The following is a 56,175-nucleotide window of genomic DNA, read 5'->3' on the forward strand; positions in this document are numbered from 1 at the left end:
GGCAGCGGACGGACGGTATCAAGCAGCATGGCTCGAACGGCAACGGTTTTTTCAGCTGCCAGACTGTGGGGATCGAGATCGGCATTATGGCTTTCAATAATTGCCGCGGCAATTTTCCAGCTTGGCGCGCCATTCAGGGCAACCATCGCCTTCTCGTCGAAGCTCATGCCATAGCGGCCAAGGGTTTCGTGCCAGGCTTTACGGTGAGTCGGCTCCGTATCAAGGATCGTGCCGTCCATATCAAAGATTAAACCGTCATAGCGATCGTACATCTCACCCTCACTTCACTGAATGTCGAGGCGGTACTTTAGCGTAAATGGCTGAAATTGTCGCTGTCTGCGGGTAGAGGCGATATTGCGAAAAAGGGGTATTGAAAGTTAATACGGTATGTTTGTAACAGGGGACGTTTAAATGAAGTATTGAAGGGGAATTTAATGCGTTCGGAGGAATTAACTTTCTCTGTCACACCGTCATTGCTAATGACTCGGGGGAAATGGTGCATCCGGGAGGATGACTCACCGAAGGCTCGCCCTAAAGGGCCGTTGCTGAAGCAACGTTATCCTCCCTGGTGCTGGCGGAGAAAAAACCTTTCTCTGTCAAACCGGTATCGCTACCGACTGGGAAGAAAATGGTGCATCCGGGAGGATTCGAACCTCCGACCGCTCGGTTCGTAGCCGAGTACTCTATCCAGCTGAGCTACGGATGCATCGGGATTGCTGCTTTTACTACGCATCTCAATTATCGAGATTTGATAATTGGGAAAATATGGTGCATCCGGGAGGATGACTCGCCGAAGGCTCGCCCTAAAGGGCCGTTGCTGAAGCAACGTTATCTTCCCTAGTGCTGGCGGAGAAATTAACTTTCTCTGTCACATCGACATCGCTAATGATGCGGGAAAATATGGTGCATCCGGGAGGATTCGAACCTCCGACCGCTCGGTTCGTAGCCGAGTACTCTATCCAGCTGAGCTACGGATGCATCGGGATTACTGCTTTTACTGCTGACTCAATGTCGCTCATCATGCCGCAACATTGATGAAGATGGTGCATCCGGGAGGATTCGAACCTCCGACCGCTCGGTTCGTAGCCGAGTACTCTATCCAGCTGAGCTACGGATGCATCGGGATTGCTGCTTTTACTACTGACTCAATGTCGCTCATCATGCCACAACACTGATGAAGATGGTGCATCCGGGAGGATGACTCTCCGAAGGCCTGCCCTAAAGGGCCGTTGCTTAAGCAACGTTATCCTCCCTGGTGCAGGCTGAGAAATTAACTTTCTCTGTCACACCGACATCGCTAATGATGCAGGGGAAGATGGTGCATCCGGGAGGATTCGAACCTCCGACCGCTCGGTTCGTAGCCGAGTACTCTATCCAGCTGAGCTACGGATGCAAAATGGCGGTGAGGCGGGGATTCGAACCCCGGATGCAGCTTTTGACCGCATACTCCCTTAGCAGGGGAGCGCCTTCAGCCTCTCGGCCACCTCACCACACGCCTCTTTCGAGTGCTTCAAGTTACTCGTAAGAGCTTCTCGTCGCTGCGTGGCGCACATATTACTTTCTGGGACTTATAAGTCAAACAATTTTTCCCTACTCGCTATCGATTGCACAAATCACGCTCGATTAGCGTAATTTGGAGGCAAAAAGAGTGTTTTATCAACAGGCAAACGGCAATAAGCGCGCAGAAACAGCACACGGATAAGCGAAGCAAAATGGTGTTAACGGGAGAGAAAGGGAAAAGCCGGAAGAAGAGAGATGCGCCTCGCTGTAGATTAGCGAGGCGCGATATTTTTAGAAATTCGTTTGCTGGGATTTTTCAGCCTGGATACGTTGGTAGATTTCTTCGCGGTGTACAGAGACTTCCTTCGGGGCGTTAACACCGATACGGACCTGGTTGCCTTTTACTCCAAGCACAGTCACGGTCACCTCATCCCCAATCATAAGGGTCTCACCAACTCGACGAGTCAGAATTAACATTCTTTGCTCCTTGAAAGATTAAAAGAGTCGGGTCTCTGTATCCCGGCATTATCCATCATATAACGCGAAATCGTAACGAATGACAAATAGATAAGACGCACTCTGTCATAGCATTACACTCTGTTATATCTAAGTTTAGCCGATATACACAACTTCAACCTGACTTTATCATTATTGATAGTGTGTAAATGGTAGTACGCCATAACTGAGAACAGTTATGGCGCAATTACACTTTTAGTTATTTTCAGAGTTTTGCCGTAACCCAGGCCTCAACGCCGGCCAGTGCGCCCGGCAATGCCGCCGCATCTGTACCACCCGCCTGAGCCATATCAGGACGACCGCCCCCTTTGCCACCAACTTGCTGTGCAACCATCCCCACCAGTTCCCCCGCTTTCACACGGTCGGTCACATCTTTGGAGACACCAGCAATCAGAGACACTTTCCCTTCTGCCACGGTGGCCAGAACAATCACGGCGGAGCCAAGCTGATTTTTCAGGTCATCGACCATGGTGCGCAACATCTTAGGCTCGACGTTGCTCAGCTCGCTTACCAGTAATTTAACGCCTTTTACTTCAACCGCTTTGCTGGAGAGGTTTGCGCTCTCCTGCGAAGCCTGCTGTTCTTTCAACTGCTGCAGCTCTTTTTCCAACTGACGGGTACGTTCCAGTACTGAACGGACTTTCTCGTTCAGGTTCTGGCTGTCGCCTTTCAGCAGTTGAGCGATGTCGTGCAGTTGATCACTTTGCGCATGGAGATTGGCCAGTGCGCCTTCGCCGGTCACGGCTTCAATACGACGAACCCCTGCCGCCGTACCCGATTCCGCAACGATGCGGAACAGACCGATGTCGCCCGTACGTGAAGCGTGAGTACCGCCACACAGTTCGGTGGAGAAGTCTCCCATGCTCAGAACACGGACATGGTCGTCATACTTCTCGCCAAACAGCGCCATTGCGCCCTTCGCTTTCGCCGCTTCCAGATCCATAACCTTGGTTTCGACAGGCAGGTTACGGCGAATCTGCGCGTTAACGATATCTTCTACGGCGCGGATTTCAGCTGGCTTCATCGCTTCAAAATGAGAGAAGTCGAAGCGCAGGCCTTTGTCGTTTACCAAAGAGCCTTTCTGAGCAACGTGAGTACCAAGCACCTGGCGCAGCGCAGCATGCAGAAGGTGCGTTGCGGAGTGATTCAGACGAATACGAGCGCGACGAGCTTCATCAACTTTCGCTTCCACGCTGTCGCCCACTTTCAGCACGCCGGAAACCAGCTTGCCCAGGTGGCCGATAGCCTGACCGTATTTCTGAGTATCGCTAACCGCGAAGTCAACACCGTGGCCTTTCACATTACCTTTATCGCCAACCTGGCCACCAGACTCACCATAGAATGGCGTCTCGTTCAGTACCACGACGGCATCCTGACCGGCAGTAACCTGGTCAACGGATTTGCCGTCAACGAACAGCGCGATCACTTTCGCGTTCAGGTCGAGGCTGTCATAGCCTTTAAATTCAGAAGCAGAATCCACGCGGATCATGCTGTTGTAGTCTGCGCCAAACCCGCTGGACTCGCGCGCGCGACGACGCTGCTCTTCCATTGCGGCCTCAAAGCCTGCTTCGTCAACTTTGATGTTGCGCTCACGGCACACGTCAGCCGTCAGGTCCACAGGGAAGCCGTAGGTGTCATACAGGCGGAAAGCGGTTTCGCCATCCAGCGTATCACCCTTCAGCTTCGCCAGTTCGTCATCCAGCAGCGCCAGACCGCGCTCCAGCGTGCGGGCAAACTGCTCTTCTTCAGTTTTCAGAACCTGCTCAACCAGCGACTGCTGTTTGGCCAGTTCTTCGCCCGCAGACCCCATGACTTCGACTAATGGGCCAACCAGCTTATAGAAGAACGTGTCTTTCGCACCCAGCATGTTGCCGTGGCGAATGGCACGACGAATGATACGGCGCAGAACGTAGCCACGGTTTTCGTTAGAAGGGGTTACGCCATCGGCAATCAGGAACGCACATGAACGGATGTGGTCCGCAATAACGCGCAGGGATTTGTTCGACAGATCGGTCGCGCCGGTCACTTCAGCAACGGACTGAATCAGCTTTTTGAACAGGTCGATATCGTAGTTGGAGTTAACGTGCTGCAGAACAGCCGCAATACGCTCCAGACCCATACCGGTATCGACAGAAGGTTTTGGTAGCGGCAGCATGGTGCCGTCGATCTGACGGTTGAACTGCATGAACACGATGTTCCAGATCTCAATGTACCGATCGCCATCTTCTTCAGGGCTTCCCGGAGGCCCGCCCCAGATGTGATCGCCGTGATCGTAGAAAATTTCGGTACACGGACCGCAAGGGCCGGTGTCACCCATCTGCCAGAAGTTATCGGATGCGAAGGCTGCGCCTTTGTTATCGCCAATGCGAATAATACGCTCGCGCGGCACACCGACTTCTTTTTCCCAGATTTCATAGGCTTCGTCATCGGTTTCGTAGACGGTCACCCACAGACGCTCTTTCGGCAGAGCAAACCAGTTTTCGCCGGTCAGCAGTTCCCAGGCAAAGTTAATCGCATCGTGTTTGAAATAGTCGCCAAAGCTGAAGTTACCCAGCATCTCGAAGAACGTATGGTGACGCGCGGTGTAACCGACGTTTTCCAGATCGTTGTGCTTGCCGCCTGCACGGACGCAACGCTGAGACGTTGTGGCGCGGGAATAGTTACGTTTGTCGAGACCCAGGAAGACATCCTTGAACTGGTTCATCCCGGCATTGGTAAACAGCAAAGTCGGATCGTTGTTCGGGACCAGGGAGCTGCTCGCTACAACCTGGTGGCCTTTACTATGGAAAAAATCGAGAAACGCCTGACGGATCTCAGCGGTGCTCTTGCTCATAATTATCCTGGAATCAAGCTAACGAAGAGTTGTAAAGCTGCCATGACGGCCGTAACGCAAACGGCTCAGGCCAGCTTACCTGGAAAAAAGTGGGAATAAGATAAGTTTTCTGGCGAGGGAAGTAAAATCCAGTGTGGCCCTAATCAGCAAAATTTCGCCAGATCTCCTGAATGTCTTCCATAAAGAAGCCACGATAGAGAAGAAAACGCTGCACTTTCGCCTTCATCTGCCACTCTGTTGGCAGCGGCGAGCCAAACTTGCGTTCGGCCAGTTCCCGCGCCAGCGGCTGCCAGTCAATTTCACAGGCCATCATCGCCGACTCACCAATAGCCCGGTCTATGCCCTTTTGCTTAAGTTCCTGACGAATACGCTGCGGTCCGTACCCTTTCCGGCTGCGGCTGGCAATAAAACGTGACGCAAACTGCACGTCATCCAGCCAGCGGTGTTCGTAACACCAGGCAATAACCTTATCAATGTCTTCCTGAGTGACCTCAGGTTCGTCCTCTTTAGCAAATTTTGCCGCAAAGGCAGAAGGCGTTGCCAGCTTACGGCGAAGTTCGTGTTCGCTGTGGTCACGCATGGCAAGAATACGGGTCGCCTTATCTAAAAGGCGGGCAAAAGGGCTACGGCGGGGAGAAGCGGTGTTGTCGGGCATAGAGTCGTGTGACAAAGATCGATATAAGAGGGAGATAAAGCACAAAGGGCCGCGTTAGCAGCCCTTTGTCTTATTTTAGAAGTCTTCGTTGGTTTCGACCGCGTCTTCGTCGTGGTCATCTACCGTGAAGTCCGGCGTGCTGTCCTGGTTATTCAGCAGCATTTCGCGCAGTTTCTTCTCAATCTCTTCCGCCATCGGCTTGTTCTCTTTCAGGAAGTTGCTGGCGTTTGCCTTGCCCTGACCGATTTTTTCACCGTTGTAGCTGTACCATGCACCCGCTTTTTCAATCAGCTTGTGCTTCACGCCCAGGTCAACCAGCTCACCGTAGAAGTTGATACCTTCGCCGTAGAGGATCTGGAACTCAGCCTGCTTAAATGGCGCGGCAATTTTGTTTTTCACTACCTTCACGCGGGTTTCGCTACCGACGACGTTTTCGCCATCCTTCACGGCACCGATACGGCGAATATCGAGACGGACAGACGCGTAGAATTTCAGCGCATTACCACCGGTCGTGGTTTCCGGGTTACCGAACATCACGCCAATTTTCATACGGATCTGGTTGATGAAGATCAGCAGCGTGTTGGACTGCTTCAGGTTACCCGCCAGTTTACGCATTGCCTGGCTCATCATACGTGCCGCAAGGCCCATGTGAGAGTCGCCGATTTCACCTTCGATTTCCGCTTTCGGCGTCAGTGCCGCAACGGAGTCAACGATGATGACGTCAACAGCACCTGAACGTGCCAGTGCGTCACAGATTTCCAGCGCTTGCTCACCGGTATCAGGCTGGGAACACAGCAGGTTGTCGATATCAACGCCCAGCTTTTTGGCATAGACCGGGTCCAGCGCGTGCTCGGCATCGATGAACGCACAGGTTTTACCGCCGCGCTGCGCGGCCGCAATAACCTGCAGGGTCAGCGTTGTTTTACCGGAAGATTCAGGCCCGTAAATTTCTACGATACGGCCCATTGGCAGGCCGCCTGCACCCAGCGCGATATCCAGAGAAAGTGAACCGGTAGAGATCGTTTCCACATCCATGGAGCGGTCTTCACCCAAGCGCATGATGGAGCCTTTACCAAATTGCTTTTCAATCTGGCCCAGTGCTGCCGCTAACGCCTTCTGTTTGTTTTCGTCGATAGCCATTTCTACTCCTGTCATGCTGAGTGATGCGATGATTCGCAACCCCGCGTTCTCAATACTGTTTCGTTGAGGCAATTATACTGTACAGTCATACAGTATCAAGTTTATTTTTTAGAAAATCGTCCCACAGGCTCTGCAAGGCGAATTCCGTGGCCTGGCGGCGGACGGCATCGCGGTCGCCGTCAAAGCACTGCACTTTTGCCAGCGCTCTGCCATGCTTGTCCGCAAAACCAAACCACACCGTACCGACCGGTTTTTCAGGCGTGCCACCATCCGGCCCGGCGATACCGCTGACAGAAACAGCATAATCCGCTTTAGCGGCGGCAAGCGCTCCCTGAGCCATCTCAAGCACCACGCCTTTACTGACGGCGCCATAGGCTTCCAGCGTGGTTTCGTTCACGCCAATTAGCTGATGTTTTGCTTCATTGCTGTAGGTCACAAAACCCCGCTCAAACCAGGCTGAGCTGCCGGCAACGTCGGTAATCACTTTCGCGATCCAGCCGCCGGTACAGGATTCTGCAGTAGTCACGGTGGCCCCAAGCTGCCCAAGGCCATTCCCTACCCGCTGGCTTAGCTTAAACAATGCGCTGTCTGTCATGCTGGCTCCGATTGTAGACATATCATTAGCCAACACGATAGCACTTTACGGGCGTTGCAGGGGATTACATCGGGATACTCGGGAAGGGTTCCAGAAATGGAACGGCCAGCAAAAGCTGGCCGGGAGAAAAACTACTTCATGCTGTTGGCGATGGTGTTCACGTTATGTTTAAACGCCTTTTCGTAGGTGCTTGCTGGGCCGCCAGGGCCTGAAAGCGCCTCTGGATAAAGCTCACCGCCAGGCTTAGCGCCGGTCGCGCTGGCAATTTGCTTCACCAGGCGCGGATCGGTCTGATTCTCAATGAAATAGGTGGAAATATGTTCTTCTTTGAGCTGTTTAATCAGAGAAGCCACGTCGCTGGCGCTGGCCTGGGCTTCAGTGGAAAAGCCGACTGGCGCCAGGAACGTGACGCCGTAAGCCTCACCAAAGTAACCAAACGCGTCGTGGCTGGTCAGAACCTTGCGTTTTGCCTGCGGCACATCCGCAAAGCGCTTTTTCGCCCAGCCGTCTAGCTGCTTCAGGCGCGCTGCATAGCTATCACCGCTTTTACGGATCGCCGCAGCGTCCTGTGGGTCGGCAGCAATCAGCGCCGCAGAGATATTCTCCGCGTAGATTGCCCCGTTTGCCGCGCTGTTCCACGCATGTGGGTCAGTGATCGATTTACCGTCTTCTTCCATACTGCGGGTGTTAATCCCCTGGGAAGCCACGATAACTTTGCCTTTGTAACCCGACGCCGTCACCAGGCGATCCATCCACCCTTCCATGCCGAGCCCGCTCACAATCACCACATCCGCATTACGCAGCGCGACGCTGTCTTTCGGCGAGGGTTCAAAGCTATGCGGGTCACCATCCGGCCCCACCAGGCTGGTGACTTTGACGTGGTCGCCGCCAACCTGTTTAGCCATATCAGCCAGCACGGTGAAACTTGCCACTACATTCAGCGTTTTCGCTGCAGCCATCTGGCTGGAGAGCGCCAGAGCCAGCGCAATACCAATCCCTAAACGTTTCATTTAACCCCCTTTATGATTGCCAATTTCCTACGCAGCAGGCTCCCTGCAAGCACGCTGCGCGGTCCGAAAAGTATTGAGATAAAGAATGCGACGCTCGCGGTAAGCACAATGGCAGGCCCGGCCGGTAAAGAGGCATAGAAAGACCACACCAGCCCTAACCAGGCGCAAATCAGGCCACACACCACGGCAAGAGCGATCGAACCCGGCAATGTCTTAGCCCAGCAGCGCGCGGCAATGGCGGGCAGCATCATCAGGCCAACGGACATTAATGTGCCGAGGATCTGGAAACCGGCGACCAGGTTAAGCACCAGCAACGCTAAAAACGTGCCGTGAATAAGCGACGGCAGCAGCCGGTTGTTCACCTGTAAAAAACTGCGGTCAAACGACTCCAGCACCAGACCACGGTAAAGCAGCGCCAGCGCAACCAGCGTCACGCTTGCAATGAGACCTACAAACTTAATAGCTTCACCATCCACGGCGAGAATCGAGCCAAACAGCAGGTGCAGAAGGTCAACGCTTGAACCGCGCAACGATATCAGCGTCACGCCGAGCGCCAGAGAACCAAGGTAGAATCCAGCAAAGCTGGCATCTTCTTTTAACGGCGTCCGGGCGCTAACCCAGCCGGAAAGTAAAGCCACCAGCACGCCAGCGACAAACCCACCAATGCCCATCGCCACCAGCGACATACCGGCAACCAGATAGCCCACGGCAACGCCGGGCAAAATAGCATGCGAAAGCGCATCCCCCACCAGGCTCATGCGGCGCAGAAGGAGAAAAATGCCAAGCGGAACGGTACTCAGGGAAAGCGACAGGCAGGCCACCAGCGCGCGACGCATAAAGCCGTAAGCCACAAACGGCTCAATAAAAAGGTGATAAATCATGCAGTTTGTACCAGACGTGGGCGAAAGGAAGCATATTGCGCTAAGGCTTCGTCGGCGCTGCCCCACTGGTAACCCTCCGGGGTGAGCAGCAAGACTTCAGGAAAATGGCGACGTACCAGCTCGTTGTTATGCAGCACGCTAATAAGCGTCTTGCCATCCAGATGCATCTGGCACATCAGTTCCATTAAAAATTCGCTGGTTTGTGCATCCACGCCGGTGAACGGTTCATCAAGCAGCACCAGCGGCGCGTCCTGAACCAGCAGGCGGGCAAACAGCATACGTTGAAACTGTCCCCCTGAGAGCACATCAATAGGCCGCAGGTAATGCTCACTTAATCCCACGCGTTCAATCGCTTCCATCACGCGTTCACGGTGCTGGCGACGAAGGCCGGAAAACAGCCCGCGTCCCGGCCAGCTCCCCATACAAACCACGTCATAAACCGTGGCAGGAAATTGCCGATCCATTTCCCCTAACTGCGGCAGCCAGGCAATGCGTGGGCGCATATTGTCCTGAAACTTTACGCTGCCGGAAATGGGAGGCAGTAGCCCGGCCAGGGTTTTTAACAGCGTCGATTTACCGCAACCGTTGGCCCCGATCACCGCCGTCATGCTGCCACGCCGGAACTGGCCGCTGAGCGCCGACACCACAACGTTGCCGTAATAGCCCAACTCGAGATTCTGCAATTCGATCATGGCAGGATAACCGCCCAATGAATGGCGCCCCAAAGTATGAGGATCAGCGCTGCTACAAGGGCCGCGCGAAGCAGCCCGGAAAGGCTGAATAAGGAAGAGGGAGCAACAGCGGACATACCGGCACCAATATTGTTTCGTTATAACATAACATAATCTACTCAACTGACCTTGTAAATTTCTGTTTTACACTTCGGCATAAACGAACCCTCAATCAAGCACACATACCCCTTCGATCAATCAGAACGTCATTTTTTCACCTCTTTCACCATTCAATTATCTTTCAAACTGACAGATTTATATTTCACAATGAGATCCAAATAACATATTTACGCATTTCAAAATGATTAATATGAGTCACCACCGGAAACAACGGTGAGCAGATAACCCTACAGGAGACAGAAATGATCGACATGATTACCCACGGGGCGGAGTGGTTTATTGGCCTGTTTCAGAAAGGCGGAGAGGTCTTTACCGGTATGGTGACCGGCATTCTCCCTCTGCTGATAAGCCTGCTGGTGATAATGAACGCGCTGATTAACTTTATCGGCCAGCACCGCATTGAACGCATGGCGCAGCGCTGTGCAGGCAACCCCGTATCGCGCTACCTCTTGCTGCCCTGCCTCGGCACCTTTGTGTTTTGCAACCCGATGACGCTAAGTCTGGGGCGCTTTATGCCTGAGAAGTACAAACCGAGCTATTACGCCGCTGCATCATATAGCTGCCATTCGATGAACGGTTTGTTTCCCCACATCAACCCTGGCGAACTGTTTGTTTATCTGGGCATTGCCAGCGGGTTAACGACGCTGGGCCTGCCGCTGGCCCCTCTGGCAGTGAGTTATTTGCTGGTTGGGCTGGTCACCAACTTCTTCCGCGGCTGGATAACCGATCTCACCACCTCGATTTTCGAGAAAAAAATGGGCATTGAGCTGGAACGCCAGGTTCGCCTCTAAGGAAAAATCATGACTCAAAGCATTCGTATTGAAAAAGGCCAGGGTGGATGGGGCGGGCCGCTGATCGTCCCGGTCGATCCGAGCAAAAAGATCGTTTACATCACGGCGGGCACACGCCCGGCAATCGTCGACAAGTTAAGCGAAATGACAGGCTGCCAGGCGGTAGACGGTTTTAAAGACGGCGAACCGCCGGAGGCAGAAATTGCGCTGGCAATCATAGACTGCGGCGGTACGCTGCGCTGCGGGCTCTACCCCAAACGCCGCATCCCAACCATCAATATCCACGCCACTGGCAAATCCGGTCCCCTGGCGCAGTACATTGTTGAAGATATTTACGTCTCAGGCGTCCGGGAAGAAAACATTAGCTGGGCCAGCGGCGAACCGCAGGTCGAGCGCAAACAGGCGCCAGCGCGGGACTACGACGCCAGCAAAAAAATCACCGAACAAAGCGACGGCCTGCTGGCTAAAGTCGGTATGGGAATGGGCTCAGCCGTAGCCGTGCTGTTTCAGGCAGGACGCGACACTATCGACACGGTTCTGAAAACAATTCTGCCTTTTATGGCCTTCGTGTCGGCGCTGATTGGCATCATCATGGCGTCAGGGCTGGGCGACTGGATTGCCCACGGCCTGGCCCCACTAGCCAACAACCCTATAGGCCTGATTACGCTCGCGCTGATTTGTTCTTTCCCCCTGCTCTCACCTTTCCTTGGCCCAGGGGCGGTGATTGCGCAGGTCATCGGGGTGCTGATTGGGGTGCAGATTGGCCTCGGACATATCCCTCCTCACCTGGCGCTGCCCGCGCTGTTTGCCATTAACGCCCAGGCCGCCTGCGATTTTATTCCTGTTGGTCTGTCTCTGGCAGAAGCCCGGCAGGAAACGGTACGCGTCGGCGTGCCTTCTGTTCTGGTCGGTCGCTTTTTAACGGGCGCTCCCACCGTGTTAATCGCCTGGCTGGTGTCCGGCTTCATCTACCAATAAAGGAAAACCCCATGCAGATCATTTACCAGACCACCATCGTCCAGATTGGAGAGTGCGCGCGCGAGGCGCTGGCAGACAACATGCTTATTACCTTTCGGGAGGGTGCCCCGGCGGATATTCAGGATTACTGCTTTATCCACTGCCACGGTGAGCTGACCGGCCAGCTAAAGCCAGGTATCCACTTTGAACTCAATGGCCAGCATTACGCCGTCACCGCCGTCGGCGACGTGGCCCAGCAAAACTTGCAGGAGCTCGGGCACATCACCCTGCGCTTCGACGGTGAAGCACGGGCGGAATACCCTGGCACCGTACACGTCAATGGCCCGCTGCCTCAGTGCATTGAACCCGGCTGCCAACTGAAGTTTGTTGCATAAACATTGTCATTTAATCAAAGGAGTAAAACATGAATCAGGTTGCCGTTGTCATCGGTGGAGGGCAAACGCTCGGGGCGTTTCTCTGCCATGGGCTGGCCCAGGAAGGCTACAAAGTTGCCGTGGTGGATATTCAAAGTGAGAAAGCGGCCCGCGTCGCGCAGGAAATTAACGACCAGTACGGGCCGGGTTGTGCCTGGGGATTTGGCTCGGACGCCACCAGCGAGCAAAGCGTTACCGCGCTGGCTCGCGGCGTAGACGAGATTTTCGGCCAGGTCGATCTGCTGGTTTACAGCGCGGGCATCGCCAAAGCGGCGTTTATTGGTGATTTCGCTCTGGGGGATTTTGACCGCTCGCTGCAGGTAAACCTGGTGGGCTACTTCCTGTGCGCCAGGGAGTTCTCCCGCCTGATGATCCGCGACGGGATTAAAGGCCGCATCATCCAGATTAATTCTAAGTCTGGCAAGGTCGGCAGCAAGCACAACTCCGGCTACAGCGCGGCGAAATTTGGTGGCGTGGGGCTGACGCAATCTCTTGCCCTGGATCTGGCGGAATACGGCATCACGGTGCATGCGCTAATGTTGGGCAATCTGCTTAAATCCCCGATGTTCCAGTCTCTGCTGCCGCAGTACGCGGAAAAACTCGGCATTCCTGCGGACGAAGTAGAGCAATACTACATCGACAAAGTCCCCTTAAAACGCGGCTGCGATTACCAGGACGTGCTTAACACGCTCCTGTTTTACGCCAGCGATAAAGCCTCTTACTGTACCGGACAGTCGATCAACGTCACCGGCGGGCAGGTTATGTTTTAACTATCAGGTCATCGGTTGCCTCTGGCCCTCAGCCAGAGGCTGCCTAAAGGAGGATGCATGATGAATGCACTGATCGCCCTGGCGGCGATCGCCTGGCTCAGTCAGCTACTGCTCGGCGGCTGGCAAATTCGCCGTTTTAATCGTGCCTTTGACAGGCTCTGCCAGCAGGGTGCCGTTGGCGTAGGCCGCTCATCCGGGCGTTTTAGGCCCAGAGTGGTCATTGCCCTAGCCTTTGATGAGCGGCAAAACGTCCGCGACAGCCTGATAATGAAAGGCCTGACGGTTTTTGCCCTTCCACAGCCTGTACTGCAGTTACACGGCATGAATCGGCAGGAATTGCAGCCCGATGTGATCTTTCCCCATGATCGCGATTGTCAGAATGCTCTATCATTAGCGCTTAAACTGAAACAGGGTTAATTTCGTTTCGAATGCTTATTGCTTGCGAAATTACCGAACCGAAATTTATTGCAAGGTAATAAGAGCCTATGAAACCACGTCAGCGACAGGCGGCGATCCTGGAACATCTGCAAAAGCAGGGAAAATGCTCGGTGGAAGATCTCGCCCAGCATTTTCAAACCACCGGCACCACGATCCGTAAAGATTTGGTGCTGCTTGAAACGGCTGGCACCGTGATTCGCACCTATGGCGGCGTAGTGCTCAGTAAAGACGAACCCGATCCGCCTATTGACCACAAAACGCTGATCAATACTCTGCAAAAACAGCAAATTGCCGAGGCGGCGGTCAAGTACATCCACGATGGCGATTCCATCATTCTGGATGCGGGCAGCACCGTTTTGCAGCTGGTCCCACTGCTCCAGCACTTCAATAACATTACGGTGATGACCAACAGCCTGCATATCGTCAACGCGCTGTCTGAACTGGACAACGAACAAACCATCCTGATGCCCGGCGGCACCTTCCGTAAGAAATCAGCCTCGTTTCATGGCCAACTGGCGGAAAACGCCTTCGAACACTTCAGCTTTGACAGGCTTTTCATGGGCACCGATGGCATCGATCTCACCGCCGGGGTCACAACCTACAACGAGGTTTATACCGTCAGCAAAGCGATGTGCAACGCAGCTCGCGAAGTGATCCTGATGGCCGACTCCTCAAAGTTTGGCCGCAAAAGCCCGAATATTGTCTGCGGGCTGGAGAGAGTCGATACCATCATCACCGACGGCGGCATTAGCCACGAATTCCTCACCGCGCTGCGTGAAAAAGGCGTGAAAGTGATTGTTACCGGAGAAGAAGATGAATCAGCGAATGATTGACGCCGCACGAGAAACGCTGCTGCTGGAATTACAGGAAGCGAGCCGCCTGCCGGACAGACTTGGCGAAGATTTTGTTGCCGCCGCCAACGCCGTGCTTACCTGCCAGGGAAAAGTGATTGTTTCCGGTATGGGCAAGTCAGGGCATATCGGGAAGAAAATCGCCGCCACCTTTGCCAGCACCGGCACGCCCGCCTTCTTCGTTCACCCCGCCGAAGCGTTACACGGCGATTTGGGAATGATCGAAAGCCGCGACATCCTGCTGTTTATCTCCTATTCCGGCCATGCGAAAGAGCTGGATTTAATTATTCCTCGCCTGCAGGAAAAGGCCGTTAAGCTGATTGCCATTACCGGCAAAGCTGAGTCGCCGCTGGCGAAAGCGGCCTTTGCCACGCTGGATATTTCGGTAGAGCGTGAAGCCTGCCCGATGCGCCTTGCGCCAACATCCAGCGCGGTAAATACGTTAATGATGGGGGACGCACTGGCCATGGCCGTCATGCAAGAGCGTGGCTTTAACGAAGAGGATTTTGCACGTTCACACCCTGCCGGTGCGTTAGGCGCACGTTTGTTAAACCGGGTTCATCACCTGATGCGCACCGACGAACAGCTTCCGCAGGTGGCGGACAGCGCCTCCGTCATGGATGCCATGCTGGAGCTAAGTCGCACAGGGCTGGGGCTGGTTGCCGTCTGTGACAAAGCACAGCAAGTTATCGGCGTCTTTACCGATGGCGACCTGCGTCGCTGGCTGGTGGGCGGTGGTAAGCTGGAAGCCGGGATCAAAGATGCCATGACGAAGAATGGCACGGTGCTGAATGCCGAAACCCGGGCGATTGATGCCAAAGAGATGCTGATGAAAAAACGCATTAGCGCGGCGCCGGTCGTGGATGAAAACGGCGGGCTGCTCGGGGCAATTAACCTGCATGATTTTCACCAGGCAGGTATTTGAGAACCGCTTTTATCGCCCCCAAAGGGGGGCGATATGACGTATTACTGAACGCGAGCCAGCGCCACGGCCTGCCCTAATTGCCACACTGCCATCGCATAATGGGTGCTGTGGTTGTAGCGGGTAATGGCGTAGAAGTTTGGCAGCCCGTACCAATACTGATAACGGTCGCCCATATCCAGGCGCAGCAGGCTCACTTCCTGATGGTTGCCCAAAGAGCCCTGCGGACTCAGGCCGGACTGGCCCAGCGCCGCCACAGAGTATTTGGTGTTAAAGCCGTTAGCCAGCCCAGGAACCTGGCCATTGGCCGGCACGGCAACCATATCGCCCTTCTCCCAGCCGTGCGCTTTGAAATAGTTCGCCACGCTGCCGATTGCATCTTCCGGATCCCACAGGTTCACGTGGCCGTCGCCGTTGAAGTCCACCGCATACTCTTTAAATGAAGAAGGCATGAACTGCCCATAACCCATTGCTCCGGCGAAGGAACCTTTCAGCGCCAGCGGATCGTCACCTTCGTTACGTGCCATCAGCAAGAAGGTTTCCAGCTCGCCAGCAAAGTATTGCGCGCGGCGCGGGTAGGCAAAGGCGAGCGTCGCGAGAGCATCCACAATGCGAGTTTTCCCCATCACGCGGCCCCAGCGGGTTTCAACCCCAATGATCCCGACGATGATTTCCTGTGGTACACCGTAAACCTGGTACGCGCGGTTCAGGGCAGATTCATACTGGTTCCAGAACTTAACGCCGTTTTGTACGTTATCCGGCGTGATGAATTTAGCGCGATAGCGTAACCACGCCCCGTTTGGCCCGGCAGGCGGCGCGGTCGTCGGTGCCTGTTGATCCATCAGGCGCAGCACGTAATCCAGACGTTTGGCCTGGGACAACACTTCATGCAGTTGGCGACGGTCAAAACCATGCTCATTCACCATTTTGTCGATGAACTTCTCTGCTTCCGGGTTGTAAGCAAAATCACCGGTTTGCATAAAGACATCGTGTTGCGGCTGGAGCAGGAAACCGCCAGACGGCGTACCGCTGGTTTGCTGCTGCTCGGCGGTTTTCGGCTTACTGCTACAGGCGGAGAGTAAAACCAGCATAGGAAGAAGTGCTGCGGCTGAATAACGCATCTGATGGGCTGTCCCTGTGAATGTTCGCGAAAGTTTCGCAATAATGGTAATCCATAATCACTCATCTGAGTATGCCTCTCGCGCCCTTCTGCCGTTAAAATAGCACCGGCAACCCCAGCGCACGTTTTACTTCATCCGCCGTTTGCTGAGTCAGCGCTCGCGCTTTTTCACTCCCGGCTTTCAGCACCTCAAGCAAGTAAGGCTTATCTTCGATAAAGCGATTTCGCCGCTCTCTGATCGGCGCCAGCAGATTTTGCAGGCAGGTTTCCAGCTCATTTTTACACTGACGATCCCCCAGCCCGCCGCGCTGGTAGTGCTCTTTCATCGCCTCGACTTTCTCTTTGTCTTCATAGAAAGCATCCAGATAAGTAAACACCACATTGCCTTCAATTTTTCCCGGATCGTTCACGCGCAGATGATCCGGGTCGGTAAACATGGCGCTCACGGCCTGATGAATCTGCTGTTCGCTGGCTGAAAGGGTGAGCGTATTGCCCAGGGATTTTGACATTTTAGCGTTACCGTCAATGCCCGGCAGACGGCTAACCGGGCTGAGCAACGCTTTGCAGGGGGTTAATATCGGCGTCGGCGTCAGGCTATTCATCTTGTGCACAATCTCATTGGCCTGCTCGATCATCGGCAGCTGGTCGTCCCCCACCGGGACCAGGCTAGCTTTAAACGCGGTGATATCTGCGGCCTGGCTTACCGGGTAGACCAGAAAACCGGAAGGCAGAGAGCGGGCAAAACCTTTCTGGGCAATTTCGCTTTTTACCGTCGGGTTTCTTTCCAGGCGGGCAACGGTCACGATGTTCATATACAGCATGGTGAGCTCGGCCAGCGCTGGCAGAGAGGATTGCAGGCAGATTGTGGTTTTCTGGGGATCAATGCCAACCGCCAGGTAGTCCGCCATCACCTGCAGAATGTTTTCGGCGACTTTCTCCGGGCGGCTGCCGTTGTCAGTTAACCCCTGGAGGTCGGCCACCAAAATGTACTGCTGATGCTCATCCTGAAGCTGGACGCGCTTACGCAGTGAACCGACGTAATGCCCAAGGTGAAGCTGGCCGGTTGGACGGTCACCGGTAAGGATGGTTTGCTGCAAAGTGTGTGAACTGCTCATAAGGGCCTCCTGAGGCTGATAAATCTTGCCGGAGGGCGAACAGTTAAAATGAAATAGCCGCCTTCCGGCGGCTATTAGAAAAGGGTGAACGAATTCCTGCCGCCTCTAAAGAGACAGCCACCAGCGGCTAACCATAAGCAGGGTGTGATTTCTGTTCATTCGGTTACCCTACCACATTTCACGGCGGTTTCCGTAGCGGGATTTAAAAGTTTATAATTTCCCCATCGCTCGCAAGATGCCCTCGCGACGAACAGATAAAAAGGAAAGTTGGGAATCTATGGTTGTTATGAATGATCCTTCGCCAGGCGTCCTGTCGGTTTTTGATTTTGACGGCACGCTGACCCATAGCGATAGCTTTGTCCCGTTCCTGCGGTTTGCCTTTGGGCGCAAAACCTTCGCGCGCAAGATGATGCGTATGGTCATTCCGACGCTCAAATGCCTGCGCCGAAAACTGACCCGCGATGAATTAAAAGAAATACTGATTTCAACCTTCTTAACCGGCGTGAATGAGCAGTGGGTTAAGGAGAAAGCCGAAGTGTATTGCGCGAAAAACTTCGAAAAAATGATGCGCCCGCGTGGGCTGATGGCAGTTGCCGCCGAGCTGCGTTCTGGCGCTGAAGTGACGCTGTGCTCCGCATCACCAGCCATCGTGCTGCTGCCGTTCGCGGAACGTCTGGGCGTGAAACTCATCGGGACTCAGCTTGAAGTGGTGGACGGCGTGTTAACCGGCCGCATTAACGGCCATAACTGCCGCTGCGATCAAAAAATTCAGCGCCTGGAACAGGTTTATGGCCCACTCAACCAGCTGCATTTGCGCGCCTGGGGGGATTCAAGAGGGGATTATGAACTGCTGACCGCAGCCAGGGATTACCACTGGCGCCACTTCCACCGTGCCAAATCTCGTCGTCGCTCACCTATCGAAAGATTACGCCTCGACAAACATCTCTGAGTCTGGTCATCAGGACGCCCTCACCCGAAGGCGTCCTTCAACATTTTAGTTCTTACTGTCGCTTGATTCCGCTTTTGCCGGGAACATCACGCTGAGGATGATGCCTACGGCCAGCACGCCCAGCACAACGTACAGGCTGGCAGTGGCCGAGATGCTGTAACCGTGATGCCAGATGTGTTCGCTGGCGTTAAGCCCGAGCTTAGCGGCGATAAAGAACAGCAGCACCACCACCGCCTTTTCCAGGTGAACGAGGTACTGTTTTAACGCTTCCAGCACGAAATAGAGTGTACGCAAGCCAAGTATGGCGAACATCATTGCGCTGTAAACGATAAGCGGCTCACGGCTGACGGCAATAATGGCCGGGACAGAATCAAAAGCAAACATCACGTCAGACAGCTCAACCACCGCCACGCAAAGCATCAGCGGCGTAGCATATAGCGTGGCTTTTTTTACTCGCCCAACGGTAATGGTCTGGTTTTCTGGCTTCGCCAGCTCGTGGTCAACCTCAGCCTGGTTAAGCAGGAATTTGCGCCCGGCAAGCTTTGGCCAGAGAGGGAAAAAGCGTTTTACCAGCCGATAAGCCAGATGCTGAGAGTAGTCCTCAACTTCGTCCTCTCCATCGTTGCCTCTGAGCATCATCACCGCCGTCCACGCCACAATCAGCGCAAACACGATTTCAACATAAGGCCCCAGCGACAGCAGCCCGGTGCCGATAGCCACAAAGACGCCTCTGAAAACAATCGCACCGATAACGCCCCAGTAGAGCACGCGGTGCCGGTAGCGATCGGGAATGCCGAACCAGGCAAAAATCGCCATCATCACGAACAGGTTATCGACGGATAGCACCTTCTCAAGCGCATAGCCGGTAACAAACAGGCTGGCGACTTCAGCGCCATGATGAAGATATAAAAAACCGGCAAAAAGCATTGCCACTGCAACCCAGAATATCGACCACAATGCGGCACTTTTCAGCGAGATAGGCTCGTCTTTGCGGTGCATAAAGAGGTCGATAAAAATGGCACCCACCGAAAGCGCAAGAAATACCGCTACCGTTTCGGTCGGGAAGCCAATATGTGTAGATACCATGTTTTATCCTTCAGGAATGACGGAGGCAGCTTCGGGGGATCCGAGTGCCGCCTCACTCCATTCAGGATAAGACCTTCAGGCAAAAATGGTATATTTTTTCTGACATTGGCGAATATAACGGCGCCTGCATTAAATCGCTCGCGCATCCCCCGCGTACTGTGCTACCGCCTGTTGTAACCTCGCCGTCTGGCTGTCATTGGCCGGGCTTATCATCGCGTAGTTATAGCGGCGATCGCTCCAGTACTGCGCCGTCAGGTTATCGGCCTGACGCTCCCCTTTCCCCAGCATAAACATGCCGGAAGGCCGGATGTAATACGCCACGCGTGTGCCCTGAGCGTCCTGATAGACCACCAGCGCCGCCGGCCCCTGCTCGGTCACCATCAAGCGCCCGCCCACCAGCGTAAAACCGTAATTATCGAGGTCTGGTGCCAGCGCCCCGTTAATAAAGTAGCGGCTCATCCAGTTGTTCACCTCCGCGCGATCGCTGGCCACAACGTCCAGCGCTTTCACGCTACCGCTGTTCACCAGACGATAGGCCTGCACGGCATCTTCCATCGGCAGAATTTGCCGCATAACTTCGCTGGCATGCAGCTGCCACCCGGCCACTCCGCCCATGCCGACGGAGAATAGCAGGCTAAAAGCAACGGCTAAACGCCACCGACGGGTGCGCTGAATCTGCTGGCGCGCCCGCTGCACTTCCAGAGCCGGAGCAGAAACCTGAGGCACAAATTCATCCAGAGAAAGGCGTAAGCGCCGGGCATCGGCCTGCCATTTTTTGACCTGTGCTGCCTGCTCAGGATGCTGCTGCAAATAGTGTTCAACCCACTTTTTGCGCTCGTCATCCAGTTGCCCGTCAACCCAGGCATGGAGATCCTGCTCGTCAGGTATGCGCGATTTCATTTTAATCTCCTTAACGCCGGGGTGGATGACGTGCCTTCATCCCATTTTTGCAGCTGTTTTCTGGCTCGGGACAAACGCGACATCACTGTTCCCAACGGGATATCCAGCGACTCAGCCGCTTCTTTATAACTCAACCCTTCCACGCTGATGAGCAGCAGTAACGCACGCTGCTCCACGGGAAGCTGGCTGAACATCGCCAGCATATCGTCGTTGATCAGCATCTCTTCCGTTGACGCGGCCACTGGGTTTTCATCGCCGGTAAACAGCGACAAAATACGCTGGTAACGTCTTTTTCGCCGCTCGCCGTCAATGAATTGCCGGTAGAGAATAGAGAACAGCCAGCTGCGAAGGCTTTCTCTGGCCGCCAGATCCCTCTCGCGGGTAAACGCTTTCTCAAGGCAGGACTGCACCAGATCCTCTGCGCCGTGAGGATTGCGCGTGAGCCATAGGGCGAAACGCTGCAGATGCGGCAGCATTTCCCGTATTTCCTGTTCGCTCAGTTTTGACATGATTTACTCCACTGCGCGAGGTTAGCCCCGGCCTTTGTAGCCCGTCATGCTGCTGAACACGCCATCGCGCAATAACAGCGCATGGAATAAAGCAGCAGTTAGATGCAACACCACGGTGACGAATAACAGCAGCGCAAGCCAGGTATGCAAAGGCCGAAGCACGGCATAAAGCTCAATATTTTTTGCCACCAGTGCCGGTAGAGTGATGCCAGCCCCCAGCGTCACGGGGTAGCCCGCAGCAGAGAGCATCGCCCAGCCTACCAGCGGCTGAGCCACCATCAGAAGATAGAGCAGCCAGTGGGATAAATGCGCCAGCGCCACCTGAAAACCCGGCAGATTCGCCGGGAGCGACGGTGTTTTATAACGAAGGCGGAGATAAACCCTCAGCATAACCAGCAGCAGAATGGCGACGCCAAGCGGTTTATGCAACGAGTATAAAAAAGCATGCGCTGCCGACACCGTGGACACCATCCCCACGCCGATAAACAGCATCGCCACGATCAACAGCGCCATCGCCCAGTGAACGACGCGCAGCAGAGGGTGAAAAAAAGTTACTTTGCTCATAAACCAGCCCCTTTATTTACCTGAGCTTCTTCGTGCGTGCGGCGATTGAAGGATGACGAATAAGCCGCAGAGCGTGCGCTAAGCAGCGGATCGTCTGAGCCAGAAATGCCTTCCGGCAGGATCAGAGGATCGTAGTTGATGTCCCGACAGCTGCCTTCGGCCTGATCTTGTGCGGACGTCAGCACCAGCGTCCCGGCATTAATCTTTTGGTGGCTGTCGGGCCAGGCTTTTGTCGCATCATTAGTCGCGTCACCCTTATCAGCCACGCTGATAATCAAATCCCATTTTAGCGGCCCCTGCTGCAGGCGCTGCTTGATGTCCTGCTGCAGGAACAAAGGATTCGCTTTGTCTTGCGCGGTCACCGGCACACCGGGCGTTTGCGCCTGCATGCTCCAGCGCACGCCGTGAACGTCCCCTGCTTTGTTGGTAAATAAGAAGGCGTTCAGGCTGTTGTAGCTGTCGCTGGCCCAGCTCGACGTCGGCACATAGCTCTTCACCCAGGCAAAAAACGGCTTTGCCTCCGGGTGAGCGCTGATAAATGCTTTCATTTTGGCTGGATCAGGTTTGCCCGTTTTAGGATCGGGCATACCCGCCATTTGCTGATCGTAGAAGCCCTGAGGCGTAGCAACGCTAAAGAACGGCAGCGCGTTCATCCCCGTGCGCCACTCCTGGCCATCACGGGTGATAAACTGCAGCGCCATACTGCGTACGGGCACCGCACCATCAGGCGCATTGGGGTTACCGCCGGCAATCGCCAGGCGGCCAATGACTGGCGTATTGCCCGGCAGAAACACCGTAGCTTTTGACAAAGCACTGGCGCTACCGTTGGAGTCAAAATACCCCACCACGCAGACTCCTTTGGCATGATTGCGACGATAACCGGGGTGCTCTCCTCCCGTTTTTTCCAGCGCATTAACCAGCTTGTCGGGGGATAAACGCCCCGGCGTCAGGGCTCCCCACGCCCAGGCAAACAGTAGGCAAAGGGTTAACGGAATGGCGACTATCACGGCGCCACGCAGTAAAAATTGCTGCGGGTAGCGCAAATTTTTAAACATCGCGCAGAAAGACGGACGGGGTTCTCGCATAGGTTCGGCTCACAATAATGAAACGGCATTTGGTTTTGGAGCACATAGGACGAACGAAATGACCATTTATTCCCAGGTCTTAAAATTTTTTTCCACCGTATTCCACCATCAAAAGCAGGGGAATGGCTGTTATTAATTTATATATCTCGGGAATTCGAACGTTAAAAACACTGATTCAGCCTTTTTCATTAATAGGTAAAAAAGTTAAATATTAAAAAAATAATAAACTTTTGTTAGCAGACGTAACGAGTGTACAGTGGGGATTATTACAAATCATCGGCATCAAGTTTAAAGCATAAAAACAAAGTGAAACCGCAAATGAAAAACAAAAATAATTTAGCTTATGTAGAACAAAAATAAACACCATTGTTATTTATGGAATAAAGCATTCCGCCACCGTCAACGCTGCAAGCATCGGTGCAAAGTTGCCCTATTGACAACTTTTTGCCTGCAGATTAATTTCCTTTCCACCCTGTAAGCCTGCAAGACAACTTACTCTCCTGTATCCACTGCAGGAAAATACTCCGACAACACCATTAACATCACGCTCAATATTAATTAAAAGAGAGTTATTATGTTTAAAAACCTTTCTATCGGCTCGCGAATAAGCGGCAGCTTTATCATTATTTTATTAACGCTGGTTGTGCTGACGCTGGTGGCAATTATGCAGGTGAATAAAATAAACAACGCGCTGATTGCCATCAACGATGTCAATAACGTTAAACAGCGCTACGCCGTTAATTTTCGAGGCAGCGTGCATGATCGTTCGATTGCCATACGCGACGTGACGCTGGTGCCAACAGGCGAACTGCAGAGCGTTATAGAACACATCCGCAAGCTCGAGCAGGATTACCAGGCCTCAGTCCAGCCGATGGAAGGCATCTTTGCCCAAGGCAGTGACGTGACAACCGAAGAACGATCTCAGTACGAAAAGATAAAAGAGGCCGAGCAGCAAACGCTCCCGCTGGTGAATGAAATTATCGCTCTGCAGCAAAAAGGCGATGTGGAAGGTGCGCGCCAGGTCATCCTCAATCAGGCTCGCCCAGCTTTTGTTAACTGGCTGGCTACCATTAACGGTTTTATCGACATGGAGACGCAGCTCAACGACGCGCTTGCTAACACAGCACGCGGTATTGCCCGCACATTCCACCTTCTGATGCTCACGCTGGCGCTGGTTGCCGTAGCGCTTGGCCTGTTAATCACCTGGTCAACCACGCGTAAAATCACGCTTTCCCTCGGCGGTGAGCCGGTTGATTTGCTACGGATGACCAACGCCATCGCCGCCGGAGATCTGACGCAAACGCCTGAGCTGCGTAAAAAAGATACCAGCAGTATTCTGGCCTCGCTCAGCCATATGCAAAATGCGCTGCGCCAGCTGGTGCTGGAAGTACGCCAGAACGCTGAAGGTGTGGCGAGCGCCAGCGCAGAAATAGCCAAAGGAAGTAGCTCGCTTTCTGCAAGGACTGAAAACCAGGCTGCGGCGCTGCAGCAAACTTCAGCGGCGATGGACCAGGTGGCGAGCACGGTGCGGAACAATGCGGAAAGCGCGCAATACGCCAGCAAGCTTGCCAGTTCTGCCGCCAGCGAAGTCGCACAGGGGAGTGAAATGGTGCAGGGGATCGTCAGCACCATGGAGGAAATTACTCAGGAGTCCGTGCGTATTGCGGATATCACCTCGGTGATTGAAGGCATTGCTTTCCAGACCAACATTTTGGCGCTGAACGCCGCCGTTGAGGCCGCCAGAGCGGGTGAACAAGGCCGGGGTTTTGCCGTTGTCGCCACGGAAGTTCGAGCCCTTGCCCAACGCTCCTCCAGCGCCGCGAAGGAAATTAAAGGCCTGATTACCGGCTCAGTACAGCGAGTGAATAGCGGTGCGCAGGAGATCGATCAGGCGGCGGAAACCATGAGCAAGATTTTAACCACCGTCAGCCAGGTGAACAGCATCGTCAACGAAATTGCACATAATTCTGCCGAACAGGCGACCGGCGTTAATGAAGTTGCTCAGGCCGTAGCGCAGATGGATAAAAACCTGCAGCAGAACGTCGCGCTGGTTGAGGTGACTTCCTCGACGGCAACCTCTCTCGATACGCAATCCCGCATTCTGCGGGAAACCGTCAGCGTTTTTCAGGTTGCCTCCTGAGAGAAAAAGTGACGGGGAATCGCTATTCCCCGTTTTCTTATTTCGGGAAATTAATCACCAGGTGGCTGTTGTCGTCCTTATCGTTCAGCGAACAGCCCGGGGCTTTACCGCTCGAATCGAAGGACACCACAGGGCCGGGACGCATATCTTTAGGCCCTTGCTCACGGCTATGGTGAAAATGACCGCCGCCGCCCCAAACCAGCGTTTTACGAGCGCCAATGGCACGCTCTTCCTTTTCTGCCGCAGCGTTCCAGGCAATATTGAGCGCCAGCCGTTTGTTCATGTATTTGATGGCTTCCATCGGCGTTTTTGGCGCAGCGCCGGGAATATGGCGGTCAATGCCAGCGACGGAAATCCCGGCTTTGTGGGCTTCATAAAGCGCCCCGGCAACCTTATCCACCCAAGCCTCGCCGTGTTTTGACCAGGCGTTCATGATGAAGTTTTTTGTCGCCTCTTTGCCATGAGCCAGCGCTTCGCGGAACAAGGCGTTATCGCTGTACTTCACAAACTCTACCGCCAGCAGATCCACTCCAGCCTTTTTCAACTCGGGAATGGCATGCCCGACAAATTCAGGGATCGCAAGCTGACCATGCACATCGCCCAGGTAGGCAAGTTTGTTATCACGGAACAGGTTAGCCAGGGCCTGAACAGGATCGTTTACCGGCGGCTTAATTTTAATATCAGGATGGATCCTTCCGCTGGCGTTAAGGGCGGCGGGCTGAACGCGATTTGACTGACCGACTGCAGAAAACATGGTTATCTCCGATGCTGGGATGTTTTCTGGTAAGTGGGTCACTGGAAATTGAGTTCCTGAAAACAGGGTGAAAAAGATGTATCTAAACGCAACATCCGGCAACTCAACTACGCTGCCGGATCGGGTGGGATCTATCTTTTATAGTAATTATTCAGGCTTTTGATGTAGTTCATACAGCCCATCACGCTGGGATCGGTGCTGTTGTATTTATAGTCTTTGATGATGCCTTTGCTGTCCGTAGAGATCTGAATTTTGCAGCTGTAGTTGACCGGCACAAACGTGGTTTGTGTTGTCGTTGCCTCAAACGGTTTACCGTTTACCGTTCCAGAGGTTGTTTGCGGTGAAACATAAGGCTCGGCCCCCGTGCTGTTCGTTACCCACGTATAAACTTTAGTGTCATCAAACGTTTGTTGATTATCGGGGTAACCTAAAATTTTAAATGCAACGGTTTTATCCTGGCCCACAAGACCACGTAACCCCTCGTCAAGCTGTTGAAATGAAACGCATCCCGCCATCACCAACACGCCTGCCAGTACCCACTTTTTCATAGACACCCTGGAATTTAACTGTTTAAACAGAATGAAGGCGAAAAAGTTCGCCAAACCGCGGAATTGCAGCAAGCCGCCGCAAGAACATATCAGAATGGCAACGCGCTGCGAGGCTTTAAGCAATGTCGTTTAACCGCTGTTTTCCTGCCCCTGATACTCCGTTATCATGGGCCATCTGCGGGGCGATTTCCGCGTGCAGTTTACGCCGTATTAGTGAGCAATAATGAGAACCAGAAACATCACTAACCACTTAAAATTCAACGAAATGGATATCATCACTCCATGAGCACTAGCGAAACCTTCGACGCCCACACGCCAATGATGCAGCAGTACCTGCGTCTTAAATCCGAACACCGTGACATCCTGCTGTTTTACCGCATGGGTGACTTCTACGAACTGTTCTATGACGATGCAAAACGCGCTTCTCAGCTGTTGGATATCTCCCTGACCAAGCGCGGGGCTTCTGCAGGCGAACCGATTCCTATGGCGGGCGTGCCTCATCACGCGGTGGAAAACTACCTGGCCAAGCTGGTGAATCTCGGCGAATCCGTGGCTATCTGCGAACAAGTTGGCGACCCGGCAACCACCAAAGGGCCGGTTGAGCGTAAAGTCGTTCGCATCGTCACACCGGGCACCATCAGCGATGAAGCGCTGCTGCAGGAGCGCCAGGATAACCTGCTGGCGGCTATCTGGCAGGACAGCAAAGGTTTTGGCTATGCGACGCTCGACATCAGCTCCGGGCGCTTCCGCCTGACCGAGCCGGAAGACCGCGAAACCATGGCCGCGGAGCTTCAGCGCACCAATCCGGCCGAGCTGCTGTATGCGGAAGACTTCGCCGAGATGAGCCTGATTGATGGCCGCCGTGGTCTGCGCCGCCGCCCGCTTTGGGAGTTCGAGATTGAGACCGCGCGCCAGCAAATGAATTTACAGTTTGGCACTCGAGACCTGACCGGTTTTGGCGTCGAGAACGCCCATCATGCACTTTGCGCTGCCGGCTGTCTGCTACAGTACGTCAAAGATACCCAGCGCACTTCCTTGCCGCATATTCGTTCCGTGACCATGGACCGGCAGCAGGACAGCATCATTATGGATGCTGCCACACGACGTAACCTCGAGATCACCCAGAACCTGTCTGGCGGCGTGGAAAACACTCTGGCCTCGGTGCTGGACTGCACCGTGACGCCAATGGGCAGCCGTATGCTCAAACGCTGGCTGCATATGCCGGTGCGTAGCGTCGATGTGCTCACCAAGCGGCAGCAAACTATTGCGGCCCTGCAGGAGCGCACCACAGACATTCAGCCTACGCTACGCCAGGTCGGCGACCTGGAACGTATTCTTGCCCGCCTGGCGCTGCGCACCGCTCGCCCACGCGATCTGGCACGTATGCGTTATGCCTTCCAGCAGTTGCCCGCCCTGCGTGAAACCTTGTCGGACGTAAGCACCGACTATGTGCAAACCCTGCGCGAGCAGATGGGCGAGTTTGCAGAGCTGCGCGAATTACTCGAGCATGCCGTTATCGAATCGCCGCCGGTGCTGGTGCGTGACGGCGGCGTTATCGCCCCAGGCTATAACGAAGAGTTAGACGAATGGCGAGCCCTGGCCGATGGCGCAACTGACTACCTGGATCGGCTGGAAATCCGTGAGCGTGAACGCCTGGGCCTGGATACGCTGAAGGTCGGGTTTAACGCCGTGCACGGCTACTACATCCAGGTCAGCCGCGGCCAAAGCCATCTGGTGCCGATCAACTATGTTCGCCGCCAGACGCTGAAAAACGCCGAACGCTACATTATTCCTGAGCTGAAAGAGTACGAAGACAAGGTCCTGACCTCTAAAGGCAAAGCGCTGGCGCTGGAGAAACAGCTTTACGATCAGCTGTTTGATTTGCTGCTGCCGCACCTGGAAGCGCTGCAAAAAAGCGCTACCGCGCTGGCAGAGCTGGACGTGCTGGTGAACCTGGCCGAGCGCGCTTATACCCTGAACTACACCTGCCCGACGCTGACCGACAAGCCCGGCATTAAGCTGGTCGGTGGCCGCCATCCGGTGGTGGAACAAGTGCTCAGCGAACCGTTTATCGCTAACCCGCTAAACCTTTCCCCTCAGCGCAGAATGCTGATTATTACTGGCCCGAACATGGGCGGTAAAAGTACCTATATGCGCCAGACCGCTCTAATTGCTCTGCTGGCCTATATCGGCAGTTTTGTGCCGGCGCAGCAGGCAGAAATCGGCCCAGTCGACCGCATCTTTACCCGCGTGGGCGCTGCCGACGACCTGGCTTCCGGCCGCTCAACCTTCATGGTGGAGATGACAGAAACCGCCAACATTCTGCACAACGCCACGGAAAATAGTCTGGTGCTGATGGACGAGATTGGCCGCGGCACGTCGACCTATGATGGCCTGTCGCTGGCCTGGGCCTGTGCCGAAAGCCTGGCCAACCGTATTAAGTCACTGACGTTGTTCGCTACCCACTATTTCGAGCTGACCACGCTGCCGGAGAAAATGGAAGGCGTAGCCAACGTTCATCTGGATGCCGTGGAGCATGGAGATACCATCGCCTTTATGCACAGCGTGCAGGACGGCGCAGCCAGCAAAAGTTACGGTCTGGCCGTAGCCGCGCTGGCGGGTGTGCCAAAAGACGTGATCAAACGTGCGCGCCAGAAGCTACGCGAGCTGGAAAGCATTTCCGGCAATGCGGCCGCAAGCCAGGTGGATGGCACACAAATGTCACTGCTGGTTGCGGCAGAAGAGACATCTCCGGCCGTAGAAGCGTTGGAAAATCTCGATCCGGATTCACTTTCTCCACGCCAGGCGCTGGAGTGGATCTATCGGCTGAAGAGTTTGGTGTAACGGTTACCGAACAGCAGGCATAAAAAAAGCGGTGATTTGCATCACCGCTTTTTTATTTGAAGAGTCGATTATTCGCGGAACAGCGCTTCGAGGTTCAGCCCCTGAGCCTGCAGAATTTCACGCAGACGGCGAAGGCCTTCAACCTGAATCTGACGAACGCGTTCACGAGTCAGGCCGATTTCACGACCCACATCTTCCAGCGTCGCAGCTTCATAACCCAGCAGACCAAAACGGCGAGCCAGTACTTCACGCTGTTTAGCGTTCAGTTCGAACAGCCACTTCACGATGCTTTGTTTCATGTCATCGTCTTGCGTGGTGTCTTCCGGGCCGTTGTCTTTCTCGTCCGCGAGGATATCCAGCAGCGCTTTCTCAGAGTCACCGCCCAACGGGGTGTCTACCGAGGTAATGCGCTCGTTGAGACGCAGCATACGGCTAACGTCATCAACCGGTTTATCCAGCTGCTCGGCAATCTCTTCGGCACTCGGCTCGTGGTCGAGCTTGTGGGAGAGTTCGCGAGCGGTACGCAGGTAAACGTTCAGCTCTTTCACGATATGAATCGGCAGGCGAATCGTACGGGTTTGGTTCATGATTGCCCGTTCGATGGTCTGACGAATCCACCATGTAGCGTACGTTGAGAAACGGAATCCACGTTCTGGATCGAACTTCTCAACCGCACGAATCAGCCCCAGATTGCCCTCTTCAATCAGATCCAGCAGCGCCAGACCACGATTACTGTAACGACGGGCAATTTTTACCACCAGGCGCAGGTTACTTTCGATCATGCGTCGGCGGGAGGCCACATCACCGCGCAGGGCGCGGCGAGCAAAGTAAACTTCTTCTTCGGCTGTTAATAATGGAGAGTAACCGATCTCTCCAAGATAAAGCTGAGTCGCATCTAGTACACGCTGTGTTGCACCCTGTGACAGCAGCTCTTCTTCTGCAAGGTCGTTATCACTGGGTTCCTCTTCTACAAGGGCTTTTTCGTCAAAAGCCTCAACTCCGTTCTCATCATATTCCGCGTCTTCGTTTAACTCGTTAACTTTCAGCGTATTCTGACTCATAAGGTGGCTCCTACCCGTGATCCCTGGGCAATACACTCAATGAATGTTTTGCCGGTTTATCGCTGCGGCAAATAACGCAGCGGGTTTACGGATTTCCCCTTGTAACGAATTTCAAAATGCAATCGTGTAGAACTGGTTCCGGTGCTACCCATGGTAGCTATTTTTTGCCCCGCCTTAACTTCTTCTTGTTCCCGGACCAGCATTGTATCGTTATGGGCGTAGGCACTCAGATAATCATCGTTGTGTTTGATGATGATTAGATTACCGTAACCGCGCAGTGCGTTACCGGCATATACCACGCGCCCTGCGGCGGTCGCGATAATGGCCTGTCCTTTACTGCCAGCGATATCGATCCCTTTGTTGCCGCCTTCGGTGGCCGCAAAGTTTTCGATGATCTTACCGTCGGTCGGCCAGCGCCAGGTTGAAATTGGCGAGCTGTTAGACGTACTGCTGACGGTAGGTTCGGTAGAGCTAACCACAGGTGCCGTTACCGGTGCTGTGACGACTGTCCCAGCAGGCTTATTGCCCGGTAACATTTTAGTAGCACTCTGTTCACCTGAATCCTCAGAATACGTAATTGTCGGTTTAGAAGCAACTACCCTGGTTGAGTTTTGTTCAACTGGTGTCGCAACGCCCTGTGCGCGGGCATCGGCGGCGGTCACGGCGTTCCCACCGGTGATTGGCGTGCCGGAGGCGTTGCCTACCTGCAGGGTTTGCCCTACTTCCAGACCGTACGGGGCCGGTACATTGTTGCGCTGCGCCAGGTCACGGAAGTCGTTCCCGGTGATCCACGCAATGTAGAACAGAGTATCGCCACGTTTAACGGTGTAGGTGCTGCCGCCCGCGTAACTCCCTTTAGGGATATTGCCGTACTGGCGGTTGTAAACAATACGGCCATTTTCGGTGCGTACTGGCTCAGAAACGACAGGCTGGGCCTGAGGCTGACGAACCGGTTGAATCTGCGGCTGCTGAACAGGTTGGATCTGAGGTTGCTGAATCGGAGCGGACATTGTCGGTGGTTTAGTCACCAGCAGGCTGCCGGTTGAAGAACCTGAAGAATTGCCGTTGCCGCCAACGGAACTGATGGGTGCCTGGGTGTTATTATTGCTTGTACAGCCTGCCAGCCAAAGGCTGGTTAGCGTTAACATCGCCGCCCGGCGTAAAGTGAAAGTTGGGCTTCCCGCGCTCATTTATCCCCCAAAATGATAACAACCAGATATGCATAAAACACTGTAGAAAAGCGGCGTAAACCACGCCAGCTTTTGCTGAATTCGGCTACGTTACGCCGAATCGGCAGCAAGAAAACCGGATATTTCCGGGTTATGCTAATTCGCCGCGCACTAAGGGCACAAAGCGAACAGCTTCTACCGTGTCGATTAAAAATTCATCCCCGTGACGCCGCACGCGCTTCAAAAACTGCCGGTCGTCCCCCACGGGTAAAACAAGAATGCCACCGTCATCCAGCTGCGACAGCAGCGCAGTAGGGATTTCCGGCGGGGCCGCTGTCACAATGATAGCGTTGAACGGCGCTTTTGCCTGCCAGCCCTGCCAGCCATCGCCATGGCGGGTCGAGATATTGTGTAAATCCAGCTGCTTCAAACGACGTCTGGCGTGCCATTGCAGCCCTTTGATTCGTTCTACGGAGCAAACATGCCCCACAAGATGTGCCAGAATCGCGGTCTGGTAGCCCGAGCCGGTGCCAATCTCCAGCACTTTTGACTGGGGCGTCAATTCCAGCAATTCCGTCATCCTCGCCACCATATACGGCTGAGAGATAGTCTGGCCAGACCCAATAGGTAACGCGGTGTTTTCCCAGGCTTTGTGTTCAAACGCTTCATCGACAAACTTCTCACGCGGCACCTGCGCGATAGCCTCAAGAACCTGTTCATTCTTGATGCCCTGGGCACGTAATTGATCGAGAAGAGTTTGTACGCGTTTGCTTACCATTGCGCCTCAACTCCGGCCTTTTCAAGCCAGTGGCCAACGACTTCATGGGCGCTATGTGCGGTTAAATCGACGTGCAGCGGCGTCACCGAAACATAGCCTTCGTCAACGGCAGCAAAGTCGGTATCCGGCGCAACATCCAGTTTTTCCCCTGGCGGGCCAATCCAGTAAACCGTGTTGCCACGCGGATCTTCCTGCCGAATCACCTGGTCCGCCGGATGACGGCTGCCGCAGCGCGTAACGCGAATGCCTTTGATTTGGTCCAGCGGTAAATCAGGGACGTTGATGTTCAGAATGCGCCCGGTGCGCAGTGGCTCCCGAGCCAGCGCCCGGAGAATAGAGCAGGTGACAGCCGCAGCGGTCTCATAATGCTGATGACCATCCAGCGAGACAGCTAAGGCCGGAAGTCCTAAATGACGGCCTTCCGTCGCAGCAGCAACGGTACCGGAGTAGATAACGTCGTCGCCGAGGTTTGGCCCGGCGTTGATGCCCGACACCACAATATCCGGGCGCGGATGCATCAGAGCATTGACGCCGAGATAGACACAATCCGTCGGCGTTCCCATTTGAACGGAGATATCCCCGTTAGCCAGGGTAAAAGTTCTAAGCGATGACTCGAGCGTCAGCGAGTTTGATGCGCCGCTGCGGTTCCTGTCCGGCGCCACCACCTGCACCTCGGCAAATTCACGCAACGCCTTCGCCAGCACCTGAATGCCAGGCGCATGGACTCCGTCATCGTTACTCAGCAATATTCGCATAATCACCCGCTGTGTTCATGAGTTCCCTGACAACGCTGGTGGCAAAGCTCCCCGCCGGTAACCAGAAGTTCAGCTCGACGGTGACATCATCCCACCAGTTCCAGCTCAGCCCTTTCGGCTGAACCAGCATCGCACGGCGCGCCGCTTCCACTCGCTCACGCTTCAGCAGCCCCAGCAGAACCTCTTCTTCCGCCACGGATTGCTGCTCAAAAGCCAGCGCTGCATTTTGCGTTCCCCACTCGCCATCGCCCGGCAGCGAAGCGGTGATCAGCAGTTCGCCGTCATTCACTCGCTGTTGCAGGGTGGGAAGTTCTTCCGGGGTCGCCACAAACCAGCTGCCGCGTCCTGCCAATTGTAGCGCATCGCCATCAACAACTTGATTAAAGTCTGTTTTTTTCAGGCGCTGGCTAACAATCTGATTAAACAACGCGCTGCGGGCCGCCGACAACCAAAAACTGCGTTTATTTCTGTCGCGCAGCGGCGCATTGCTTTCAGCCCAGCGCTTCGCCTGATGCAGGTTATTCCCGCCGATGCCAAACCGCTGGCTACCGAAATAGTTAGGCACGCCCTGCTCCGCTACGGCCTGCAGACGCTGTTCCATCTCGGGGCGATCGCTCACTTCGCGCAGGACGAGGGTAAAGCGGTTTCCCTTCAGCGCGCCTAAGCGCAGCTTGCGGCGGTGGCGAGCAAACTCCAGCACCTGACAACCTTCGAGCGTAAAAGCGCTCATGTCCGGCATCTCTTTGCCCGGCAGGCGAACGCAGAACCACTGTTCGGTCACCGCATGTTTGTCTTTTTGCCCGGCAAAGCTGACTTCGCGCGCATGAACCTTGAGGAATTTCGCCAGCGCATCGGCCACGAAACGCGTATTGCAGCCGCTTTTCAGAATGCGCAGCAGCAAGTGCTCGCCGTCACCGTCCGGGCCAAAGCCCAAATCCTCAATGACCACGAAATCTTCCGGGCTGGCCTTGATGACGCCGCTGCCCTGCGGCTTGCCGTGCAGCCACGTCAGGTTTTGCATGTCCATTACTTGCTGGCCTTATGCAGCAGCGCCACGGCTTCACAGGCAATACCTTCGCCGCGGCCGGTAAAGCCGAGTTTCTCGGTGGTGGTTGCTTTAACGTTGACGTCATCCATGTGGCAGCCGAGGTCTTCGGCAATAAACACACGCATCTGTGGGATGTGCGGAGCCATCTTCGGCGCCTGGGCGATAATCGTCACGTCCACGTTCCCGAGAGTAAAACCTTTGGCCTGAATACGACGCCAGGCTTCACGCAGCAGTTCGCGGCTGTCCGCACCTTTGAAGGCCGGATCGGTGTCCGGGAACAGCTTGCCAATATCCCCCAGCGCGGCAGCACCCAGCAGCGCATCGGTCAGGGCATGCAGAGCAACGTCGCCGTCGGAATGAGCCATCAGCCCTTTTTCGAACGGGACACGAACGCCGCCAATAATAATCGGGCCTTCGCCGCCAAAAGCATGAACATCAAAGCCATGTCCGATACGCATTATACATTCTCCGTTTGGGTTAACCGCGTAAGATAGAAAGCCGCCAGGGCAAGGTCTTCAGGGCGAGTCACCTTGATATTATCTGCCCGGCCGCTAATCAATTCTGGATGAAAGCCGCAATATTCGAGGGCCGAGGCTTCATCGGTAATGGTGGCGCCTTCATCCAGCGCGCGCAGCAGGCAGCTGCGCAAAAGTTCGAGTGGGAAAAGCTGCGGCGTCAGGGCATGCCAGAGATCTTCACGATCGACCGTATGGGCAATCAGCCCTTTACCTGGCTCGCCCCGCTTCATGGTGTCGCGAACCGGGGCCGCCAGAATACCGCCGACTTTGCTGCTGGTGGTAATCGCCAGCAGGTTATTCAGATCTTCCCGATGCAGACAGGGGCGCGCGGCATCATGCACCAGCACCCATTCGGCATTACCTGCGGCCTGCAGGCCAGCAAGCACGGAATCTGCACGTTGCTTGCCGCCAGTCACCACGGTGACGCGAGGATGAGTTGCCAGTGGCAAAGAGGAAAAATAGGTGTCGTTGGGACTGAGAGCCACGATCACCTGGCCCACCCGCGGATGCGCCATCAGGCTGGCCACCGCGTGTTCGAGAATCGTTTTGTCGCCGATGTGTAGGTACTGCTTAGGACATTCCGTTTGCATACGGCTGCCGATACCGGCGGCCGGTACCACGGCAATTACGTCCGGGGAGGAGTCTGCCATGCCTTTCACTTATGCTGAGTTATCGATTATTTTGCCCGGCGTTGGAGGTATTACCGTTGGCTGCACGTTTGGAGGCATCCGGCACCAGGCGGTAGAAAGTCTCTCCCGGCTTGGTCATGCTGAGTTCGTTGCGAGCGCGCTCTTCAATCGCTTCCTGGCCGCCGTTGAGGTCGTCAATTTCGGCAAAAAGCTGATCGTTGCGAGATTTTAGTTTGGCATTGGTTGCCTGCTGCGCAGCGACATCTTCGCTGACGCGCGTGTAATCGTGTACGCCGTTTTTTCCGAACCACAGCGAATACTGAAGCCAGACCAGTAAGGCCAGCAACAGCAGCGTTAGTTTACCCATCCTGCCCCCTGAAAAACGGCACAATCATCCCACAACTTATTCGTCGACTCCACTGCGGCAAGCCACCCTGCGCGCCAAATCGCGCCAGAATTTACCACATAACGCGAATTCATGCGCGATTGGAGCAAGTTTAGCTTAACGTTGCCCATAAATAGTCTGTTACGGTTTGACGCAGTTCGGCACGGCTAGCCCATTAGCCACATAAAGAGCACGCCAAACATCAGCGCCACGGAGAGCAGCGTAGCCACACAGCTGAACAGCAGCTTGCCACGCAAAATGGAGTGCAAAGCAATACCCACCACCACCGCGACCGGCATCAGCGCCAGGAAGAATGGCCAGGTATAGAGGAAGAAAAAGAGCGTGTTGGGGCCATAGACCAGGAAAGGAATGCCTAGCGCCAGCAGCCACGACAAAAAGCCGATAAACGCCCCGGGCAATGACCAGGTGGTTTCCTCGACCGTCGGGCTGGGTTCAGCCTGAGATATAACGATATTCGTGCTGTTGCGCATAACTGATTTCATAACCCTGATGGCCGGAAGCGTTGTGCTTCCGGGCGTCTTCAGCAATTGATGATATCGTCGCGACGCAGCAGGTCTAATATTTGGGCCACTAAATTTGTTACTAATTGTTCGCCGTCTAAGTGAATTTCGGCCCGCAACGGCGCCTCATACGCCGAATCAATCCCGGTAAAATTCTTCAGCTCCCCGGCCCGGGCCTTCTTGTAAAGCCCTTTAGGATCGCGCGTTTCGCAGATGGCCAGCGGCGTGTCCACAAACACTTCGTAGAAGCGCCCTTCTCCGGCGCGCTCACGCACCATTTGCCTCTCGGCCCGATGCGGAGAGATAAACGCGCTGAGCACGACCAGACCCGCATCCACCATCAGGCCAGCCACTTCACCGACCCGCCGGATATTCTCTTTGCGGTCCTCATCACTAAAGCCTAAATCGCTGCACAAGCCGTGGCGCACGTTGTCACCATCAAGCAAATAGGTGCTGACGCCAAGTTTATGCAGCTCTTGCTCAAGGGCACCGGCTACGGTCGATTTCCCTGAGCCGGACAGGCCGGTAAACCACAGCACCGCGCCGCGGTGCTTGTGCAAGGCTTCACGCTGCTCACGCGTCACCGGATGAGCATGCCAGACCACGTTTTCATCATGGTCGGCCATTATTTGCCACCCAGCAGGTCACGCGCGCCCCAGTGAGGGAAGTGGCGACGCACCAGAGCGTTAAGCTCAAGCTCAAACGCGCCGTAAGCCGAAGGTTCCTGATACACGTCTTCCTGCGGCTCACGCACCATACCTGCACCGACGGTCACATTGCTCAGGCGGTCAATGAAAATCAGCCCCCCGGTCACCGGGTTAGCCTGATATTTATCGAGTACCAGCGGCTCATCGAAGGTGAGATCCACCAGCCCAATCCCGTTCAGCGGCAGGTTTTCCACCACGCGCTGAGTCAGCGAGTTAATCTCGACCTGATACTGAATGTTATCGACGCGCGCGCGGGTTTTCTTCCCGGCGATTTTGATATCAAAGCTCTGGCCCGGCACCAGCGGCTGCTCCGCCATCCAGACGACATCCACTTTCGCGCTCTGCACCGCAGCCAGCGATTCCGTGGCCTCCACCAGCAGGTCGCCCCGGCTGATGTCGATTTCGTCTTTCAGCACCAGAGTGATGGCTTCCCCCGCGCCGGCTTGTTGCAAATCTCCATCAAAAGTCACGATTCGGGCGATGCTGGATTCCACACCAGACGGCAGCACTTTGACTCGCTGGCCGACGTTCACGATGCCGGAAGCGAGCGTGCCCGCATAGCCGCGGAAGTCGAGATTAGGGCGGTTCACGTACTGCACCGGGAAGCGCATTGGCTGCTGCTCCACGCCGCGAATAATTTCTACCGTTTCCAGCACTTCGAGCAGCGTCGGGCCGCTGTACCACGGCATCTGGGCGCTGGTACTGGCAACGTTATCGCCTTCCAGCGCGGAAAGCGGCACAAAACGGATATCGAGGTCCGCCGGCAGCTGTTGGGCGAAGGTCAGGTAATCCTGTTTGATCTGCTCGAAGGTCTGCTCGCTGAACGCCACCAGATCCATTTTGTTGATCGCCACCACCAGATGTTTGATCCCCAGCAGCGTGGAAATAAAGCTGTGGCGACGGGTTTGATCCAGCACGCCTTTACGGGCGTCGATCAGCAGGATCGCCAGGTCACAGGTTGATGCCCCGGTCGCCATATTGCGGGTGTACTGTTCGTGCCCCGGCGTGTCGGCAATAATGAATTTGCGCTTCTCGGTGGAAAAATAGCGGTAGGCCACATCAATGGTGATGCCCTGCTCGCGTTCGGCCTGCAGCCCATCTACCAGCAACGCTAAATCGAGCTTCTCGCCCTGGGTGCCGTGACGTTTGCTGTCGGTATGCAGCGACGAGAGCTGATCTTCATAAATCTGGCGCGTGTCGTGCAGCAGGCGGCCAATCAGAGTGCTTTTGCCGTCGTCAACGCTGCCGCAGGTCAAAAAGCGCAGCAGGCTTTTGTGCTGCTGGGCGTGCAGGTAGGCTTCAACGCCGCCTTCATCAGCGATTTGTTGTGCAATAGTGGTGTTCATCTGGCGGCTCCTTAGAAATAACCCTGGCGTTTTTTCAGCTCCATCGAGCCGGCCTGGTCGCGGTCAATCATGCGGCCCTGGCGTTCACTGGTGGTGGAGACCAGCATCTCTTCGATGATCTCCGGCAGCGTCTGCGCGGTTGACTCCACCGCGCCGGTCAGCGGCCAGCAGCCCAGGGTACGGAAGCGCACCATACGTTGTTCAATCACTTCACCCGGCTGCAGATCGATACGATCGTCGTCAATCATCATCAGCATACCGTCGCGTTCCAGCACTGGACGCGGTGCCGCCAGATACAGCGGAACGATGTCGATATTTTCCAGGTAGATGTACTGCCAGATATCCAGCTCGGTCCAGTTAGAGAGCGGGAACACGCGAATGCTTTCGCCTTTGTTTATCTGACCGTTGTAGTTATGCCACAGCTCAGGCCGCTGGTTTTTAGGGTCCCAGCGGTGGAAGCGATCGCGGAAAGAGTAAATACGCTCTTTGGCACGGGATTTCTCTTCGTCGCGGCGCGCGCCGCCAAAGGCGGCATCAAAACCGTATTTATTCAGCGCCTGCTTAAGCCCTTCGGTTTTCATGATGTCGGTATGCTTTGCGCTGCCGTGAACGAACGGGTTAATACCCATCGCCACGCCTTCAGGGTTGCGGTGCACGATAAGATCGCAGCCGTAGGCTTTTGCCGTGCGGTCACGGAACTCGTACATTTCGCGGAATTTCCAGCCGGTATCGACGTGCAGCAACGGGAACGGCAGCGTACCTGGGTAGAAAGCTTTACGGGCCAAATGCAGCATGACCGAAGAGTCTTTCCCAATGGAATACATCATCACCGGATTAGAAAATTCGGCAGCAACCTCGCGGATAATATGGATGCTTTCAGCCTCCAGTTGCCGCAAGTGAGTGAGTCGTTTTTGGTCCATAACCTTCCCTTAAGCAGATGCGCCGCGGCCGTTCATCGCAGCCGCTTGAGATTTAATCTAAGGGGACTATAAGTCTTGGGCTTATTTGTTATGAAATTACGAATTGGAATGACTAGTTCCCGAAAAGAATAACGCCACGGTAAAGCTAACAACAAAATGTGCTTAACCAGCCGTTTTTTCGCGGGTTTAAGAGCAAATGAAATTGTTTAACCTGGCTCACAGTTTCATACTAACGGCGCTTAAAGCTTCCGACTAATAAAGATGAATAAGGACGTACTATGTTTTCCGCATTGCGCCGCTCGGTGATTTGCCTGGCGCTGGGCGCGTGCTTTAGCTTTCCCGCAGCGGCGAAGGTCACGCAGCAAGGCGACATTGCCGACCAGCAAACCCGCCATATCGCGACTTATTTCCCGGGCCGAATGACCGGCAGCCCTGCCGAAATGCTGGCTGCAGACTATATTCAGCAGCAGTTTAAAACTTGGGGATACCAGAGCGATATTCGCCAGTTTAATACTCGCTATATCTACACCACGAAAGCGGGCCATCAGACCTGGCATAACGTCACCAGCAGCAGCGTGATTGCCGCCCGGGAAGGTAAACTACCGCAGCAAATTATTATCATGGCGCATCTGGACACTTATACGCCGCTCAATGATAAAGACGTAGATAATAATCTCGGCGGCCTCACGCTGCAGGGCGTGGACGATAATGCTTCCGGCCTGGGCGTGATGCTAGAGCTGGCCGAGCGCCTGAAAGATATCCCTACGCGCTACGGCATCCGCTTTATTGCCACCAGTGGCGAAGAAATTGGTTCCCTGGGCGCAAAAAATATTCTGGAACGCATGAGCAAAGAGGAGCAGGCCAACACGCTGCTGGTGATCAACCTGGACAGCCTGATCGTCGGCGATAAGCTCTATTTCAATAGCGGAGCATCAACGCCTGCGGCCGTGCGCAAACTGACCCGCGATCGCGCGCTGACGCTGGCTCATCGTGCCGGGATTCAGGCCACCAGCAATCCCGGGCAAAATGCAAAATACCCGAAAGGCACCGGCTGCTGTGGCGACGCTGAACCGTTCGACAAGGCCGGGATCCCGGTGCTATCCGTAGAAGCCACTAACTGGGCGCTTGGGGCGAAAGATGGCTATCAGCAGCGCAGTAAAAACAAGGCATTTCCAGACGGCACCAGTTGGCATAACGCCACGCTCGACAACCTAGAGTATCTGGATAAAGCACTACCGGGCAGAATTAAGCGACGCAGCCATGACACGGTGCGTATTCTGCTCCCGCTGGTGAAAGAGTTGGCGAAGGCCGGGAAGTGATCAAGCAGGAGCGGCTCAAGCGCCGCTCCATCCCGTTTATTACTGTTGTACCGGCAGGCTCACGGCGTACAGATACCACGCTGAATGAGGCAACCAGCCCTCGGCCCAGCGCCAGTCGTCATCTTTCCCGGTGACCGCATAACCCTGGTCAAACGCGATCCCGTCCACGTTCTGCTGTGGATCGGCGGTAATGCCGTTCACAATCCCGCCAGGCAAGGTCGTATAGCGCCATGAATTGAAGAACAGATAGCTAATGTGGCGGTAACCGCTGCCGGTCAGCATGCTGACATCAAACGGGTTTCTGCCGAGGATCCAGTCCAGTTGGTTCCAGGCATAGGCGTTAAGCCGATGGGTAAAATTAGCATCGTCAGCAAACAGCGGCATCGCCTGACGAGCCGCCGCCGCAAGCGACGCTATGCGAGCGTTCTCTCCCTGCCACCACGGTGCGGCTTCCGTATCATGCGGGAAGAAGAAGCTGGTGCGTCTGCTTCCATCTTTCAGTTGAATCAGCTGGCGCGCATAGCCAAACGGATTATTCACGTCGGCGGTGGTTGTCAGTTCAAAATCGAGCGCCTGTTTTACCGTCGAGAGAATCTCCTCGCGCTGATTGTCAGGCGCAACGGCGTGATACTCCAACAGCGCGATAACAGGTAGGCCAGCATCTGAAGGATGGAAATAAGGTCGGCTGGCGTCATCTGCACGCCAGTAATGCTTCCATTGTCCTTCTGAAACCTGGCGTGCCATCAGGCTTTTTGCCCGCAGGGAAGCCACCTCAAGGTAATGTGATTTCTTGGTCGCTTTGTACAATTCAGTGGCGGCCAGCAGAACGTTATAGTCATCGACGATATTCTCTTTGCCGTCGTTCACCATCTTCAGATTATTTTTCTCCAGGAAGGCAAAAGCCTCTTCTGCAGTCTGCAGGTATTGAGCGCGCGTAAACTGCCCGTCCTCATCCTGTGTGCTGGCAAGTGCCAGAGCGGCAATCGACATCCCGGCACCTGACCGGAAGCTCGCCTGATAAGCCAGTTTCCCAACCGCCGCCTCTTCAACAATAGTCGAGTCAGACTCTTTTTCTTTAATTTGCGTGCGCCAGTTCGGGTTCGCTACCACGCGATCCTGCGCCAGCTTGTCTTTACCCGGTGAAGATATCGCCTGCAGGAAAGATTCCCCCGGCTGCTTCATGCGTACCAGAAAATCAGCGCCATAAAGACCTTCATCGAGCATGCGGCGACGATACTCCGAGAAATTGACGTCGTTACGCGCGCCCAGGCGCTGGTAGCTTTGCAGCAGGCTCCATGCCACCAAAGGAGCTTGTTGAGGATTAAACCAGGAGGTTAAATTCTGATGGGAAAGGTGAACACCGTAGTCTCCGGTTGCGTCATACCAGCCGCCGTGGACATCCACTGTACCTTTCTCCCCCCAGGGTTTCGGCAGCTTACGATCCGCCTTATCAAAAAGCCCCGTTACGCGCTGGCTTTTGAAATAGGCAATCACATCGGAGAGGGTGTAGCGTTCAAGTAAATCTTTATTGATGATAAATGGCCCCGAGCGCACATCACCGTCGCTGCTGACCACCTTAACCACATAGCGCCCGGCTTTATGCCAGCGACTAAAATCCGCCTGATAAAAAGTCCGATTCTCCCAGCTCGGGACGCTTCCCTGCCCGATGAGTTCACCGCTGTACACCACTTGGTTGCTTTCGCTGTCCAGCAGCTCAAATTTGTCCCCGGCGTTAAATGTCGCGCCATCACTCAATTGAATAACGGCGGATTTAGGTCCATTGAGGTCGTAGCCAACCTGGTTAATTAAAACATGCGTTTGCGCATGGACGAAAAGCGCGCAGCACGAAAGCGCCAGCCCGAGGCCTGCCTGTCGAATCAACATTATTTTTCCTTAGCGTGGGTCGCGTTAAATAATTGAGAAAGGAGCAATCATCATGAATTTGATATCTTTTTCGTCCTGGAAAACGTTGGCATAGCCTCCGCCCCAGTCAGGATTGTCGGAATGGTTGTTGTAGCGGGTGTAATGCAGCTTAAACATCACATCTTTGGCCCAGCCCTGCTGGACTTGCCAGACGAGATCCAGGTTCCAGGCGCTTTCCGTCAGACGTTGCCTGGCCGACCAGTCTCCTCCCCGAGCCGGTTTGCCATCCCAGCCCCAGGCCAGCGATGCCCCGGCGCTGATGCCCGGATAAATGACGTCACCTAAATCAACCATCGTGCCGAAAAACACGGCCTTTTCACCGTCGGCGTTGTAGTCAGAGCGGGCATCCCACCACATATCGATGCGCCCCGCCGAGTTTGGGTAAATGGGCGTTGCGCTGACGGTGTAATATCCCTGCTTGCCTGGCGCATGGACCAGGCTCCCCTCTAACCGGAACTGCCACCGCCCGCGCTGGTATTCAGCCGTCACGCCCTGCTGCCAGGCAAACTCGTCGTAGACATCATGGCGCCCGGTCGCGTCATGGGAGCCGTAAAACTGCCAGCTGGTTTTCAGCTCGTTATCCGCCTCACCGAAACGCCAGCCTACTTTGGTAAAATATTTATCGAGGTAGTTATGGGATTGCCCAAAGGCCAGCTCCCAAATCAGGCCATTTTTAAAATCAAACTTTCCGCCCAGCGAGTGCAAATAAGGAATTTTTGTTTTCTTGTCGATTTCCTTAAAGTCATACATCTCGCGATACCACGGCGCTTTATATTTATTGGCCCAGAAATAAGAAAGTGAGAACGTGCCGTACTCCCCGAAATCATAAGCGGCACCAATTTCTGCTCCCTGATAAGTTCCGGGCAAAAATCCCCATTGAGTGCCCAATAAACCCTGCCCAACGGGTTGAATATAACCAGCCCTGAGCCAGTAATTTTCCTTTTTAAACTTGATCGCCGCCAGATAAAGATCCGCCGCATTTGCCTCTCCGGTTCCCCGGTCGTGCCACATGGACTTACCGCCGCTGAAGCTTATTTCGTTGGGATGAGCAGCGCTGCCTTCAAATAAATCGACAGTGGCAAATGCCCCTAAATCAACCCCGACAATATCGTCATAAAAGCCAGAGCTGTAGTCCAGGCGGGCAGTGGCAGTACCGTGATGCAGGTTGGTCTGGTATTGCCCGTAATGCGGGCTGCCGGGATTCATATCTTTGCGTTCACGATGCCGCTGCCAGTAATAAAGCGCCCCGGTGAGCAGGCTGTCATCGACAAATCCTGCCGCCATCGCAGATGGCACCGGAATCACTGAAACCAGGCCTGACAGAAGCAGGATACTTTTTATGCCATTCATTTTTGTACGAAGAGGTAAAACGGACATCATTCATTCCCTTTAGCTAAACCCTTCCCTGAAAATAAAACCGTACGTCCTACGGCCTTTTTTCACCTGCCCGATCAATGATTATTTTTTGTTGAGAAACAAAACCTGAAAACGTTTTCAGGTTTATGTAAATTATCCCCTCAAAGAAAAAATGGTCAATATCCGTGTACCTAATTCTTTGTGATGAATAGCCCATTTTGAGGACTAAATTTAATGAAAGATTTTATAGCGGCTGGATAGCTGAAAAGAAAATCGCGGGAAATTCCCGCGCTTTTAAAGAAGTGATAAAAGAAATTTATTCGTGCAAACCGCACTCGCGTTTCAGTCCAAAAAAGCGAGTCTCTTCTTCTGCCATGCCCGGTTCCCATTTACGGGTAGTGTGGGTGTCGCCGACGGACAAATAGCCCTGATCCCAGAGCGGATGGTATTTCAGTCCGTGCTCGGTCAGGTACTGGTAAACCGTACGGTTATCCCAGTCGATGATCGGCAGAATTTTAAAGACTTCACGCTGTACCGCCAGCACCGGCAAATTAGCCCGGCTGCCGGACTGTTCACGGCGCAGGCCGGCAAACCAGGTTTGTGCCTGCAGCGTTTTCAGGGCACGGTTCATCGGCTCAACTTTGTTGATGTCGTTGTAGCGTTCAATGCCCTCCACGCCCTGCTCCCACAGCTTACCGTAACGCGCTTCCTGCCAGGCCGGGCTTTCGGTCGCGCGGAACACCTGCAGGTTCAGCTTCAGCTTATCGGTAAGCTCGTCGATAAACTGGTAGGTTTCCGGGAACAGGTAGCCGGTATCGGTCAGGATCACCGGGATATCGGGGCGCTGCTGGGTGACCAGATGCAGACAAACGGCGGCCTGAATGCCGAAGCTGGACGAGAGCACAAATTCCCCCGGCAGATTTTCCAGCGCCCAGGTCACGCGCTGTTGCGCGCTGAGTTTTTCCAGCTGAGCGTTCACTTCGGCGAGCGCCATGACGCGTTCGACCTTAGGAAGGGCGTTCAGTGCGTTAAGATCGAGTACGGACATATGTGCCTCACTTAGTGATAAATGACCCTCACCCCGGCCCTCTCCCTAAAAGGGAGAGGGGGAAGCGAAGTTCGGCAATCGTTATGTTAATCCCCTCTCCCCTTTGAGGGAGAGGGTTAGGGTGAGGGGAAAAACTAGTCCCACAAATCCCTGGCCGGGTCGAGCACCGGGCGAATAATCCCGGCGCGCACGGTGAAATCACCAAAGCCTTCGTCAGCCTCGCGCTCTTTCGCCCAGCGCCCCACCAGCTCATCAATCGAGCTGAGGATCTCCGGCTCGGTGATGTTTTCGCGGTACATGCGCGGAATACGCGTCCCGATGCGGTTGCCGCCAATGTGCAGGTTGTAGCGCCCTGGCGCTTTCCCCACGAGGCCAATTTCGGCCAGCATTGCACGGCCACAGCCGTTCGGACAGCCGGTAACACGCATCACAATGTGCTCATCCGGCACCTTGTGTTTGTCCATCACCTGCTCAACTTTGGTGACAAACTCCGGCAGGAAGCGTTCGGCTTCTGCCATCGCCAGCGGGCAGGTCGGGAACGCCACGCAGGCCATTGAGTTCTCACGCTGCGGCGTGACCGCATTCATCAAGCCAGACTCGGTCGCCAGCTTCTCAATTTTAGCCTTTTCGCTTTCCGGCACGCCGGCGACGATCAGGTTCTGGTTTGCCGTCAGGCGGAAATCACCTTTGTGGATCTTAGCGATCTCCAGCAGGCCAGTTTTCAGCGGTCGCCCAGGGTAATCCAGGATGCGGCCATTTTCGATAAACAGCGTCAGGTGCCATTTGTCGTCGATACCTTTCACCCAGCCGATACGATCGCCACGGCCGGTAAATTCGTAAGCGCGGGTTGGCTCAAACTTGATGCCAGCGCGGCGCTCAACTTCTGCCTTAAACACGTCAACGCCAACGCGCTCAAGGGTATATTTGGTTTTAGCGTTTTTACGGTCGGTACGGTTGCCCCAGTCGCGCTGAGTTGTTACCACCGCTTCCGCTACCGCCAGAGTATGCTCCAGCGGAATGTAGCCGAATTCGCTCGCCGTGCGGGCATAGGTATTTTTATTCCCGTGCTCGATGGACAAACCACCGCCGACCAGCAGGTTGAAGCCAACCAGCTTGCCGTTTTCCGCAATCGCGATGAAGTTCATATCATTGGCGTGCAAATCCACGTCGTTCTGCGGCGGGATCACTACCGTAGTTTTAAACTTACGCGGCAGATAGGTCGGCCCCAGAATCGGCTCTTCGTCCGTGGTGGCGACTTTTTCTTTATCCCACCAAATCTCGGCGTAGGCACGGGTGCGCGGCAGCAGGTGCTCGGAGAGCTTTTTCGCCCATTCGTAGGCTTCCTGATGCAGCTCAGACTCCACCGGGTTAGAGGTACACAGCACGTTGCGGTTTACATCGTTGGCGGTTGCCAGCGCGTCCAGACCCACCTCGTGCAGCATTTCATGCGCGGGCTTGACGTTCTTCTTCAGAATACCGTGGAACTGGAACGTCTGGCGGTTGGTCAGGCGGATGCTGCCGTAGATAGTCTTATCTTCGGCAAATTTATCAATGGCCTGCCACTGCTGCGTGGTGATAATCCCTCCCGGCAGGCGGCAGCGGAGCATCATCGCGTGGCGCGGCTCCAGCTTCTGCTCAGCGCGTTCGGCGCGAATATCGCGGTCATCCTGCTGATACATGCCGTGGAAGCGGATCAGCAGGAAGTTGTCGCCGTTAAAACCGCCGGTCAGGCCATCCTGCAGATCTTCTTTAATAGTGCCGCGCAGAAAATCGCTGTCGCGCTTCAGACGTTCGGCGTCGACCAGTTTGCCTTCGACCACCAGAGGGCCAGGGTGTTTTTCGCTCATTAGTAGACATCTCGCTGATAACGGCGCTCAACGCGCAGCTCACTTAAAAATTCATCTGCCGCTTCGGTGTCCATGCCACCGTGGACGGCAACCACTTCCAGTAACGCCTGCTCAACGTCCTTCGCCATACGGTTGGCGTCGCCGCAGACGTAAATGTGGGCACCTTCCTGAATCCAGCGCCACAGTTCCGCGCCTTTCTCGCGCAGTTTGTCTTGTACGTATATTTTATGCTGCTGGTCGCGGGACCAGGCTAAATCGATGTTTGTCAGCAGGCCGTCTTTGACGTAGCGCTGCCATTCCACCTGATAAAGGAAATCTTCGGTAAAGTGCGGGTTGCCAAAGAACAGCCAGTTCTTGCCGCCAGCGCCGTCGTTGTCGCGCTGCTGAATAAAGGCGCGGAACGGGGCGATGCCGGTGCCTGGGCCAATCATAATGACCGGGGTTTCAGGGTTGGCCGGTAATCGGAAGTTATCGTTATGTTCAATGAACACGCGCACTTCGCCATCTTCCTCAAGGCGGTCGGCCAGGAAGCCTGAAGCGCCACCGCTGCGGGCGCGGCCTTCGATGTCATAGCGCACCGCGCCCACGGTGATGTGGACTTCGGTTTCAGCTTCGGCCTGTGAAGAAGCGATGGAGTAAAGGCGCGGCGTGAGCGGACGCAGCAGGCCAGTCAGCTGTTCAGCCGTCAACTCTGCCGGGGCGTAGCGCGCCATGTCCACAATCGGCGTGGTCTGCGCGTAATGCTGAAGTTTTGCTTTATCGCCCACCAGCTCCAGCAGCGCAGTGTTGCGGGTCAGTTGGGCGTAGTTTTCAACGATATTGCCGGTGTTGACCGTCAGCTCGAAATGCCACTGCAACGCTTCGCTCAGCGGCAGCGTTTTGCCGTCCACGGTGACGCTTTCATCACCTTTCAGCCACAGCAGATCCGTCAGCTCTTTCACCAGCGCCGGATCGTTCTGATACCAGACGCCAAGCGCATCGCCCGGCTGATAGCGCAGGCCGGAGTCGCCAAGATCAATTTCGATGTGGCGCACGTCTTTATCAGAGTCGCGGCCGGTAATTTTCTGGTTCACCGCAAGCGTGGCGGTCAACGGTGATTCTTTGCTGTAAGGGCTGGTGAAGATTTCGTTGCTCACGCCCGTAGCCGTCGCAACTGCCTGAGCCGGAGTTTCGGCGGGTACACGGGATTTCAGCAGTTCGACGATTTTACCGCGCCACTCCTGCGCCGCAGGCTGGTACTCCACGTCGGTATCAACGCGATCCAACAGGCGCTCGCCGCCTAATTCAGCCAGTTTGCTGTCGAAGTCTTTGCCGGACTGGCAGAAGAATTCATACGAGCTGTCGCCGAGGCCAAAGACGGCAAACGCGGTGCCATCCAGCTTCGGTGCTTTTTTCGAGAACAGGAATTTGTGCAGAGCCACGGCCTCTTCAGGCGGCTCCCCTTCCCCTTGCGTGGAACTGACGACAATCAGCAGTTTTTCCTGGGCAATTTGTTTGAATTTATAGTCGCCCGCGTTCACCAGATTGACGTTCAGCTTCGCCGCCAGCAGGTCGTCCCGCAGCTGCTCACTCACGCGGCGCGCGTTGCCGGTCTGCGAAGCGGAAATCAGCGTAATCACCGGGACTTCTGCCGCAGGGGCCTGAGCCGCCGCGACAGCGCCAGGCTGCTGGTTAATCATTCCCCAGAAATAACCGGATAACCAGGCCAGCTGAGTGGTTGAAAAATCAGTGGTCGCCGCCTGAAGGCGTGCCAGCTGGTCCGGCGTTAGCGGCAGCAAAGCGCTCGGTGGAACCTGAGAAGTCATACGTATTTAGCTTCCAGTAGCAAAGGGCAAAAAAAGGGCTTACAGACTGTAATGAGTCAAGGTTAACCAGCAGGTTATCAACAATTAAAGAAGGGATGGAAATAATAAATAACTAAAACGACTAATCGTTTTTTCAGGTAAATCATAGTGTTAAAAGTGATTAACTAACTATCTGATGAATATGACATTTCAGCGTATTCACCGTTGCTTACACCGTGTCGCCGGACAATGCGCCGTTTAGTTAATGCGAAAAATAGTCCATTCCGCTATCATGCGGCGGTTTTTTGAATTCCAGAGAGTCGAATGATGTCCACCACCCTGTTTAAAGATTTTACCTTCGAAGCCGCCCACCGCCTGCCGCACGTACCGGAAGGCCACAAATGCGGTCGCCTGCATGGCCACTCCTTTATGGTGCGCCTGGAAATTACCGGCGAGGTAGATCCGTATACCGGCTGGATCATGGACTTCTCCGAGCTGAAAGCGGCGTTTAAGCCTACCTACGATCGCCTCGATCACTATTATCTGAACGATATCCCAGGACTTGAAAACCCTACCAGCGAAGTGCTGGCAAAATGGATTTGGGATCAGATGAAACCTGTCGTGCCGCTGCTGAGCGCGGTGATGATCAAAGAAACCTGTACCGCAGGCTGCGTCTACCGCGGCGAATAAGCTAAAAAAAGTCCGGAAATCAACCCGGACTTTTCCTCTCTGCGCCCCCCATCAAGCTAATTTTCATCCCACTTTGGTAAGCTACGCCGTCGCAACTAAAAGGTGCACGGGATGGCCACTACAGATTTCGATATTATCGTCGTTGGCGCAGGGATCGCAGGCTCCTGCTGCGCGGTAGAGTGCGCGCGCACCGGGCTAAATGTTCTGCTTGTTGAGCGGGCAACTCAGCCCGGAGGTAAAAACCTGTCTGGCGGCAGGCTTTACACTTCAGCGTTTGAATATCTCTTTCCTGATTTTTCTCGCTCCGCCCCGCTTGAACGCTGTATTACCCATGAAAAGCTCTCCGCGCTGACGGCAGACACTTCAACCACGCTGAGCTTTCAATATCCTTCGGCGACGTCATACAGCGTGCTGCGTGCCCGGCTGGATCCGTGGCTGTTCCAGCAGGCTGAACAAGCCGGCGCGCAGTGCCTGACGGCGACTCAGGTCGATAGCCTGCATATTGAAAACGGCGTGGTGAGCGGCGTGGTGAGCGGCGTGGTGATTGACGGCGAAGTGTTAAGCGCCAAAGCCGTGGTTATTGCCGAAGGTGCCAATACCCTGCTGGCGGAACAGCACAAGCTGTTGAATAAGCTGCCCGAACACGGCGTTGCCGTTGGCGTAAAAGAAGTGCTGGCGCTGCCGAAAGAAGATCTTGAGAACCGCTTCGCGCTTGAAGGTGACGCAGGTGCCGCCTGGCTGTTCACCGGCGGTATCTGCGGCGAACTGCCTGCGGGCGGGTTCCTCTATACCAATCTCGATACGCTTTCTGTTGGCATTGTCTGCCCGCTCTCTTCGATCCGGGCTTCCTCCGCAGCGCTTCCCGACCTGCTGGAAAACTTCAAGCATCACCCGACACTCCGCCCGCTTCTGCGCCGTGCCGAGCTGGTGGAATACGGCGCGCATCTAATCCCTGAATGTGGCTTGAACGGGCTTCCCGAGCGCCTGGCTGGCCCCGGCTATTTGCTGGTGGGAGACAGCGCCCGTTTCTGTATCAATACCGGTTTCACCGTGCGAGGCATGGATTTGGCGGCGCTTTCGGCAAAAGCGGCGGCGCAAACGCTGATTCAAGCGTTACAGGATAATGCCAGTGTCGATCTTCATCAGGCGTACCGCCACCAGCTGGAGCGCACTTCGCTATGGGCGGTACTGGAACGCTATCGCAAGATGCCTGATTTTTTACAAACGCCGGGGCTCTTTCAGGACTATCCGCACCTGCTGGCCGAGCTGCAGCGTGATATCTTTGATCCCCGAAACGCATCGCCGCCACGCCTCAGCAGCCTGCTGTGGAAACATGCCCGTAAAGCGGGTATTTCCAGACTGGTTAAAGACATTTTTCGCGGAGGACGCAGCCTGTGAACCTGCATGAAAAACTGGCCAGGAACGCCTGGCAGCCTGCGGAGAAACCGCATATTGTCCCGGCAGACAATCCCGATATTGAACAGCTTGCTCTGCTAGTACGCGCCTGCCCCGCCGGGTTATACAGACAGAAAGAAGACGGCAGCCTGCACATTGATACCCCCGGCTGCCTGGAGTGCGGCACCTGCCGCCTGCTGTGCGACGAACAAACCCTCAGCCGCTGGCGCTACCCGCCCGCAGGCTGCGGCATCCAATTACGCTTTGGTTAAGGAGTCCAAGCTGTGTCCCTGATGTCCCTACTCAAGCAACACCCGCTGATTGCAGCGGTAAAAGATAACCAGAGCCTGCAGCTGGCGCTGGAATCCGACTGCCAGGTGATTTCCGTGCTGTTCGGCAATATCTGCACCATTACCGGTATCGTGCAGCAAATTAAGAAGGCGAATAAATACGCGCTGGTGCACGTCGATTTACTGGAAGGGACGTCGAATAAAGAGATTGTGATTAACTTTCTGAAACTGGTGACCCAGGCCGACGGGGTGATCAGCACCAAAGCGCCGATGGTGAAAGCGGCCAGGGCTCAGGGGTTCTTTGCCATTCACCGGCTGTTTATCGTCGATTCCATCTCTTACCACAACATCGATAAACAGGTGGCCCAGTCGAACCCGGACTGCATCGAAATCCTGCCGGGCTGTATGCCGAAGGTAATGAAATGGGTCACGGAAAAAATCGATCTTCCGGTGATTGCCGGTGGCCTGGTGTGCGACGCGGAGGATGCCAACAACGCGCTCAGCGCCGGAGCATTGGCTATCTCCACCACCAATACCGGCGTCTGGCAGTTGGCTAAATATCTTCCCTGACGCAGGTTTGCAGCTCGGCTAGCACCGGCAGCAAATCATCGACGATCCCCACATCAGCATGGCGGAAAATCGCCGCCTGCGGATCGTTGTTGATGGCAACAATGAACTGACTGTGGGCAATGCCGCTGATAAAAGCCGGTGCGCCGGAAACGCCTGCCGCAATGCAAACATCTGCGGCAACCTGAGTACCGGACATCCCCAGCAGCTTGTCCATACTGCACCAGGCGTGCATCACCGCTTCGCGGCTGGCGCCGGTTTCCATGCCCAGCCCGCAGGCGATCTCCTCCACCTGCGCCATGCCTTGCGGGCTGCCAACGCCCCGCCCCACCACCAGCACAAGCCTGGCATCGGCCAGGCCGGATTCGGCTTCATCGGCAATTACCGCAGACTCAACCAGCCAGCCAGGTTTCTGTGCTGCAACGGGTATCTGCACGTACTCGATCTCCGGCTGCCAGGTTTTGGCTCCCGGCGCGGCGGCTACGCTCAGGCACCAGGGCTTATTTTGCAGTTGAAGCGCTGCCACCAGCGCGCCGCCATAGGCGTTTTTATGCACTACCTGCCGGGGAAAATCCGCGTCGTTAATCGCGCTCCACGCCTCCCCTTGCAGCCGGTGCGCCAGCCGGGTGGCAAGCTCTGCGCCCTGCCAGCCAGAAGGAAATAGCAGCATGTCTACTGGAGCACGCACAAAGTGGGCATACAAACCATCAAGCAGCGGCTCGCTGTATTCACTCTCCGGCAGCAGCCAGGCTTCGACATGTTCTGCTGCCATTTCACTGCGGGCAATGAAATGCCCTATCTCATTGAGCACCGACGCTTGCCTCGCTTCAGGCAGAATCAGGGCAATTTTCATGACTGCATCCTTTTACGTAACCAGTCGCGGTAGAGGCTGCGGGCCTTTTCACGCGCGTCGCTGCCCTGAATAATTAAGCCACCGCGCTGCCGCTGAGGGTGATCCAGCCCGACCAGAGGAGATACGGCCCCCTCATAGTCCTGGGCTTTCACAGGCAAAACCTCAACGTCCGAAGCTTTCACCGCCAGCTTTTGCCGCAGCCCAGGCGTTCTCAGGCAGTAATCCCCCCCGCTTTCAATCATCAGCACCGCTGGCAACCGCACGGTAAGGCTGCGTTTCCCTGTGCCGTGCCGCTGTTTCAGGCAAACCTGCTGCCGTTCAGCATCGAGCGTGAAATCATAGACCTGGCTGAAGCATGGCCAGCCCAGCTGTTCGGCGAGGTAAAAACCCGTCTGCCCGCTGTTACCTTCGGCGCTGCGTGAGCCCATGACCACCAGAGATTGAGAATGTTGCTGCTGCCATGCGGCCAGCAAAGCAGCCACTGATGCGGGGGAAAAAGTTAGCTCATCATCCGGCTGCAGCCGCACGGCTCGCAGGAACCCCAGCGCTTTGAACTGGCGAAGAAAACTGTCCGCGCGTTCAAGGCCAATGCTTAAGGCGGTAAGGTTCAGGCCTTCAGCCTGATGCAGCAGTATCTCCGCGGCAGCAGCCTCATCTTCCCCCAGGCAAGGGCGCGTTATCGACGTGTCCAGGCTACCCTGCCCGGCGGCCAGCCAGTCTTTTTCCGCCAGCATGGCGAGATCGGGCTCGGCCTTAAAGGCTAACAGAATGTTCATGGTTCACTCCCGGTGGCTGCTCTTTATTCCCGGACGCGGCCACAAGGCTCATGTTTCGCGTTTCCGGCGCCCAGAAGACGGAAACCAGCAGGCCCAGCATAAGCACCGCGCTGAGTAAAAGCATGGTGTTTTGCACCCCGAAGGAAACCAGCGCCACCGGCAACAGGCCGGTGCTGATTGCCGAGCCCAGGCGGCTCATCGACGTCGCAAACCCTACGCCCAGCGAGCGAATATCCGTCGGGAAACTCTCCGCCGGCAGCACGCCGACCAGGTTGCTGACCGCTGAAATGGTCAGCGTAAAAACAAAGAACAGCAGCAGAATAATTGTACCGTGTTGTTCCGGCACCAGCGCCAGCGCGGTAAGGCTGAAGAACAGCACCAGAAAACCGCCGATCAGGAAGCCACGCCTTGAGCAGCGGTGAGTCAGCACCAGGCCCGCAATCGCCCCCACCACCAGCACCATATTCAGCAGCAGGCTGGCGGTCAGGCCATCCTGCATACCCAGCAGCCCGGTAATGGACGGCAGCCAGGTATAAATCGCAAACCACGGGATCACCAGGCAAACAAAGAACAGGCTATTAAACGCGGTACGCCGCCAGTATTGTTCGGAAAACAGCGTGCGGAGATGACGGGAGGTCGGCACCGCAATCTCATCGCTAATAACGACGTGTTCGCCGAAGCAACGGCGCACAATCTGATGCGCTTCGGACACTCGCCCCTGGCGAAGCAGCCAGCGGGGAGATTCCGGGGTTCCCCAACGTAATAAAGTGATTAATAGCGCGGGAAAGGCAGCGGAAGCCAGCAGCCAGCGCCAGGCATCCGGACCGCTCTCCACTAGCTGATGCCCAATGAGGCTTGCCAGCACGTAACCCAGCGTCCAGACTACGCTAAACGCGCCGAGCAGCACGCCACGATGTTTGCGCGGGGAAAATTCGGCCAGCATGGTGTGGCCCACTGAGTAGTCACCGCCCAGCCCGATACCAATCAACACCCGCAGCAGAATCAGCTGCTCTACGTTGCTAACGAAAAACTGTAAAAAAGAGGCCAGTGTGATGAGCACGAAGCTGAAGTTAAAAATTTTCTGACGACCAATATGATCGGAGATCCAGCCCAGCACCAGGCTGCCAAGAAACAGCCCAAACAGCGCCGAGCCGCCCACTAATCCTTCCTGAAGTGGCGTCAGGCCCATTTGCGGCGTAATCATCACCAGCGCAAAACCAATTACGCCGAGCACGTAGCCATCCGTCAGGTGAGCGCCAAAGGTCAGCCCGGCAATGCGTAAATGAAAGCGATTAAGCGGCAGGTCATCCATACGAACCGGTTCGGCGTGCATACTGATTCCTTTGTCGATCCGTAAATGAAGAGGTCGGCTCCTGAGAGCCGACCTGTACGGTTATTTTTCAATCGGCCAAATCGTGCCGGTATTCATGATGCCGTTCGGATCGTACTGATCTTTCAGGCCCTGCATGATTGGCCAGGCGGTGCCGTGCTCAAGCTTGGACCAGTGCACGCGGTGCTTGCCGATCCCGTGGTGGTGCACCATCGAGCCGCCGAGGCGAATCGTCTCTTCCACGATGATTTTGTTCAGCGGGTTGTGGTACTTGTCGATCTCCTCTTCCGGCTTGCAGTCCACCACGTTGTAGTCGTACACGAAGTACATGTTGGTGCCGTTGATGTAGCTGTGGGAAGAGTGGCCGCCCAGCATAGTGATATCACCTGCATGTGGGAACTCATTGCGAATGCGCTCGATCACATTGTGGTAAATCTCATTAATGCAGCTCCAGCTGCCGGAAACTTCGGTGGTAAAGCCCATGTTGCCGGTTTTCAGGATCTGCACGCGTTCTGCTGCCACTTTATCCGGGCCCCAGTTCAGGTTGTTGAACCAGGTTTCGATGAGCTTGCTGTCCACCTTCTTGCATTCCGGGTGACGGGCAACAATTTCTTCGATGCCCGCGCCGGTCGCTTCGGCCAGGCGCTTAGAGCCTTCTGCCATAAAGATCAGCACGCATTTGCCGTCGGCAAAATGGGTGAAGTGCTGGGTACCATCTTCGGCGTCATACAGGCGGGCAATCGATGGGCGATAGCCTTCCACCATTACTTCGCGCAGGATGTTGAACCCGGTTTTCATGTTGTCGAGGATGTAGCCGTAGAACAGGTTGTTTTCCGGCATGTACTTGAAGATTTTCACCGTCACTTCGGTGATATAGCAGAGCGCCCCTTCGTTGCCGATAATCACGTGGCGAATGTCCGGGCCAGCAGCACGGCGCGGCACGTTTTTAATGCGCGTGATGCTGCCGTCCGGGAACACAGCTTCGAGACCCACCACCATGTCCTCAATCGCCCCGTATAGGGTTGAGAACTGACCAATGCTGCGGGTTGCCACAAGACCGCCCATTTGTGCCAGTGGTTTTGACTGCGGCGAGTGGCCGGTGGTGTAGCCTTTTGCACGCAGCGCATCTTCCAGCACTTCCAGCGGCACACCGCACTGGGCGGTGGCCTGCATGTTTTCAATGTCGATATCGATAATCTTGTTCAGTCCGGAGCCGTCCAGCACCACGGAGTTTTTCACCACGGCTTCCAGGCCACCTTCCGTTGCGGAAGCGCCGGTACGCGGGATACAGGTGATGTGGTTGCTGTTCAGAAACGCCAGTACGCTGGAGACTTGCTCAGTGTTCTGCAGTTTCACTACCGCGGCCGGCAGCGGCTGAGTGTACACGCCATGAATATCCGCATATTTTCTGAACCGGTCGATACTGTTTTTCTGCAATACTTTTTCATCGGTAATAACCTGCTGCGGGCCAACGATTTCTTTTAATTGATCCACAATTGCTTCGCGAGATAAAGACATGACAACTCCTTCCTGACAAATAAGGGAATACGGATATAAATAAGAGAAAGCAGGAACCACCCTGCGAGAATTACCTGACTAAATAACCACCATCAACGACTAACAAATGGCCATTAACATAATCTGAAGCACGGCTGGATAAATAAACCATTGCCCCCATAAGATCCTGCGTTTCACCCCAGCGGTTGGCTGGAATATGATCCAGTACGCGCTTGTTGGTTTCCGGGTTTTTACGCGTTTCGGTCGTAATATCGGTGGCATAATAACCAGGAGCAATACCGTTCACCTGAATATTATATTGGCCTAATTCATCACAATAGGCTTTCGTTAAACCGGCCAGCGCGTGTTTTGTGGCGGAATAAGCCGGAGACCACTGGCCGCCAAGATAAGAAAATAGCGAACAGATATTAATGATTTTTCCGTGCTTTTGCGGGATCATCACTTTGGCCGCTTCGTAGCTTAATTCGAACGCCGCGGTCAGGTTGATGTTGATCATCGGGTCCCAGTCGGCACGGCCGAAATCCAGCACCTTGTTGAGCTTACAGATCCCGGCGTTGTTGACCAGAATATCCACCGAGCCAAAGGTTTCCAGGCACTGGGCGATGACCTGAGCCGGGGCGCCTTTCTCCGTGATATCCACGGTCATAAACGCCACTTTTACGCCTTGCTGTTCAATAAGTTGACGCGTTTCGCCTTTCTCTTCCACCACCGTTGGAATAAACACATTCGCCCCGGCCTTAGCCAGCGCCATGGCGAACGCCTGCCCAAGCCCGCTGTTACCGCCGGTGACAATCGCCGTCTTCCCTTTGAGCGAGAAGAAGTCCAGTGAGAATTCGTTGAGTGCGCTGAGCGACATGATGAACTCCTTAAATTTTTTAAACGCA

The 56,175-nt window shown here is 54.9% G+C and carries 55 protein-coding genes and 5 tRNA genes (1 of these 60 cut by a window edge); 15 read left to right on the top strand and 45 right to left on the bottom strand.

Annotated elements, in window-relative coordinates; translation table 11 throughout:
• The 14 genes from yqaB to LH23_RS00870 all read right to left on the bottom strand — a co-directional run.
• Positions 1-272 carry the 5' end (the start) of a fructose-1-phosphate/6-phosphogluconate phosphatase gene (gene yqaB / locus LH23_RS00805; RefSeq protein ID WP_039287062.1) on the bottom strand. 295 nt of this gene lie to the left of the window's left edge, so 272 of the gene's 567 nt are visible here — the first part of the coding sequence; the start codon lies at positions 270-272; the stop codon falls past the left edge of the window.
• Between the two features lie 357 nt (positions 273-629).
• Positions 630-706, bottom strand: a tRNA-Arg gene (locus LH23_RS00810).
• Positions 707-901: 195 nt separating this feature from the next.
• Positions 902-978 (bottom strand) — tRNA-Arg (locus tag LH23_RS00815).
• 63 nt (positions 979-1,041) lie between these two features.
• Positions 1,042-1,118 (bottom strand) — tRNA-Arg (locus LH23_RS00820).
• Between the two features lie 198 nt (positions 1,119-1,316).
• A tRNA-Arg gene (locus LH23_RS00825) sits at positions 1,317-1,393 on the bottom strand.
• Between the two features lie 4 nt (positions 1,394-1,397).
• A tRNA-Ser gene (locus tag LH23_RS00830) sits at positions 1,398-1,490 on the bottom strand.
• 301 nt (positions 1,491-1,791) lie between these two features.
• Complete coding sequence (csrA, locus tag LH23_RS00835; RefSeq protein WP_008458257.1) at positions 1,792-1,977, bottom strand: carbon storage regulator CsrA; 186 nt, start codon at positions 1,975-1,977, stop codon at positions 1,792-1,794.
• A 244-nt stretch (positions 1,978-2,221) separates the two neighbouring features.
• Complete coding sequence (alaS, locus tag LH23_RS00840; protein ID WP_039287065.1) at positions 2,222-4,849, bottom strand: alanine--tRNA ligase; 2,628 nt, start codon at positions 4,847-4,849, stop codon at positions 2,222-2,224.
• Positions 4,850-4,988: 139 nt separating this feature from the next.
• Positions 4,989-5,504, bottom strand: coding sequence for a regulatory protein RecX (locus LH23_RS00845; protein WP_039287068.1), 516 nt, complete (start codon positions 5,502-5,504; stop codon positions 4,989-4,991).
• 75 nt (positions 5,505-5,579) lie between these two features.
• Positions 5,580-6,644: a recombinase RecA gene (recA, locus tag LH23_RS00850; RefSeq protein ID WP_039287071.1), complete on the bottom strand. Its 1,065-nt coding sequence runs from the start codon at positions 6,642-6,644 to the stop codon at positions 5,580-5,582.
• A gap of 85 nt (positions 6,645-6,729) precedes the next feature.
• Positions 6,730-7,239 carry a nicotinamide-nucleotide amidase gene (gene pncC / locus LH23_RS00855; RefSeq protein WP_039287073.1) on the bottom strand — a complete coding sequence of 170 codons (510 nt, stop codon included), beginning with the start codon at positions 7,237-7,239 and terminating at the stop codon, positions 6,730-6,732.
• Between the two features lie 131 nt (positions 7,240-7,370).
• A complete protein-coding gene (locus LH23_RS00860; RefSeq protein ID WP_039287075.1) occupies positions 7,371-8,249 on the bottom strand; it encodes a metal ABC transporter substrate-binding protein in 879 nt (292 codons plus the stop codon).
• On the bottom strand, positions 8,246-9,130 hold the full coding sequence (locus LH23_RS00865; protein WP_039287077.1) for a metal ABC transporter permease: 885 nt from the start codon (positions 9,128-9,130) through the stop codon (positions 8,246-8,248). The genes LH23_RS00860 and LH23_RS00865 overlap by 4 nt, the downstream gene beginning before the upstream one ends.
• Entirely contained in the window at positions 9,127-9,822 is a 696-nt protein-coding gene (locus LH23_RS00870; RefSeq protein ID WP_039287080.1) for a metal ABC transporter ATP-binding protein, read from the bottom strand. The genes LH23_RS00865 and LH23_RS00870 overlap by 4 nt, the downstream gene beginning before the upstream one ends.
• 401 nt (positions 9,823-10,223) lie before the next feature.
• On the opposite strand from LH23_RS00870, the gene LH23_RS00875 reads away from it, so the two are divergent.
• From LH23_RS00875 to gutQ, 7 genes are all read left to right on the top strand, one after another.
• A complete protein-coding gene (locus LH23_RS00875; protein WP_039287082.1) occupies positions 10,224-10,772 on the top strand; it encodes a PTS glucitol/sorbitol transporter subunit IIC in 549 nt (182 codons plus the stop codon).
• 9 nt (positions 10,773-10,781) lie between these two features.
• The gene (locus LH23_RS00880) at positions 10,782-11,750 is read left to right on the top strand and encodes a PTS glucitol/sorbitol transporter subunit IIB (RefSeq protein WP_039287084.1); all 969 of its coding nucleotides are present in this window, start codon (positions 10,782-10,784) and stop codon (positions 11,748-11,750) included.
• An 11-nt stretch (positions 11,751-11,761) separates the two neighbouring features.
• Positions 11,762-12,124 carry a PTS glucitol/sorbitol transporter subunit IIA gene (gene srlB / locus LH23_RS00885; protein WP_039287085.1) on the top strand — a complete coding sequence of 121 codons (363 nt, stop codon included), beginning with the start codon at positions 11,762-11,764 and terminating at the stop codon, positions 12,122-12,124.
• 29 nt (positions 12,125-12,153) lie between these two features.
• Positions 12,154-12,933, top strand: coding sequence for a sorbitol-6-phosphate dehydrogenase (gene srlD, locus LH23_RS00890; protein ID WP_039287088.1), 780 nt, complete (start codon positions 12,154-12,156; stop codon positions 12,931-12,933).
• 57 nt (positions 12,934-12,990) lie between these two features.
• A complete protein-coding gene (gene gutM / locus LH23_RS00895; RefSeq protein ID WP_039287090.1) occupies positions 12,991-13,350 on the top strand; it encodes a transcriptional regulator GutM in 360 nt (119 codons plus the stop codon).
• Positions 13,351-13,418: 68 nt separating this feature from the next.
• Positions 13,419-14,204 carry a glucitol operon DNA-binding transcriptional repressor SrlR gene (srlR, locus tag LH23_RS00900; RefSeq protein ID WP_039287091.1) on the top strand — a complete coding sequence of 262 codons (786 nt, stop codon included), beginning with the start codon at positions 13,419-13,421 and terminating at the stop codon, positions 14,202-14,204.
• Positions 14,185-15,147: an arabinose-5-phosphate isomerase GutQ gene (gene gutQ / locus LH23_RS00905; protein WP_039287093.1), complete on the top strand. Its 963-nt coding sequence runs from the start codon at positions 14,185-14,187 to the stop codon at positions 15,145-15,147. The genes srlR and gutQ overlap by 20 nt, the downstream gene beginning before the upstream one ends.
• A 41-nt stretch (positions 15,148-15,188) precedes the next feature.
• Here the strand turns inward: gutQ and mltB are convergent, their stop codons facing one another.
• Together mltB and trpS are read right to left on the bottom strand one after the other, a co-directional pair.
• Positions 15,189-16,265, bottom strand: a complete 1,077-nt coding sequence (mltB, locus tag LH23_RS00910) for a lytic murein transglycosylase B (RefSeq protein ID WP_039287095.1) — start codon at positions 16,263-16,265, stop codon at positions 15,189-15,191.
• Between the two features lie 94 nt (positions 16,266-16,359).
• Positions 16,360-17,379, bottom strand: a complete 1,020-nt coding sequence (gene trpS, locus LH23_RS00915; RefSeq protein WP_039287096.1) for a tryptophan--tRNA ligase — start codon at positions 17,377-17,379, stop codon at positions 16,360-16,362.
• Between the two features lie 277 nt (positions 17,380-17,656).
• On the opposite strand from trpS, the gene LH23_RS00920 reads away from it, so the two are divergent.
• Positions 17,657-18,328 carry an HAD-IB family hydrolase gene (locus LH23_RS00920; RefSeq protein ID WP_156108006.1) on the top strand — a complete coding sequence of 224 codons (672 nt, stop codon included), beginning with the start codon at positions 17,657-17,659 and terminating at the stop codon, positions 18,326-18,328.
• A gap of 45 nt (positions 18,329-18,373) precedes the next feature.
• Here LH23_RS00920 and LH23_RS00925 read toward each other — a convergent pair whose 3' ends face one another.
• From LH23_RS00925 to LH23_RS00945, 5 genes are all read right to left on the bottom strand, one after another.
• A complete protein-coding gene (locus LH23_RS00925; protein ID WP_039287098.1) occupies positions 18,374-19,414 on the bottom strand; it encodes a TerC/Alx family metal homeostasis membrane protein in 1,041 nt (346 codons plus the stop codon).
• 129 nt (positions 19,415-19,543) lie between these two features.
• Positions 19,544-20,314 carry an anti-sigma factor family protein gene (locus LH23_RS00930; RefSeq protein WP_039287112.1) on the bottom strand — a complete coding sequence of 257 codons (771 nt, stop codon included), beginning with the start codon at positions 20,312-20,314 and terminating at the stop codon, positions 19,544-19,546.
• Positions 20,311-20,823 (bottom strand): RNA polymerase sigma factor, encoded by a 513-nt coding sequence (locus tag LH23_RS00935; RefSeq protein ID WP_039287115.1) that lies wholly within the window; start codon positions 20,821-20,823, stop codon positions 20,311-20,313. The genes LH23_RS00930 and LH23_RS00935 overlap by 4 nt, the downstream gene beginning before the upstream one ends.
• Positions 20,824-20,844: 21 nt before the next feature.
• Positions 20,845-21,387, bottom strand: coding sequence for a cytochrome b (locus LH23_RS00940; RefSeq protein WP_039287118.1), 543 nt, complete (start codon positions 21,385-21,387; stop codon positions 20,845-20,847).
• On the bottom strand, positions 21,384-22,472 hold the full coding sequence (locus LH23_RS00945; protein ID WP_419672664.1) for a catalase family peroxidase: 1,089 nt from the start codon (positions 22,470-22,472) through the stop codon (positions 21,384-21,386). Before LH23_RS00945 ends, LH23_RS00940 begins: the two co-directional genes overlap by 4 nt.
• A gap of 574 nt (positions 22,473-23,046) precedes the next feature.
• Here LH23_RS00945 and LH23_RS00950 point away from each other — a divergent pair.
• Positions 23,047-24,612, top strand: a complete 1,566-nt coding sequence (locus tag LH23_RS00950) for a methyl-accepting chemotaxis protein (protein ID WP_052050098.1) — start codon at positions 23,047-23,049, stop codon at positions 24,610-24,612.
• A gap of 37 nt (positions 24,613-24,649) precedes the next feature.
• Here LH23_RS00950 and LH23_RS00955 read toward each other — a convergent pair whose 3' ends face one another.
• Together LH23_RS00955 and LH23_RS00960 are read right to left on the bottom strand one after the other, a co-directional pair.
• Positions 24,650-25,366, bottom strand: a complete 717-nt coding sequence (locus LH23_RS00955) for a Type III secretion system effector HopBA1 (protein WP_081946031.1) — start codon at positions 25,364-25,366, stop codon at positions 24,650-24,652.
• Between the two features lie 131 nt (positions 25,367-25,497).
• Positions 25,498-25,914: a hypothetical protein gene (locus tag LH23_RS00960; protein WP_039296277.1), complete on the bottom strand. Its 417-nt coding sequence runs from the start codon at positions 25,912-25,914 to the stop codon at positions 25,498-25,500.
• A gap of 282 nt (positions 25,915-26,196) precedes the next feature.
• On the opposite strand from LH23_RS00960, the gene mutS reads away from it, so the two are divergent.
• Positions 26,197-28,758: a DNA mismatch repair protein MutS gene (gene mutS / locus LH23_RS00965; protein WP_039287124.1), complete on the top strand. Its 2,562-nt coding sequence runs from the start codon at positions 26,197-26,199 to the stop codon at positions 28,756-28,758.
• A 68-nt stretch (positions 28,759-28,826) separates the two neighbouring features.
• On the opposite strand, the gene rpoS is transcribed toward mutS, so the two are convergent.
• The 12 genes from rpoS to cysD form a co-directional block, all read right to left on the bottom strand.
• Entirely contained in the window at positions 28,827-29,819 is a 993-nt protein-coding gene (gene rpoS / locus LH23_RS00970; protein WP_008458325.1) for an RNA polymerase sigma factor RpoS, read from the bottom strand.
• Positions 29,820-29,875: 56 nt separating this feature from the next.
• Complete coding sequence (gene nlpD / locus LH23_RS00975) at positions 29,876-31,009, bottom strand: murein hydrolase activator NlpD (protein WP_039287128.1); 1,134 nt, start codon at positions 31,007-31,009, stop codon at positions 29,876-29,878.
• 130 nt (positions 31,010-31,139) lie between these two features.
• On the bottom strand, positions 31,140-31,766 hold the full coding sequence (locus LH23_RS00980) for a protein-L-isoaspartate(D-aspartate) O-methyltransferase (RefSeq protein ID WP_039287131.1): 627 nt from the start codon (positions 31,764-31,766) through the stop codon (positions 31,140-31,142).
• A complete protein-coding gene (gene surE / locus LH23_RS00985; protein WP_039287134.1) occupies positions 31,760-32,521 on the bottom strand; it encodes a 5'/3'-nucleotidase SurE in 762 nt (253 codons plus the stop codon). Before surE ends, LH23_RS00980 begins: the two co-directional genes overlap by 7 nt.
• Complete coding sequence (gene truD / locus LH23_RS00990) at positions 32,502-33,548, bottom strand: tRNA pseudouridine(13) synthase TruD (protein WP_039287137.1); 1,047 nt, start codon at positions 33,546-33,548, stop codon at positions 32,502-32,504. Before truD ends, surE begins: the two co-directional genes overlap by 20 nt.
• Positions 33,548-34,027 (bottom strand): 2-C-methyl-D-erythritol 2,4-cyclodiphosphate synthase, encoded by a 480-nt coding sequence (gene ispF, locus LH23_RS00995; protein ID WP_039287140.1) that lies wholly within the window; start codon positions 34,025-34,027, stop codon positions 33,548-33,550. Before ispF ends, truD begins: the two co-directional genes overlap by 1 nt.
• A complete protein-coding gene (gene ispD / locus LH23_RS01000; protein WP_039287152.1) occupies positions 34,027-34,737 on the bottom strand; it encodes a 2-C-methyl-D-erythritol 4-phosphate cytidylyltransferase in 711 nt (236 codons plus the stop codon). The genes ispF and ispD overlap by 1 nt, the downstream gene beginning before the upstream one ends.
• 19 nt (positions 34,738-34,756) lie before the next feature.
• The gene (gene ftsB, locus LH23_RS01005; RefSeq protein ID WP_008458337.1) at positions 34,757-35,083 is read right to left on the bottom strand and encodes a cell division protein FtsB; all 327 of its coding nucleotides are present in this window, start codon (positions 35,081-35,083) and stop codon (positions 34,757-34,759) included.
• Between the two features lie 185 nt (positions 35,084-35,268).
• Positions 35,269-35,592 (bottom strand): DUF3561 family protein, encoded by a 324-nt coding sequence (locus tag LH23_RS01010; RefSeq protein WP_008458338.1) that lies wholly within the window; start codon positions 35,590-35,592, stop codon positions 35,269-35,271.
• A 50-nt stretch (positions 35,593-35,642) separates the two neighbouring features.
• Positions 35,643-36,248, bottom strand: coding sequence for an adenylyl-sulfate kinase (gene cysC, locus LH23_RS01015; RefSeq protein ID WP_039287155.1), 606 nt, complete (start codon positions 36,246-36,248; stop codon positions 35,643-35,645).
• Positions 36,248-37,675, bottom strand: a complete 1,428-nt coding sequence (gene cysN / locus LH23_RS01020) for a sulfate adenylyltransferase subunit CysN (protein ID WP_039287156.1) — start codon at positions 37,673-37,675, stop codon at positions 36,248-36,250. The genes cysC and cysN overlap by 1 nt, the downstream gene beginning before the upstream one ends.
• An 11-nt stretch (positions 37,676-37,686) precedes the next feature.
• The gene (cysD, locus tag LH23_RS01025; RefSeq protein WP_008458345.1) at positions 37,687-38,595 is read right to left on the bottom strand and encodes a sulfate adenylyltransferase subunit CysD; all 909 of its coding nucleotides are present in this window, start codon (positions 38,593-38,595) and stop codon (positions 37,687-37,689) included.
• A gap of 278 nt (positions 38,596-38,873) precedes the next feature.
• On the opposite strand from cysD, the gene LH23_RS01030 reads away from it, so the two are divergent.
• Positions 38,874-39,914, top strand: a complete 1,041-nt coding sequence (locus tag LH23_RS01030; RefSeq protein WP_039287161.1) for an aminopeptidase — start codon at positions 38,874-38,876, stop codon at positions 39,912-39,914.
• A gap of 39 nt (positions 39,915-39,953) precedes the next feature.
• On the opposite strand, the gene LH23_RS01035 is transcribed toward LH23_RS01030, so the two are convergent.
• The 5 genes from LH23_RS01035 to cysJ form a co-directional block, all read right to left on the bottom strand.
• Positions 39,954-41,798: a glycoside hydrolase family 9 protein gene (locus tag LH23_RS01035; RefSeq protein ID WP_039287164.1), complete on the bottom strand. Its 1,845-nt coding sequence runs from the start codon at positions 41,796-41,798 to the stop codon at positions 39,954-39,956.
• A gap of 24 nt (positions 41,799-41,822) precedes the next feature.
• A complete protein-coding gene (locus tag LH23_RS01040) occupies positions 41,823-43,214 on the bottom strand; it encodes an OprD family outer membrane porin (protein ID WP_231560184.1) in 1,392 nt (463 codons plus the stop codon).
• A 295-nt stretch (positions 43,215-43,509) separates the two neighbouring features.
• A complete protein-coding gene (cysH, locus tag LH23_RS01045) occupies positions 43,510-44,241 on the bottom strand; it encodes a phosphoadenosine phosphosulfate reductase (protein ID WP_039287167.1) in 732 nt (243 codons plus the stop codon).
• Positions 44,242-44,375: 134 nt separating this feature from the next.
• Positions 44,376-46,088: an assimilatory sulfite reductase (NADPH) hemoprotein subunit gene (cysI, locus tag LH23_RS01050; protein ID WP_039287170.1), complete on the bottom strand. Its 1,713-nt coding sequence runs from the start codon at positions 46,086-46,088 to the stop codon at positions 44,376-44,378.
• Positions 46,088-47,893, bottom strand: a complete 1,806-nt coding sequence (cysJ, locus tag LH23_RS01055; protein WP_039287173.1) for an NADPH-dependent assimilatory sulfite reductase flavoprotein subunit — start codon at positions 47,891-47,893, stop codon at positions 46,088-46,090. Before cysJ ends, cysI begins: the two co-directional genes overlap by 1 nt.
• 303 nt (positions 47,894-48,196) lie before the next feature.
• On the opposite strand from cysJ, the gene queD reads away from it, so the two are divergent.
• The 4 genes from queD to LH23_RS01075 all read left to right on the top strand — a co-directional run bounded on the left by queD (position 48,197) and on the right by LH23_RS01075 (position 50,817).
• On the top strand, positions 48,197-48,562 hold the full coding sequence (gene queD, locus LH23_RS01060) for a 6-carboxytetrahydropterin synthase QueD (protein ID WP_162473299.1): 366 nt from the start codon (positions 48,197-48,199) through the stop codon (positions 48,560-48,562).
• Positions 48,563-48,673: 111 nt separating this feature from the next.
• The gene (locus LH23_RS01065; RefSeq protein ID WP_039287176.1) at positions 48,674-49,960 is read left to right on the top strand and encodes an FAD-dependent oxidoreductase; all 1,287 of its coding nucleotides are present in this window, start codon (positions 48,674-48,676) and stop codon (positions 49,958-49,960) included.
• Positions 49,957-50,229, top strand: a complete 273-nt coding sequence (locus LH23_RS01070) for a 4Fe-4S dicluster domain-containing protein (RefSeq protein WP_039287180.1) — start codon at positions 49,957-49,959, stop codon at positions 50,227-50,229. Before LH23_RS01065 ends, LH23_RS01070 begins: the two co-directional genes overlap by 4 nt.
• Before the next feature lie 12 nt (positions 50,230-50,241).
• Positions 50,242-50,817, top strand: coding sequence for a glycerol-3-phosphate responsive antiterminator (locus tag LH23_RS01075; protein ID WP_039287183.1), 576 nt, complete (start codon positions 50,242-50,244; stop codon positions 50,815-50,817).
• Here LH23_RS01075 and LH23_RS01080 read toward each other — a convergent pair.
• From LH23_RS01080 to LH23_RS01100, 5 genes are all read right to left on the bottom strand, one after another.
• Positions 50,801-51,667, bottom strand: coding sequence for an electron transfer flavoprotein subunit alpha/FixB family protein (locus tag LH23_RS01080; protein WP_039287186.1), 867 nt, complete (start codon positions 51,665-51,667; stop codon positions 50,801-50,803). The two genes, LH23_RS01075 and LH23_RS01080, sit on opposite strands and share 17 nt — an antisense overlap.
• Positions 51,664-52,443, bottom strand: coding sequence for an electron transfer flavoprotein subunit beta/FixA family protein (locus LH23_RS01085; protein WP_039287189.1), 780 nt, complete (start codon positions 52,441-52,443; stop codon positions 51,664-51,666). The genes LH23_RS01080 and LH23_RS01085 overlap by 4 nt, the downstream gene beginning before the upstream one ends.
• Positions 52,421-53,776: an MFS transporter gene (locus LH23_RS01090; protein ID WP_039287191.1), complete on the bottom strand. Its 1,356-nt coding sequence runs from the start codon at positions 53,774-53,776 to the stop codon at positions 52,421-52,423. The genes LH23_RS01085 and LH23_RS01090 overlap by 23 nt, the downstream gene beginning before the upstream one ends.
• Before the next feature lie 60 nt (positions 53,777-53,836).
• Positions 53,837-55,291: an FAD-binding oxidoreductase gene (locus LH23_RS01095; RefSeq protein ID WP_039287194.1), complete on the bottom strand. Its 1,455-nt coding sequence runs from the start codon at positions 55,289-55,291 to the stop codon at positions 53,837-53,839.
• A gap of 70 nt (positions 55,292-55,361) precedes the next feature.
• On the bottom strand, positions 55,362-56,147 hold the full coding sequence (locus LH23_RS01100; RefSeq protein ID WP_039287198.1) for an SDR family oxidoreductase: 786 nt from the start codon (positions 56,145-56,147) through the stop codon (positions 55,362-55,364).
• Positions 56,148-56,175: the final 28 nt, after the last annotated feature.

The sequence above is a fragment of the Cedecea neteri genome, assembly GCF_000758305.1.
Classification (GTDB): Bacteria; Pseudomonadota; Gammaproteobacteria; order Enterobacterales; family Enterobacteriaceae; genus Cedecea; species Cedecea neteri_C.

What these genes read in the sequence shown, in the direction of transcription:
- LH23_RS01090 (WP_039287191.1), bottom strand. Translation starts at nt 53,776, where the DNA reads ATGCACGCCGAACCGGTTCGTATGGATGACCTGCCGCTTAATCGCTTT.
- LH23_RS00945 (WP_419672664.1), bottom strand. Translation starts at nt 22,472, where the DNA reads ATGCGAGAACCCCGTCCGTCTTTCTGCGCGATGTTTAAAAATTTGCGC.
- mltB (WP_039287095.1), bottom strand. Translation starts at nt 16,265, where the DNA reads ATGCGTTATTCAGCCGCAGCACTTCTTCCTATGCTGGTTTTACTCTCC.
- alaS (WP_039287065.1), bottom strand. Translation starts at nt 4,849, where the DNA reads ATGAGCAAGAGCACCGCTGAGATCCGTCAGGCGTTTCTCGATTTTTTC.
- LH23_RS01095 (WP_039287194.1), bottom strand. Translation starts at nt 55,291, where the DNA reads ATGTCTTTATCTCGCGAAGCAATTGTGGATCAATTAAAAGAAATCGTT.
- srlD (WP_039287088.1), top strand. Translation starts at nt 12,154, where the DNA reads ATGAATCAGGTTGCCGTTGTCATCGGTGGAGGGCAAACGCTCGGGGCG.
- LH23_RS00955 (WP_081946031.1), bottom strand. Translation starts at nt 25,366, where the DNA reads ATGTTTTCTGCAGTCGGTCAGTCAAATCGCGTTCAGCCCGCCGCCCTT.
- LH23_RS01085 (WP_039287189.1), bottom strand. Translation starts at nt 52,443, where the DNA reads ATGAACATTCTGTTAGCCTTTAAGGCCGAGCCCGATCTCGCCATGCTG.
- LH23_RS01035 (WP_039287164.1), bottom strand. Translation starts at nt 41,798, where the DNA reads ATGTTGATTCGACAGGCAGGCCTCGGGCTGGCGCTTTCGTGCTGCGCG.
- LH23_RS00920 (WP_156108006.1), top strand. Translation starts at nt 17,657, where the DNA reads ATGGTTGTTATGAATGATCCTTCGCCAGGCGTCCTGTCGGTTTTTGAT.
- srlB (WP_039287085.1), top strand. Translation starts at nt 11,762, where the DNA reads ATGCAGATCATTTACCAGACCACCATCGTCCAGATTGGAGAGTGCGCG.
- cysJ (WP_039287173.1), bottom strand. Translation starts at nt 47,893, where the DNA reads ATGACTTCTCAGGTTCCACCGAGCGCTTTGCTGCCGCTAACGCCGGAC.
- mutS (WP_039287124.1), top strand. Translation starts at nt 26,197, where the DNA reads ATGAGCACTAGCGAAACCTTCGACGCCCACACGCCAATGATGCAGCAG.
- surE (WP_039287134.1), bottom strand. Translation starts at nt 32,521, where the DNA reads ATGCGAATATTGCTGAGTAACGATGACGGAGTCCATGCGCCTGGCATT.
- recA (WP_039287071.1), bottom strand. Translation starts at nt 6,644, where the DNA reads ATGGCTATCGACGAAAACAAACAGAAGGCGTTAGCGGCAGCACTGGGC.
- LH23_RS00950 (WP_052050098.1), top strand. Translation starts at nt 23,047, where the DNA reads ATGTTTAAAAACCTTTCTATCGGCTCGCGAATAAGCGGCAGCTTTATC.
- LH23_RS01030 (WP_039287161.1), top strand. Translation starts at nt 38,874, where the DNA reads ATGTTTTCCGCATTGCGCCGCTCGGTGATTTGCCTGGCGCTGGGCGCG.
- LH23_RS00925 (WP_039287098.1), bottom strand. Translation starts at nt 19,414, where the DNA reads ATGGTATCTACACATATTGGCTTCCCGACCGAAACGGTAGCGGTATTT.
- trpS (WP_039287096.1), bottom strand. Translation starts at nt 17,379, where the DNA reads ATGAGCAGTTCACACACTTTGCAGCAAACCATCCTTACCGGTGACCGT.
- srlR (WP_039287091.1), top strand. Translation starts at nt 13,419, where the DNA reads ATGAAACCACGTCAGCGACAGGCGGCGATCCTGGAACATCTGCAAAAG.
- cysI (WP_039287170.1), bottom strand. Translation starts at nt 46,088, where the DNA reads ATGAGCGAAAAACACCCTGGCCCTCTGGTGGTCGAAGGCAAACTGGTC.
- gutM (WP_039287090.1), top strand. Translation starts at nt 12,991, where the DNA reads ATGATGAATGCACTGATCGCCCTGGCGGCGATCGCCTGGCTCAGTCAG.
- LH23_RS00860 (WP_039287075.1), bottom strand. Translation starts at nt 8,249, where the DNA reads ATGAAACGTTTAGGGATTGGTATTGCGCTGGCTCTGGCGCTCTCCAGC.
- LH23_RS01065 (WP_039287176.1), top strand. Translation starts at nt 48,674, where the DNA reads ATGGCCACTACAGATTTCGATATTATCGTCGTTGGCGCAGGGATCGCA.
- LH23_RS00980 (WP_039287131.1), bottom strand. Translation starts at nt 31,766, where the DNA reads ATGGTAAGCAAACGCGTACAAACTCTTCTCGATCAATTACGTGCCCAG.
- LH23_RS00880 (WP_039287084.1), top strand. Translation starts at nt 10,782, where the DNA reads ATGACTCAAAGCATTCGTATTGAAAAAGGCCAGGGTGGATGGGGCGGG.
- rpoS (WP_008458325.1), bottom strand. Translation starts at nt 29,819, where the DNA reads ATGAGTCAGAATACGCTGAAAGTTAACGAGTTAAACGAAGACGCGGAA.
- LH23_RS00870 (WP_039287080.1), bottom strand. Translation starts at nt 9,822, where the DNA reads ATGATCGAATTGCAGAATCTCGAGTTGGGCTATTACGGCAACGTTGTG.
- LH23_RS01010 (WP_008458338.1), bottom strand. Translation starts at nt 35,592, where the DNA reads ATGCGCAACAGCACGAATATCGTTATATCTCAGGCTGAACCCAGCCCG.
- truD (WP_039287137.1), bottom strand. Translation starts at nt 33,548, where the DNA reads ATGGACATGCAAAACCTGACGTGGCTGCACGGCAAGCCGCAGGGCAGC.
- LH23_RS00875 (WP_039287082.1), top strand. Translation starts at nt 10,224, where the DNA reads ATGATCGACATGATTACCCACGGGGCGGAGTGGTTTATTGGCCTGTTT.
- LH23_RS00845 (WP_039287068.1), bottom strand. Translation starts at nt 5,504, where the DNA reads ATGCCCGACAACACCGCTTCTCCCCGCCGTAGCCCTTTTGCCCGCCTT.
- cysD (WP_008458345.1), bottom strand. Translation starts at nt 38,595, where the DNA reads ATGGACCAAAAACGACTCACTCACTTGCGGCAACTGGAGGCTGAAAGC.
- queD (WP_162473299.1), top strand. Translation starts at nt 48,197, where the DNA reads ATGATGTCCACCACCCTGTTTAAAGATTTTACCTTCGAAGCCGCCCAC.
- LH23_RS01040 (WP_231560184.1), bottom strand. Translation starts at nt 43,214, where the DNA reads ATGTCCGTTTTACCTCTTCGTACAAAAATGAATGGCATAAAAAGTATC.
- ispD (WP_039287152.1), bottom strand. Translation starts at nt 34,737, where the DNA reads ATGGCAGACTCCTCCCCGGACGTAATTGCCGTGGTACCGGCCGCCGGT.
- LH23_RS00960 (WP_039296277.1), bottom strand. Translation starts at nt 25,914, where the DNA reads ATGAAAAAGTGGGTACTGGCAGGCGTGTTGGTGATGGCGGGATGCGTT.
- LH23_RS01100 (WP_039287198.1), bottom strand. Translation starts at nt 56,147, where the DNA reads ATGTCGCTCAGCGCACTCAACGAATTCTCACTGGACTTCTTCTCGCTC.
- cysC (WP_039287155.1), bottom strand. Translation starts at nt 36,248, where the DNA reads ATGGCCGACCATGATGAAAACGTGGTCTGGCATGCTCATCCGGTGACG.
- cysH (WP_039287167.1), bottom strand. Translation starts at nt 44,241, where the DNA reads ATGTCCGTACTCGATCTTAACGCACTGAACGCCCTTCCTAAGGTCGAA.
- LH23_RS00930 (WP_039287112.1), bottom strand. Translation starts at nt 20,314, where the DNA reads ATGAAATCGCGCATACCTGACGAGCAGGATCTCCATGCCTGGGTTGAC.
- LH23_RS00940 (WP_039287118.1), bottom strand. Translation starts at nt 21,387, where the DNA reads ATGAGCAAAGTAACTTTTTTTCACCCTCTGCTGCGCGTCGTTCACTGG.
- LH23_RS00865 (WP_039287077.1), bottom strand. Translation starts at nt 9,130, where the DNA reads ATGATTTATCACCTTTTTATTGAGCCGTTTGTGGCTTACGGCTTTATG.
- gutQ (WP_039287093.1), top strand. Translation starts at nt 14,185, where the DNA reads ATGAATCAGCGAATGATTGACGCCGCACGAGAAACGCTGCTGCTGGAA.
- ftsB (WP_008458337.1), bottom strand. Translation starts at nt 35,083, where the DNA reads ATGGGTAAACTAACGCTGCTGTTGCTGGCCTTACTGGTCTGGCTTCAG.
- cysN (WP_039287156.1), bottom strand. Translation starts at nt 37,675, where the DNA reads ATGAACACCACTATTGCACAACAAATCGCTGATGAAGGCGGCGTTGAA.
- pncC (WP_039287073.1), bottom strand. Translation starts at nt 7,239, where the DNA reads ATGACAGACAGCGCATTGTTTAAGCTAAGCCAGCGGGTAGGGAATGGC.
- csrA (WP_008458257.1), bottom strand. Translation starts at nt 1,977, where the DNA reads ATGTTAATTCTGACTCGTCGAGTTGGTGAGACCCTTATGATTGGGGAT.
- LH23_RS00935 (WP_039287115.1), bottom strand. Translation starts at nt 20,823, where the DNA reads ATGTCAAAACTGAGCGAACAGGAAATACGGGAAATGCTGCCGCATCTG.
- LH23_RS01080 (WP_039287186.1), bottom strand. Translation starts at nt 51,667, where the DNA reads ATGAAAATTGCCCTGATTCTGCCTGAAGCGAGGCAAGCGTCGGTGCTC.
- nlpD (WP_039287128.1), bottom strand. Translation starts at nt 31,009, where the DNA reads ATGAGCGCGGGAAGCCCAACTTTCACTTTACGCCGGGCGGCGATGTTA.
- ispF (WP_039287140.1), bottom strand. Translation starts at nt 34,027, where the DNA reads ATGCGTATCGGACATGGCTTTGATGTTCATGCTTTTGGCGGCGAAGGC.